We start from the raw sequence: 56289 nt of genomic DNA, 5'->3' as shown, positions 1-56289 counted from the left end.
ATCTCCGAGTSACTCGGAGATCGCGGCCGTTCTTGTTTTCAGAGCCGTCAGTTTTCAGGGCCGTCAGTTCGGCGGGGTCCCCGCGGGCGGTGCGGGTTCACCTCCGGGCGGAGTCGCATCCGGGGGAGTCGCGCCCGGTGCCGGAGCTGCTGGAGCTGCCGGGGATGCGGGTGCTGCCGGAGCCCTCACGGAACCGTCACTGATGTAGATCGTGACGGTCGAACCCGGGATCGCGGACCCGGACGGCGAAACTCCGGTGACCGTTCCCGCGCGTGCTCCGGACGCCGTCGTCACGGAATTGACCGTGAAGCCGGACGCCTGCAACCGCGACGTCGCCGCCGACTGGCTCAGGCCGACAACCTCGGGAACCTGGCCGTTCTGCGATCCCCGTGCGTACTTCTCGTCGATCGGAGGCAGTGAGGTGGGCCCGAAGTTGTTGGCGACCGGGTTCATTGCCGCGAACCAGGATCTCGCCGGTTCGGTACCGCCGTACAGGTTGCCGCTGTAGCAGGGGCGCAGCGGGCTCGAGCAGATCTCTCCCGGCGTCGGGGAGTCGCCGAAGATGTAGACAGCGGCAGCGAGGTTGTTGGTGAAGCCGAGGAACGCCGAGGACTTGTGGGTCTCGGTGGTACCCGTCTTGCCCGACATCGGCAGGCTCCATCCGGCGCTGCTTGCAGCTCCGGCAGACGTACCGGCGCCGACGTCGTCACGGCTCATGGCGTTGGCGAGTGTGTCTGCCAAGCCGGGCTCGACAACCTGCTCACAGCCCTGCTCGGTGACGGCCACAGGCTTGCCGTAGCGGTCGAAGACCGAATCGATGGGACTCGGCGGGCACCACTTGCCGTGCGAGGCGAGAGTGGCCGCGACGTTGGAGAGTTCGAGTGGGTTGATCCAGGTGGGACCGAGGGTGAACGAACCGAGGTTCTGTTCCTTCTGGAAGTCGGCCATGCTGCGCTCGTCGAAGCCCGAGGTGTTGGGATCAGCATACGAGCGCATGCCGAGACGGACGGCCATGTCGACGGTCGGCGTGACGCCGGTTGCCTCGATGAGCTTGACGAAAGCGGTGTTGGGGGACTGTGCCAGCGCGTCGGTCACGGACAGCGTCGGCGGGTAGTTGCCGGCGTTCTCCACGCAGTAAGTCGACACCGGGCAACCGGCCGCACCACCGCTACCCATGCCCTTGGCTTCGAATCGCTTGGGCACGTCGAGCGTCGCGTTGATACCTAGGCCCTTCTCCATCGCCGCAGCCGTCGTGAAGATCTTGAAGACGGAACCCGCACCGTCACCGGCAAGGGAGTACGGCTGTGCCTGGACGGTTTCGTCGGCGTCGGCATTGAGACCGTACGTGCGACTGCTGGCCATCGCGATGACCTTGTGTGAATCCTGGCCCGGCCTGATCACGTTCATCACGTTCGCGATGCCGTCGAGGTTGGCGCTCGCGTTCGCGTTCAGTCCGGCCTTGGTGGACGCCTGGACCTGCGGATCGAGAGTGGTCTTGATGAGATAACCACCCTCGTTGATCTGGTCGCGCGTGATTCCGGCGTCCGAGAGGTACTTCAGTGCGTAGTCACAGAAGAATCCGCGATCGCCTGCAGCGATGCAGCCGCGCGGCAAGTTGTTGGGGGTTTCCAGGACGCCGAGGGGCTCTTCCTTGGCGGCGCGGAACTCGTCGGCACGATCCGGAATGTTCGTGATCATGGTGTCGAGCACGGTGTTACGACGCTCGGTCACGCCCTCGACGTTCGTGTACGGGTTCAGTGCGGAGCTGGACTGAACCATGCCGGCAAGCATCGCCGACTGGGGAACGGTCAGATCTGCGGCATCGACGCCGAAGTAGGTCTGAGCCGCGTCCTGGATGCCGAAGGATCCGTTGCCGAACGGTACGAGGTTGAGGTACCGGGTGAGGATCTCGTCTTTCGTGAGTTCCTTGTCCAGCGTCAGGGCCATCCGGATCTCGCGGATCTTTCGGGCCGGGGTGGTCTCGATGGCAGCGCGGCGCTCGGCATCCGTCTTGGCCACGACCAACAGTTGGTAGTTCTTCACATACTGCTGATCGAGTGTCGACGCGCCCTGCTGCACTTCACCGGTCGTCGTGTTGGTGAGGAAGGCACGCAGCGTTCCCTGCCAGTCGACGCCCTTGTGGTCGGGGAACCGGCGGTCCTCGATGGAGACGATCGCCAACTTCATGTTGTTGGAGATCTTCTCGCTCGGGACTTCGAAGCGTCGTTGGTCGTAGAGCCAGGCAATGGGATTGCCTGCCGCATCGACCATGGTGGACACCGCGGGGACCGTGCCTTCGACCAGTTCGGCCGAGACGTTGTCGACGGTATCGGCGGCGCGGTTGGACGCGAATCCGAATCCGCCCGCCACTGGGAACATCACCCCTGCGACCAGGACACCCGCCAATGCGGAGCTTCCGGCGAGCTTCGCCACTGTTTTTGCAATCGACACGATCTACAGAGTACGTGTGCCCACCCATTGGAACCGGTTTCAGTGTTTTGGGGGTGTTCAAAACCTTCTGAACACGCGCTTTGTACTGCCGTACCAAAAAATGCTCCCGAGCGTCTTGCGTTAGGGCCGTTCTTTACCTAAATTGTGATCAGTGTGATCGACGTAACACTCGATCACGAATGTGTCTCAGCTTTCACCGTGCTACCGCGGGGACGGCTGAGATGGTGCGCTGCTCGCCCTATGGCGACGGTCAGACTTTGTAGAGGGGACCCAGAATGTACACAGCCACCCCGAGTAGCCGTTTGGACATCGAGCAAGCCGAGGCACGAATTGCCTGGGTAACTAAGGCACGATGCCGCGAGGTCGACCCCGACCAACTTTTTGTTCGTGGCGCCGCGCAGCGCAAGGCGGCCACCATCTGCCGTCACTGCCCGGTCCTCATGCAGTGCGGAGCAGATGCTCTCGACAATCGTGTCGAGTTCGGTGTGTGGGGCGGAATGACCGAGCGTCAGCGCCGTGCACTGCTCAAGCAGCACCCCGACGTCGACTCCTGGTCCGAGTTCTTCGAAGACCAGCGCCAGCATCACTCAGCAGTCTGATCCAGGCCGATCGGGGGGATCAGCCCTTACGAGTGAGCTGATCTCCCACCGCGCGCAGCGCCTCGAGGTCCGAGACCTCGAACGGTAGCGACGGAACACCGATCAGCGGCACCCTCGGGTGAGCTGCGGTGAATCGACTCAGCAAGGCGATCTCCCGCTTCGCGATCACTGCCCGATGGGCATGGATGCGGAGAACGGCTGCGGTGAGGGCTTCGGCCTCGGTCGCACTTTCCTTCGCTTCCAGTTTGTCGGCGGCGGTCACCGCATGATCGGCAGGCAGAGCCGTCAATGTCGGGTGCGTGCGGTTGAGAACCAGACCGGCCAACGGCATCGAGTCGCCCGCAAGGCGATCGACGAAGAACGCCGCCTCGCGAAGAGCGTCGGGTTCGGCCGCTGCGATCACCAGGAAATGAGTCCCCGGCTGACGTAGCAACTCGTAGGTCTTCGTTGCGCGTTCACGGAAACCGCCGAACATCGAGTCGAGCGACTGCACGAATGCCGATGCATCCGAAAGCATTTGGCTTCCCACGATGGTAGAGACACCCTTCAGTGCCAATCCCATCGCGCCGGCCACGAGCCTGGTCAGGCCACGGCCGGGTGCAGAGAGCAGCCGGATCATCCGTCCGTCGAGGAACGTGCCGAGCCTCTGCGGGGCGTCGAGGAAGTCGAGCGCATTGCGCGACGGCGGGGTATCGACGATCACCAGATCCCACGCGTCGTTCGACGCCAGCTGCCCCAACTTCTCCATCGCCATGTACTCCTGCGTTCCGGAGAACGATGTGGCAACGGTTTGATAGAAGGGATTCGCCAGGATCTGCTCGGCCTTCTCAGGGCTCGAATGCTCGATGACCATCTCGTCGAAAGTCCGACGCATGTTCAGCATCATTGCGTGCAGTTCGCCCGTGGCCTCGGGACCCAGCTTCACCGGCTGCGGAGTGTTGTCGAGTTCGGCCACACCCAAGGCCTGTGCGAGGCGGCGGGCCGGATCGATGGTGAGGACGACTACGCGTCGGCCCTCTTCGGCCGCACGCAACGCCAGCGACGCGGCCGTCGTGGTCTTGCCGACGCCGCCTGCGCCGCAACACACCACGATCCGAGCCGTCGGGTCCTTGATGATCGCCGAAATATCGAGGGCAGGAGCTGCGCGTCGGCCGGTCCTGGAACTGCCGACCGTCACGTTCTCGGTGGTCTCGGTCATCACACGCCCTGTTCCGTGAGGTATTCGGCAAGCTCGTACAGCCCACCGAGATCGACGCCGTCGGCGAGTGCGGGAAGTTGTACCCGAGCCCCGTCGATCTCGCGGAGCTTCTCGGCGCTGGATTCTTGAGCTTCGAGCACCGACGCGTGCTCGATCGTCTCGGTGAGCAGGCCTGCGAAGTCGTCGTCGGACAGATCGATGCCGACGTCCGAGAGTGTCGACCGGATCGAAGCCGCGTCGATATCGCCGGCAGCGGCACCGGAGAGTTGGTCTTCGGGCAAGAACCTCGGGCTGGCGCGGTTGACGATGATGGCACCGAGGTTGAGGTCGTCGCGCGCCAGTTCTGCGGCGGCGTCGGCAGTTTCCTGAACGGGCAGCGCTTCGAGAAGTGCAACAAGATGTACGACGGTCTCCGGCGAGTGCAGCAGCCGAACGACGCCTTCACTCTGGGAGTGCACCGGGCCGCCCTTGGCGAGATCGGCCATCGCCTTGGTGACGTCGAGGAAGCTGCCGATTCGTCCGGTCGGGGGAGCGTCGACGACAACGGCGTCGTACACGCGTTTGCCGGTTCGATCGGTGCGGATGACGCACTCCTTGATCTTGCCGGTGAGTAGAACGTCGCGAAGGCCGGGAGCGATGGTGGTGGCGAATTCGATGGCGCCGAACTTACGCATCGCCCGGCCGGCGAAGCCGAGGTTGTAGAACATTTCGAGGTATTCGAGGAACGCGGTCTCGATGTCGACGGCCAGAGCCATCACTTCACCGCCACCTTCGGCGGCCGCGACTTTGGTCTCCTGCGGTGGAAGCGGCGGTACGTCGAAGAGCTGCGCGATTCCCTGGCGGCCCTCGACCTCCACGAGGAGAACGCGCTTGCCGCCCTCGGCCAACGCGAGCGCCAACGCGGCGGCAACCGTGGACTTACCGGTTCCGCCTTTACCCGACACAAAGTGCAGGCGGGCCTTCGTCGCAGACTCGGGCCAGGTCCTGCTCAGCTCATCTTGGGATGCAACCACACCGCGAGCCTATAAGTCTGGGGCCGAAGATGTACGCGGGATAGGCTCACCGCATGAGCGAAATAACTTCCTGGGAATACACCGTGACTCCGTTGCTGGTCCACAATCCGAAGGCAATTCTCGACAACTGGGGTGTCGACGGCTGGGAACTCGTGGCAGTCCTGCCGAGCGCGTCGGGCGAGCAGCACGTCGCGTACATGAAGCGTCCGAAGGGCTGAATCACATGGCAGAGGCAACACAGACCTGGTCGGAGCGTCTCGCCGAACTGGGCATTGCACTTCCCGCCGTCGCGGCACCCGTTGCTGCGTACGTTCCCGCGGTTCGCAGCGGCAACCACGTGTACACGTCGGGTCAGCTCCCGTTCGTCGACGGAAAACTGGCGCTGACCGGCAAGCTCGGTGCGGGCGTGTCGGATGACGACGCCAAGGCTGCGGCTCGCACCTGCGCGCTCAACGCTCTTGCTGCCATCGACGCCCTGGTCGGCATCGACAACGTCGTTCGCGTTGTCAAGGTTGTCGGCTTCGTGGCATCCGCCGAAGGATTCACCGGTCAGCCCGGCGTGATCAACGGCGCTTCCGAATTCCTCGGTGAGGTGCTCGGCGACGCCGGTATCCACGCTCGTTCGGCAGTCGGCGTGGCAGAGCTTCCCCTCGGCTCTCCGGTCGAGGTGGAACTGATCGTCGAAGTTCGCTGATGTCGACGGTCCATCCCGCCTACGCGCAGCTTCGCCGCGTCACCGACATCGCTTCGGTCTTGCTCGAAAACAATCCGGGCATGATGACGCTGGACGGTACGAACACCTGGATTCTGCATGCTCCCGGCAGCGTCGAGTGTGTAGTCGTCGATCCGGGCGACAACGACGAGGAACACCTGCAACGTGTCGCTGGTATCGGTCCGGTTGCGCTGACCTTGATCACGCACCGGCACTACGACCACACCGGCGGGGTGGACCGTTTCCATGAATTGACCTCGGCTCCGGTGCGTTCCGTCGACCCCACTTTTCTGCGCGGGGGTGCTTCGGCGCTTGTCGACGGTGAAGTGATCGAGGTGGCGGGTCTGAAGCTGCGGATCCTCGCGACTCCGGGACACACCGCTGACTCGGTGTCGATAGTCATCGAGAACGATGCGAGCGTGCTGACAGGCGACACCATTCTCGGCCGCGGCACCGCAGTTCTGGACGACACCGACGGCGATCTGGGGGATTACCTCACATCACTGCGGTCGTTGGCCGCACTCGGCGAAGGACTGACGGTTCTTCCCGGGCACGGTCCGGACCTGCCCGATCTGCAGGCGATTTCGCAGCAGTACCTTGCTCACCGCGAGGAGCGTCTAGCCCAGGTGCGGGACGCTCTGACGACGTTGGGGGAGTCGGCATCGGTGCGCGAGGTTGTCGAGCACGTCTACTCCGACGTCGACCCGAAGCTGTGGCCGGTGGCGGAGAAATCCGTCAACGTGCAGTTGGCGTATCTGCGCCGCTGAGGCGCTCGGCGCCGACATGAGGAGCTGAGTTCTGTAGCCGAACTGCCGCCATCTATGCCGATCGAGGTATAGCTGGCGGCAGTTTTTGCATTTGTTTGATATGGGTCACGGGCCAATAGTTAGTCCATGACCTCACAATGCGACGGATGGATCCGCAATTACGTGGACGGCTCCTATGTCGAACCCGACGAGTCGTCGAGCTTCGATCAGGTCGACCCAGCAACGGGCCGTGTTCTCGCCCGGGTCCACGAGGCCGACAAGGCCCTGGTCGATCGGGCCGTGACCTCTGCCAGACGTGCTCTGGACAACGGTTGGGCCGATACGCCGGTCCGCGAGCGGACGGCTCTGCTGCGACGCGCCGCCGACCGGATCGAGGAGCGATTCGAAGAGTTCGTCGCCGCAGAAATGGCGGACACCGGCAAGCCGATCACACAGGCACGCGAACTCGACGTCGCGCGCGCCCTGACGAACTTCCGCACTTTCGCCGACATCGTCGCCGCGGCCGGACAGGAATCGTTTGTCACGGATCTCGCGGGTGGCAAGCAGGCGCTGAACTACGCGATCCGCAAGCCGCTCGGCGTGGTCGCCGTGATCGTTCCCTGGAACCTGCCGTTGCTTCTCCTGACCTGGAAGGTTGCGCCCGCACTCGCGTGCGGAAATTCCGTGGTGGTCAAGCCCTCCGAGGAAACCCCAGCGACGGCGTCGTTGCTTGCCGAGGTACTCGAAGAAGTCGGCCTGCCTGCCGGTGTCTACAACGTCGTCCACGGGTTCGGTGCGAACTCCGCCGGCGAGTTCCTCACCACGCACCCCGGCATCGACGGTGTCACCTTCACCGGATCTTCGGCAACCGGTTCGCATGTCATGAAAACCGTTGCGCCGCGAGTCCGTCCGGTCTCGTTCGAACTCGGTGGCAAGAACGCCGCGATCGTCTTCGACGACGTCGACATCGACGAAGCGTTGACGGGTCTGACCAAGTCGGTGTTCACCAACACCGGCCAGGTCTGCCTGTGCACCGAACGGGTGTACGTGCACCGCAGCATTTTCGACGACATCGCCGGTGGACTCGTCGAGCGGGCAGCAGGATTGCGTCTGGGCGACCCGACGCTCGATGCAACGACGACCGGACCGCTCATTTCGCAGGCGCACCGGAAGAAGGTTCTCGACTACTTCGAGATCGCCGAGCAGGAAGGCGCGAAAGTGCTGACCGGCGGCGGTATTCCGGACCTCGGACAGGAACTGTCGGGCGGATCGTGGATCGAACCCACCCTGTGGACTGGCTTGACCAACAAGGATCGCGTCGTGCGCGAGGAGATCTTCGGACCCGTTGCAGCACTCATTCCGTTCGAGACCGAAGCCGAGGCGATCGCCTTGGCAAACGACACCGAGTACGGCTTGGCGGCCTCCGTGTGGACCAACGACCTGCGCCGTGGACACCGCGTCGCGCAGAGGATGAACGTCGGAATCTCCTGGGTCAACACGTGGTTCACCCGTGAACTGCGATCTCCCTTCGGCGGTATGGGCCTGTCCGGCATCGGACGTGAGGGTGGCGAGTCCTCGCTGCACTTCTACACCGAACCGACGAATGTATGTGTGCAACTGTGAACATCGAAACCGCAAAAGTTTTCCAGAAATGAGCGAGGCGTGATGACAGCCCCCGAAGACACCGTATCCGCGCTCGCGCGTCGCCTCGACGACGCTGCGCAGACTCGCACCGACACCCCGAGCCTCGCCGACGAATACACCATCGACATCGACGACGCCTACCGGATTCAGAACGAACTCATCGAACGACGAACCAGCCGTGGCGAATCGATTGTGGGTATCAAGCTCGGCTTCACAAGCCAAGCGAAGATGGCGCAGATGGGTGTCTCCGAAGTGATCGTCGGTCAGTTGACCGACGCGATGTGCGTGAGCAACGGCGGCGAAGTCGACCTGAGGACGTTCATTCATCCCAAGATCGAACCCGAAGTGGCATACCGTCTGTCGAAGGACGTCGATCTCGACGATCCGAATGTCGACATCGAAACCTGCGTCGACGCGCTGGCTCCCGCAATGGAGATCATCGACTCGCGCTATCGCGACTTCCGCTTCACCTACACCGACGTCGTCGCTGACAACACCAGCGCTGCCGGGTATGTGATCGGGCGGTGGCTGCCGCTACAGAACGTCGAAGACCGTTCCGTACGTATGGAGGTCGGCGGCGAGACGGTAGTCGGTTCCACGTCGGCCATTCTCGGCGATCCGGCGCGCGCTTTGCATGCACTGCTCGACATCGCCCGCCGACGCCGAATTCCGTTGCGCGCCGGTCAGGTAATTCTGGCCGGTGCCGCCACAGCAGCTGTGCGACTCGACGAGGGCGTCGCACAGTGCACGATCGACGGACTCGGAACCGTCACGGTGAAAGGTGTGAAGCGATGAGTGGGGCGCAGGTCATCGAGAAGCTGGCGAAGCCGCGCGGAAAGTTCCCCCACGTCAAGGTGGTCGGCGATTTCGTCTATGTCTCCGGGACCAGTTCGCGTCGACCCGACAACACGTTTGTCGGCGTCGAGGTCGACGAGATGGGGACGACGGCGCTCGACATTCGGGCGCAGACGCGTGCCGTCATCGAAAACATCGCGGCAATCCTCGCCGAAGTGGGTGGAGAACTCAGTGATCTGGTTCAGGTCACCTCCTACCTGGTGTCGATGAACGACTTCGGTGGATACAACGAGGTGTACGCCGAACTGTTCGACGAAAACGGTCCGACGAGAACGACTGTGGCTGTTCACCAACTGCCCCACCCGCATCTGCTCATCGAAATTTCCGGCGTGGCGTACGTGCCCGCCTCCAAGCGCTCAGCGTCCGAAGATACGGAGAATGCATCATGACCACGATTCCTCCCGTCATCGACTTCAAGAAGTGGATCGACGACAACCGCCACCTCCTGCAGCCGCCCGTCAACAATCAGACGATGGCGCTCGGAGACGATTTCATCGTGCAGGTCGTCGGCGGCCCCAACCAGCGGACCGACTACCACCTCGATCCGTACGAGGAGTGGTTCTACCAGCTCGAAGGCGACATCCACGTCAATGTCATGACCGAAGACGGTCCTCAGCGCGTCGACATTCGCGAGGGTGAAACTTGGTTGCTGCCAGGAGACATTCCGCATTCGCCGCAGCGTCCCACCGCGGGCTCGATCGGCCTGGTCATCGAACGCGTCCGCAAGGAAGGCACGCTCGAGAAGTTCCAGTGGTACTGCCTCGAATGTGATCACAAGATTCACGAGGTCGAACTTCAGGTGCGCGACATCGTGGCCGACCTTCCGCCGGTGTTCGTCAAGTTCTACGAGAGCGAAGAAGCCCGCACGTGTGACAAGTGCGGCACGCTCCATCCCGGCAAGGGCTGAGTGATGAGCAACCTGATCGACATCCACACCCACTACGTGCCCAACGGGTGGCCGGATCTGACCGAAGACGCGGGGCCGCAAGCGCCGTGGCTGAAGGTCGAGTCGGAGACCGAAGCCATGATCATGATGGGCACCAAGGAGTTCCGCCGCATCCAGTCCGATGCCTGGGACGCCGAGGTGCGGCTTCGGGACATGGATGCCGACGGCGTGCACACGCAGGTCGTCTCGCCGACGCCGGCATTCTTCAATTACGGCCGAAGCGGCGAGCAGGCAAGTCGCATCGCACGGATCTTCAACGACCTCGCGCTCGAGATCGTGGAGCCGGCGAAGGATCGGTTGATTCCGTTCTGCCAGGTGCCTCTGCAAGACACCGACGCAGCGTGCCGTGAGCTCGAGCGGTGCATCGCGAACGGGCACCGCGGTGTCGAGATCGGCAATCATGTGGGCGATCTGGACCTCGACAGTGAGGGCGTGGTGACGTTTCTCCAGCACTGCGCGTCGCTTGACGTGCCGGTATTCGTGCACCCGTGGGACATGGCCAACTCTCCGCGCCTCGATCGCTGGATGGCGCAGTGGCTCACCGCGATGCCGGCCGAAACGCATCTGTCGATACTCGCGCTGATTCTCGGTGGGGTGTTCGACAAGATCGACGATCGTCTCAAGATCGGATTTGCGCACGGTGGTGGATCTTTCGCGTTCTGGTTGGGCCGGATGGAAAACGCCTGGCACGGCCGCAACGACATCATCGGTACGTCGGAGTTCCCGCCTTCGCATTACCTGGGTAGGTTCTACGTGGATTCCGTCGTCTTCGACGAGCGCGCACTGCGACTGCTGGTGGACACGGTGGGGGTGGACCGTGTGATGGTGGGTAGTGATTACCCGTACCCCTTGGGGGAGCGTCCGGTCGGTGAGGTGGTTCGCAAGAGTGAGTTCTTGGACGATACTGCGCGCCAACTGATTTCGCGGGGGAATGCCGAACGCTTCCTGGGTCTCGTCTGAGACCCCGGCTATACCCTTTCCGGTATGGCGGACGGTGATTTCGGCATTTGTGAGTCATGTCTCGAGCGAGCACAATTCCAAACACAACGATCGACGACGCTCGTGATGCCGACAATCCCGAAGACGGGGTCGGTGACTACAGATTTAGTCGTCCGCCTGCCCCATCCAATCGATAGGTTCCGCGATGTCAGACAAGATATCCAACAGCACAACGAGTGACGGAAAGCCGTTGCCGGAGAAAGCTGCCCGTAGCCGAGTTGCCATGGCAACTCTGGCCGGCACAACTCTCGAATGGTACGACTTCTTCCTCTACGGCACAGCCGCCGCGCTGATCTTCAACAAACAATTCTTTCCGAGCCTGAGCCCCACGGCCGGCACGCTGGCTGCCTTCAGCACCTTCGCCGTCGGATTCATCGCACGGCCGGTAGGTGGGCTCGTGTTCGGGCACTTCGGTGACCGGATCGGGCGCAAGGCCACACTCGTGGTCTCCCTGGTGATGATGGGCGTCGGGTCCACACTCATCGGCCTCATCCCGAACTACGATTCCATCGGATTCTGGGCGCCCGTCCTCCTGGTGGCCATGCGCGTCGTTCAGGGCATCGGTCTGGGCGGTGAAGGCGCCGGTGCGACACTCATGTCGATGGAGCACGCGCCGGCAGGGCAGAAGAATCGTTATGCAGGTTTCCCGCAGATGGGCACACCCGCCGGACTGGTTCTCGCCAACGGCATCTTCCTGACGACCAACGCCGTGATGTCGGACTCGGCATTCGCTTCGTGGGGTTGGCGAATCCCGTTCCTGCTCAGCTTCGTTCTGGTGGCGATCGGTCTGGTGATTCGCCTGCGCGTCACCGAGTCGCCGTCATTCGCCGGGATCATGGAGAAGGGCGAAATAGTCCGCTTCCCGCTGCGTGAGTCGCTCAAGGTCGGCTTCCCCCGCTTGTCTCTCACGCTTGCCGCGTGCTTGGCGAACTCCGCCGTGGCGTACGCCTTCATGGTGTTCACCCTGTCGTACGGAACTCAACATCTGGGCTACGACAAGCAATTCCTGGTGCTCAGCGTGACCGCGGCCGCAGTCCTGTGGTTCCTTTCCATCCCGTTCTGGACCAAGATCGCTGACAAGTACGGGCGTCGACACATGTTCATCGGCGGATCTGCCGCAATCCTGTTGTGGTGCATCGTGTTCTTCCCGCTACTGAACACCGAGAACAAAGTGGTCGCTGTCATCGCGTTCCTGGGTATGGGTCTGATCGTGCCGGTCACCCACTGCGTTCAGGGCAGCATCATCGCCGATACCTTCCCGGCCAAGGTCCGCTACTCCGGTTCGTCTCTGATCCTTCAGAGTGGTGCGATTCTCGGCGGTGGACTGGCGCCGATGATCGCCACCGCACTGCTGGACGCCACCGGGTCTTCGGTAGGCGTCACCTGGTACCTCGCCTCGATATGCACAATCAGCCTGGTCGGCGCCATCGCACTGTTCAAGATTGTCCCCGATTCGTCGCGGGGCTTGGAGCACGAGGAGATTCGCGTCTCCGAAAACGCCTGAGTACTGGATTGATCCGACATCGGCCCGTTCCCCCTCGCGGGGAACGGGCCGATCGGCGTTTCACGGTCGCATGAGCTCAGCTGCAAAGGACTCCAGCGTCGCGATCAGGGCCTGTGCGGACGGGCTCGACGTGCGAGTCGCCGAGGAAGTGATGCCGACGCTGTGCCCGATCGGATCGAGTGTGATGGACAGGGTGGTCAAGCGCGCGTCGTCGCGGGGGATGAGGCTCGGTAGGACCGCGATCATGTCGGTCTCGACCAGCAGCTGGCGCACGGTGAGGAAAGAGGTTGCCTCGACGCGGTTTTCGGGCAACGGCAGGCTGTTGCGGGCGAAGAACTCCTCGAGCTCGCGGCGGAGCACTGTCTCGACCCCGGGAAGGATCCAGGGGAAGCCGCGTAGTTCTTCGAGTTGGACGTCCTCGCGGTGAGCGAGCGGGTGATCCACGCGGGTGACGAGTTCGACGGACTCCGCGTAGAGGTTCCGTCTTGTCGCGGTGTCATCGGTAGGTGAGGTGAGCCGGCCGACGATCAGATCGATTCGGCCCGCTTCCAGATCGGTGAGCAACTGTTCGGGCGTGCCTTCGCGCACGATGACGGTGAGCAGCGGGTGGTGAACCTTCAGGCGCGCGATAGCGCCGGGAAGCAGCACGTTGGATCCGGCGAGATGTGTTCCCACGATGACGGTTCCGCGATTGGCGTCGGCAAGTTCGACGACGTGCCGCCCGGCTTCGGTCAGCTGCGCGATCACGGCCCGCGCATGAGTTGTGAAGGCCTCTCCGAAAATGGTCGGGGTGATTCCGCGTGGGCCGCGGTCGAAGAGCGAGACACCGAGAATGGACTCGATGTCGTGCAGACTGCGGGTCGCGACGGGTTGTGTGATGTGAAGTGCGGCAGCGGCGCCGACCACGCTGCCCTGACGGCTCAATGCATCGACGAGCAGGAGATGGCGGAGTTTGAGTCGCCCGTCGAGGAGCTTGGGCATGTCCATGGAGCAATCCTAGACGGGATTACCGCGAGTGGGTAGGCGCCCGAAGTTGCTCAGAAGAAGGTGATTCCGATCGGTTGGGCCGAGGTGTACTTCTCCCAGGTTTCGCTGCTGTCCGGACTTCCCGTGTGCGCAAACGACGTCCAGTGCCGGCGTATCCGACGGCCCAGTGCGTCGATGCTCTGCCAGTCGCTGCTGCCCAGCATCGGTGAGCTCTTCCAGGACTGCTCGGTTCCCAACATGAAGGGTAGTTCGATGCAGTGAGTGGCTCCGAAGACGGCGTCCGTCGGTGCCCAGTCGAAGCGATACGTGTACACCGACGCGCCGGCCGCTGTGAAGGCGTCGGCCAGCTCCATCGCCGGTTCGGCAAACATGTTCTGTGTCAGTGCCTTTTCGGCGACGCGTTCGGGATCGGGTACTCCCGCTACGTCGCGCACGAAAGCGGATCCCTCGTCGCGGGTGTATCCCACGATGACGTCCGGCGCTGTTTCGAAAGTTCGGATCACCGGATCCAGTTCGGAAATCGGTGCGAAGGGCGGTTGCACGACATTGGGGGACCGCCGGCTGAACTCGATTGCGGTGCTGCGGAATGCGTCGAGAATGCGGGAGAGTGGCGCGGTCCGAGGATCTCCGTCGAGCAGTCGGGCAAATGCTTCACCGTTCTCGATCGCGGCAGCCTGCGTGAAATTGAGGTCCGGCCGTGGGGTGCTCTGCAGAATTGCTCGATGGAAAAGAGTTCGAGAGTTGTTACTGCTCAACAGATTCACAATCGAATGAGCGCCGGCCGACTGCCCGAACACGGTGACCGAGTCTGGGTCGCCGCCGAATGCCTCGATGTTCTCGCGCACCCACTCGAGCGCTGCGATCTGATCGTGGACCCCGAGATTGCCTTCGCTGACGCCGTCGAGGAGGAGGTATCCGAGCACGCCGACGCGGTAGTTGACCGACACCACGACGACGTCGCCCTCGGCTGACAAAGCGCCGCCGTCGTACCAGGGGAGGGAGCCGCCGCCACTGGAGTAACCGCCACCGTGAAGCCAGACCATCACCGGGCGATGACCGGTCAGCGACGGGGTTGTGACGGTGACGGTGAAGCTGTCCTCGCTCTGCTCCGGTTCGGGGAGCGGTGGCCCCATGATGCGCTCGAGCCGTGAAGGTGGTTGGGGGAAGACCGTTCCAAGCGCTGTGGCGTCGAAAACGTCGGAGAACGGTCCCGCCGGCCGCGGCTTCTCGAAGCGCGGTGCGCGGGCGTAGGGGATCGCACCGAAGTAGTAGGAACCGTCACGCTTTAGGCCGCGGATCTTCCCCGAAGCTGTGGATGCGATCACCGTCTCGGACGAGGGCATGGGTTCCTTTCCTCTTGTGCATACCTTTTCGAGCATGCCAGGTGCATGCCGCGGCACAAATGCCTTTGTGGTCGTGCGGTATGCGTTACGGCGTGAGTGCCTGTACCAGTCGATCTTCGAGTCGCGTCGTTACTCGGCTGTATACGGCACCGTCGTCCAGGGCTCGGGACATCACTATTGCGCCTTGGATTCCGGCCACGGCTTCTTCGGCGAGTCCGGTGGAATCTTCGGCTCCCACGAGTGCCGCCTCGAGCGCCGCGGTCCATTCGTCGAAGTAGGTTCGCACCTTGGCGCCGAAGCGGTTTCGCTCTTCACCGAGTGCAAATGCGCCGAACAGGCAAATGCGTTGCCCTGACCGAAAGTAGTCGGCGACGGTAGCGAACATGCTCTCGATGCGCTGCCGCGGTGGAACCGACTCTGCTCGAAGCGGTTCGAAGACTTCGGTGCGAAACCATCCGTCGACCTCGTCGAGTACGGCCTCGGCCATCTCTTCCTTTCCTCGCGGAAAGAAGTTGTAGAGACTGCCTTTGCCCAAACCGGTGTGTTCGGTGATGACGGCCAGGCTTGCTCCGTCGAACCCGTAGGTTCGAAACACGTTCGCGAGGGCGGGGATCGTGTCCGAGCGTTCAGCTACCTGTCTGACCATGGATTCATCCTTTCATCACAGACCCAACTCGCTCAGGCCCGGATGATCGTGCGGGCGTGGTCCGGTCGAATCCCAGAAGAACTTTCGCTCGGACTCCGCGATGGGGACGTCGTTGATGCTGGCATGACGGTGGTGCATGAGGCCGTCCGCGTCGAATTCCCAGTTCTCGTTGCCGTAGGAGCGGAACCACTGCCCGTCGTGATCGTGCCACTCGTACGCGAATCGCACGGCGATGCGGTCGTCGCCGTGTGCCCACAACTCTTTGATCAACCGGTAGTCCAGCTCGCGGGTCCACTTCTCGGTCAGAAGTTCGACGATTTCGGATCGGCCGGTGACGAACGTCGACCGATTGCGCCACCAACTGTCCGGCGTGTAGGCCAGCGACACCTTGTGCGGATCGCGTGAGTTCCATCCGTCCTCGGCGAGGCGGACCTTCTGGACGGCGGTTTCGTGGGTGAAGGGCGGAATCGGTGCTCGGACGGTCATTGCGTGGCCTCTCGATCGGATGTGTACCTATCGGTACACACTTTACCGATAGGTACAACAAGAGTCCAGGGAATGACTTCGGCCGCCCCCACCGAAGTGGGAGCGGCCGAAAGAGTCGAGAAGGAAGAAACTAGCGGGCGCGACGAGCCAGACGCTCGGAATCCGAGATCAGAACGCTCTTGCCTTCGAGGCGCAGCCATCCGCGGTGTGCGAAATCGGCGAGCGCCTTGTTGACGGTCTCGCGGGAAGCGCCGACGAGCTGGGCGATCTCTTCCTGCGTGAGGTCGTGAGTGACGCGCAGGGCGCCACCTTCCTGAGTGCCGAAGCGCTGCGCGAGCTGCAGGAGCGCCTTGGCCACACGGCCGGGAACGTCCGTGAAGATCAGGTCGGCCAGGGTGTTGTTGGTACGACGCAGTCGGCGGGCGAGAACGCGCAGCAGCTGCTCGGCGATCTCGGGGCGCTGCTGGATCCATGCCTTGAGAGCGTCGCGGTCCATGCTCACGGCGCGAACCTCGGTGACGGTCGTAGCCGTCGAGGTGCGGGGGCCGGGGTCGAAGATGGACAGTTCGCCGAACATGTCGGACGGGCCCATGATCGTCAGTAGGTTCTCGCGACCGTCGGGTGAGCGTCGACCGATCTTCACCTTGCCGGACACGATGATGTACAGGCGGTCACCGGGTTCACCTTCGTTGAAGATGACATGTCCACGGGGGAAGTCGACGGGCTGCAGCTGCTTTGTCAGCGCCGCTACCGCTGAGGGCTCGACTCCTTGGAAGATGCCGGCTCTTGCCAGGACGTCGTCCACGTGCGCTCCTTGTTGGGATTTGTTCGTTTGTGGTGTCATTTTTGCGCTAACTATCTTTGTACCCGCGCTGCGCACAAACCGTCGTACACAGGCTCAGCCCTCATGAGTGAGACACTGTGTCCAATGCAATCTGTGTTCAATGCAACAGGTACGGCATCGAAGTCTACGTCCCGATAGCTCGCGACGAGTGATTGATGCCACGTAAGAGCCGAAAATTCTTCCGGAATCCGCTGCGGTGACTACTTTGTATGGCCGTCAACTTGCCCGTTGTGTCCGGATTTCGCCCAGGCTGGCGCTCTCGGGAGCCTCCGACTGGCGGCCCTTCCGCTTCCGGTGGAAGCGAGCGAACGCATGGGGAAACCCATCGCTTGCCAGGCGGGCGACGTCGTCGTGACTTGCCTGATCGAGGAAGTCTTCTACTTCGTGCTCTTGAACCGAGAGCCGACGCAATCGCCCTTCGACTCGTTCCATCGCCAGGGCAAAGAGCATCAGCAGTAGCGGAAAGAGAATTACTGCGAGTCCTTGCATAGGGGGAAGTAAACACGTCGAAGGTCTCAGAATCGACACGACGGAGTCTCCACTCATGTCGTATCCGTACAGTTGTCTGAGTGCAGACCACCCCGACAGGCAGTTCAGAGCAGCGGAAGAAACCGCGTTCGGGGGGTGCGCGGAAGGAAGAATCACACCTCGGATTGGTACGCCGGGCGCGTCGGATGAATCGCGAGCTCGCTGTGGCTTTCCCGCACGTGTATTGCGAACTCGACTTCACGACTCCGTTGGAACTGGCAGTGGCGACAATCCTGTCGGCGCAATGCACTGACGTCCGCGTCAACATGGTCACGCCGGCGCTCTTCGCCCGCTATCCCGACGCGAAGGCATACGCGGAAGCCGATCGGACCGAACTAGAGGAGTACATCCGCTCCACCGGCTTCTACCGGAACAAGACGACGTCGTTGATCGGCCTCGGTCAGGCGCTACTCGAACGCCACGACGGTCAGGTCCCGAACAAGCTCGAAGATCTGGTGAAACTCCCAGGCATCGGACGCAAGACCGCGAACGTCGTGCTGGGCAATGCCTTCGACATCCCGGGAATCACCGTCGACACCCACTTCGGTCGGCTCGTGCGCCGGTGGAAGTGGACCGAGGAAGAAGATGCCGTCAAGGTGGAACACGCCGTCGGGGCACTGATCGAACGTAAGGAATGGACACTGCTCTCGCACCGCGTGATCTTTCACGGCCGCCGGGTCTGCCACGCGCGCAAGCCCGCGTGCGGGGTGTGCGTTCTGGCCAAGGACTGCCCGTCGTACGGACTCGGCCCGACCGACAAAACCGAGGCCGCGGCCCTGGTGAAAGGCCCCGAGACCGACCATCTGCTCGCCCTGGCAGGGTTGTGATCGCCGATGACAAGTGCTGGAAGATGGTCTCTCGCTGCGCTCGTGGTCGTCGCGGCTCTCGTCGTGGCGATCTGGCCGCGCGGGGGAGACGACACGACGCCCACGTCCACGGGTCCGTCGTCGTCCGCGTATCAGCCGCCGACGTTCACTCCGTCGTCGGAATCGCTCGATCAACTCCGTAGCCAGGCCTCACTGGCTCCCTGTCCGACTCCGACGGGCGAAGCTCCGGCCGGCTCGGCTCTGGCCGGAATCACCCTCGACTGCGTGTCCGACGGTCGGCCCGTCGACCTTGCCGCAGCGGTCGGCGGAAAACCGACTCTGCTCAACTTGTGGGCGTACTGGTGCGCGCCATGCGCCGAAGAGCTTCCGTACCTTCAGGAATTCGCGGAGCGCGCCGAGGGCAGCATCAACGTTTTGACGGTGCATTCGGATCCGAATCAGGAGAACGCTTTGACGCGACTCATCGACTACTCGGTGCGTTTACCCGGCGTCCAGGACGGTGACGGCAAGGTACGGATCGCAGTGGGCGCACCGCCGGTGCTGCCGGTGTCGGTGCTCGTGCGCGCGGATGGAACAGTCGCCAAGGTCTTGCCTCAACCTTTCCGCAGTGCGGACGAAATCGCCGCCGCTGCGGCGCAATATCTGGGAGTCGTCGTATGAGCACACCGGTTCCCGAGTGGTTGCGCGCTGTTGCCAGCACCGAGCCCACCGATCCACACCGGATCAACCCCGTCCTCGAGCGTCGCGCGCCGCGCGGGACCGTGACGCGTCCGGCCGCGGTGCTCGTGCTCTTCGGCGGACCGCGTGAGGCAGACCCTCTCGCCGTCGGCGGCTTGCCGGAGGGCGCAGACGTGTTGCTGACCCAACGGGCGTCGACGATGCGTCAGCACAGCGGACAGGTCGCATTCCCGGGCGGCGCCGCCGATCCGGGCGACGACGGCCCCATCGGCACCGCGTTGCGTGAAGCGCAGGAGGAAACCGGGCTTGATCCGAGCGGAGTTCAGCCGCTCACCGTGCTGCCGGAGATCTTCATCCCGCCGTCGGGTTTCGACGTGACGCCGGTGCTCGGCTACTGGGAGCAGCCGACGACGGTGGGGATTCAGGACGAGGGCGAGGTCGGACGGGTGGCCAGGGTGCCGCTGCGCACGTTGCTCGACCCCGACAACCGGTTTCAGGTTCGCCATCCCCTCGGATACCAGGGCCCGGCGTTCCGCGCCGACGGCATGCTGGTCTGGGGGTTCACAGCAGGAATCCTCGCGGCGCTGTTCACGGTGTCGGGCTGGGAGATTCCGTGGAACTACGAGGACGTGAGAGACCTGGACACAGCGCTGTCCGAGTTCGGTGAAGGTGTCGAGGATTCGGCGGTGCCGCGATGACAGGTTCTCGTTGGGTGGACATCGCCATCGTTCTGGTCGCCCTCATCGCGGCCACGTCCGGATGGCGTCAGGGTGCGGTGGCGTCGGCGTTGGCGTTTGTCGGCGTGATCCTCGGTGCCGTCGCCGGAATTCTGTTGGCGCCCCACCTGCTCGTGCACGTCACCGAAGGCAAGCTGCGCATCCTCGCGGGCATCTCGCTGATCGTGGTGTTGGTCATCATCGGCGAAGTCGCCGGCATGGTGCTCGGACGCGCGGCGCGCAGCGGAATGCACAGTCCGACGGCGCGATCCGTCGACAGCGTCATCGGTGCGGGTCTACAGGCGGTGGCCGTCGTGGTCGCGGCGTGGTTGCTCGCGATTCCGCTCACTTCTTCGTCGCAGCCGAATATTGCCGCCGCTGTTCGTGGTTCGGATGTTCTCGCCAGCGTGGACGAACTGGCCCCGCAGTGGCTGCGCCGCATCCCGACGGAGTTTTCGGCGTTGCTCGACACCTCCGGCCTGCCAGACGTCATCGGCCCGTTCGGGCGTACGCCCATCACCGAGGTCGAAGCACCCGACGCGAGCGTTCTGGCCAGTCCGTTGGCGGCGCAGTTGCGTCCGAGTGTTCTACGCATCAACGGCGTCGCACCGAGTTGCCAGCGCGCGCTCGAGGGATCCGGATTCATCGTCGCTCCCGAACGCGTCATGACCAACGCACACGTGGTTGCCGGAACCGAGAGCATCACGGTGGACACCATGGAGGGCGCGCTGCCCGCGCAGGTGGTTCTCTTCGACTCCGCCGTCGACATCGCGATTCTGGCGGTTCCCGGACTGGACGCACCGGTGCTGCCGTTTGCTCCGGAGCAGGCTCAGACCGGCGACAACGCGTTGGTGCTCGGTTACCCAGGCGGCGGTCCGTACACGGCCAGCGCAGCCCGCGTTCGTGAGGTCCTGAACCTGAACGGACCGGACATCTACAAGGCCGGAACCACTCAACGTGAGGTCTACACCGTCCGCGGATCCATCAGGCAGGGCAACTCTGGTGGGCCGATGGTCGACGATCAGGGGCGCGTCCTCGGCGTCGTGTTCGGTGCCGCCGTCGACGACAGCGACACCGGATTCGTCCTCACCGCCCAGGAAGTATCGCGCCAGTTGAACGCGGCTGCCTCGGCGTCGACGCCGGTGCCGACAGGCGCCTGCATTCTGTAGCGGTCACTGCTCTGTAAGGAGGAAGTCCTCGAGTTCGCGGTTGACGCGCTCGGGGGCTTCCTGATGCGCGTAGTGACCAACTCCCGCAATGGTGCGCAGTTTCTCGCCGGGAGCCCAATGCTTGTCGCGCCGCACGGTACGGGTGAGCACGTACGGGTCGAGTTCGCCGTGAATCTGGACGATCGGAATGCGAAGAACCTGATCCATCAAACGCATGAAACGACGACCCTCGGGCCGAAGCTGGCTGCGGAAGGCCCAGCGCTGGTACTCCAGCGTGGAATGCGCGACGCCCGGGATCCGGATCGCGGCCCGCATCTTGGTCATCACGTCCGCGAACTCGGGTTGCTGCGGCCAGGTGGGGCCGGACCGCGAGCGAACCAGACGCTCCACCTCGGCGCCGTTGTCGGCCGTCAACCGACGTTCCGGGCGTAGCGGTACCTGATAGGCCAGGAAAGAGGGCAAAAGCGCGCGGCGCTGATATGGGTCGCGCACGACTGCTTTCTTGAGTGCCATCGGGTGTGGCGACGAGATCAACGCGATCGACCGCACCAGGCGTGGATGCAGGAGCGCGGTCGCCCAGCACACCAACCCGCCGTCGGCATGACCGATCAGCGTGGCCTTGCCGTAACCCATCGCACGAATGAGACCGGCTACGTCACCGGCGAGCGTCCAACCGTCGTAGCCGCGAGGGGGCTTGTCGGAATCGCCGTACCCACGAAGATCCATGGCGACGACGCGGAATCCCTGTTCCGACAGTGCCGTCAACTGATGGCGCCAGGACCACCAGAAATCGGCGAATCCGTGCAACAGGACCACCAACGGAGCATCCGGCTCCGCGTCGCCTACCTCGACGACGTGAAACCGGATGCCGTTGGCGTGAATGTCCCGGTGAATCCAGGGGCCGTCGAACCTGACGGTGGATGGATCTGGGGCTGCCACTTTCGATCAGACTCGCTACCGGCGCGCGTTGAAATCGACAGACGGCTTTGCGTCGTCATGGCTGCCGGGAAGGACGTTCTTGGCCTGCTTGAGCGATTCGATCGTCTTCTCCGGAGCCCTCAGCTTGCGCACACGCAGATAACCGAGCAGCGCCAGAATCGCGGTGGTCACCACCATGATCAGGAAGACGATGAGGAACGCCAGCCAGCGCGGCACCCAGGTATCGAGCATCTCGGCCAGGAAGAAAAAGAAGAAGAACGAGCTGAACAGCAGAACCGTGAAGGCCAGGATGAAGAAGACACTGCCCTGCAGACCCTTCTTGACCTCGCCCGTGACCTCGGCCTTGGCAAGTTCAACCTCGGCGCGCACGAGGGTGGAGACCTGTGCGGTCGCGTCCTTGACGAGGGCCCCGATGGTGGCCTCACCCGGCGTGCGGGCGTCCACATCGGTGAGAGGGATGGACGAGACCGTGTTCGGTACTCCATCTCCGGTGAAGCGCTGGCTCTCTCCGTTGGTCAAGCTCACTTGTCGACCTCTCCAGGTAGTTCTCTCGCGTCCGTGGCAATGGCGGTGGAAGCGTCGTCTCGAGCCGCATGAACTCGTCCACGTCGCCACAGCAGCGCTGATCCGATCAGCGATGCCACCAACGATGTCACGAGAACTGCGGCCTTCGCTATCTCGGCCTCGCTGCCATCGCCGACCCCGTCCAATGCGAGGTCTGCTACAAGCAGGCTAACGGTGAACCCGATGCCACCGAGAACTGAGAGGGCAAACATGTCTCTCAATTCCAGTGTCTTGGGCTTGGTGGCTATGCCCAATTTGATCGCGAGCAGGGAAATTCCGAAGATTCCGACGGTCTTTCCGACCAGAAGGCCGACGACAACCGATTGCCCGACGGGGTCGGTGAAAATGTCGCCGAGTACCGCGGCGTTGATCGGAACACCGGAGGCGAACAGTGCGAAGACGGGGACGCAGAAGCCTGCGGAGTACGGCTGAATGCGGTGCTCGAGGCGGCTGCCCGGCGCGTACTCCTCGTCCGGATCGCGCCTGACACGGGTGAGTAGGCCGAGCGCGACGCCCGCGAGTGTGGCGTGTATCCCCGCTTCGTGCATCGCGTACCAGGTCAGTAGTGCCAGCGGGACGTAGAGGAACGGCGTCGTGATGCGCTTGTGCTGGGCGTAGGCGTAGACAGCGAGGGCTGCGGCCGCGGTCAGCAGCCACAACATCGCGAGGGAGCCGGTGAACAGTACGGCGATGAGGATGATGGCGAGCAGATCGTCGACGACGGCCAGGCTGAGCAGGAAGACTCGGGCGCTTGCGGGGATCTTCGATCCGGTGAGAGCGAGCACGCCGAGGGCAAAAGCGATGTCCGTCGCGACGGGAATGGCCCAGCCCTTGTCCATACCTGGAGTGCCGAAGCCGATGGACGCCGCGATGATCGCGGGGACCAGGACGCCGCCGCACGCCGCGATGATCGGGAGCATCGCGGCTTTGCGGTCCGCGAGCTCGCCGACCACCAGTTCGCGTTTGAGTTCGAGGCCGGCGACGAAGAAGAAGACGGCAAGCAGTCCGTCTTGCGCCCAGGTGCCAAGGCTGAGGTCCAGATGGAGTGCAGACGGGCCGATCTGGAAGTCGCGCAGTGCGATGTAGCTTTCACCGAAAGGTGAGTTCACCCAGATCAGAGCGACGGCAGCGGCGATGAGCAGTATCGATCCGCCCACCGTTTCGGTGCGCAGATAGCGGGACAGTTCGGAACGCAAAGTGGAGATCACGCGTGGGGACGACCTTTGTTCGTGCACCCGAGTTCGGATGCAACAGACATGAACGTGATCGACGTTGTAAAGCATCGAATGCACGTGCCGACCAGACTTCCCGGCTCACCTTTACGGGATTTTATCGCGGATTGCTCGCTGAGCCGAATTAGCGAACCGAATTTGCGCCGGAAAACCCCGCGGGTGTTCAATTCCTACTGATTGGGACACCATCCCACCAATTGGACAATTTTCGTATAACGGCGCAGGAGCATGTTTTGAGCACGTCAGTCAGTGAGAACCCACCCAAGCCGGAGGGCGGCGACGCAGATACCGTCGCCGGAGTGCCGCGCAGCCGAATCGTGGTTGCCAGCATGGTGGGTACGTCCATCGAGTTCTACGACTTCTACATCTATGCAACAGCGGCAGTATCGGTGTTCCCGCACCTGTTCTTCCCGAAGGGCAACGACACCACCGCGCTTCTCGCGTCGTTGGCGACGTTCGGACTCGCGTTTGTCGCCCGTCCCCTCGGCTCGATTCTCTTCGGACACTTCGGTGACCGCGTCGGACGCAAGGCAACTCTGGTCGGCTCGCTGCTGACGATGGGCATCGCGACCTTCCTCATCGGACTGCTGCCCACTTATCACCAGATCGGTCTACTGGCCCCGGCGCTGTTGGCGCTCATGCGTTTCTGCCAGGGCCTCGGACTCGGCGGCGAATGGTCTGGCGCGGCTCTGCTCGCGACCGAGACGGCCAAGGAAGGCAAGCGGGCCTGGGCGGCGATGTGGCCGCAGCTCGGTGCACCCATCGGCTTCTTCATGGCCAACGGACTGTTCCTGATCATCACGCTGTTCATGAACCACGACAATTCCAGCCCGGACCTCGAAGGCGCCTTCCTGAGCTGGGGATGGCGAATTCCGTTCCTGCTCAGCGCAATCATGGTGATGATCGGCCTGTACGTCAGGCTCAAGCTCGAAGAGACCCCGGTGTTCGCGCGTGCAGTCGAGCGCGGCGAGAAGGTCAAGACCCCGGTCGCCGAGGTATTCAAGACCAGTTGGCGTCAGCTCATCATCGGTACGTTCGTGATGCTCGCGACGTACACGCTCTTCTACATCATGACCACCTGGGTACTCAGCCACGGAACCGGCAAGACGGCGGCCGACGGCGGAACCGGCGCCGGCTTCAAGTACACCGATTTCCTTGTCCTGCAGCTCATCGCAGTCGTGTTCTTCGCTGCCGCCGTGCCGGTCTCGGGTTGGCTTGCCGACCGTTACGGGCGTCGTATCACACTGCTGATCATCACCGGCCTGATCATGGTGTTCGGCTTGACCTTCGGCGTGTTCCTCGAACCGGACGGAATGAACGACGGTCGTATGTTGGCGTTCCTCATCGTGGGCATGCTGCTCATGGGCCTGACCTTCGGACCGATGAGTGCCGTTCTCCCGGAACTCTTCCCGACCAACGTCCGCTACACGGGCTCGGGAATCGCGTACAACACCGCCAGCATTCTGGGCGCTGCGGTGGCGCCGTTCATCGCCGTCTACCTCGCGAAGAACTACGGCGTCGGCTGGGTCGGCATCTACCTCCTCGTAGCTGCGACGCTGACTTTTGTTGCGCTGCTGGTCATGCGCGAGACCCTTTATTAACCCCCGGCGGTTAATAAAGGCGCACAGCAGTTGTCAGGGAAGCTGAGCAGGCAGGACGTGCTCACCGGTCTTGTCGGTGCTCAAGGCCAAGGAACTGATGTACTGCTTCTCGCCGTTGGGGCCGGGAACGTTCGACGCGAGCATGTCGGGTCGCTCGAACTCGATGCCGCTGACGCAGCACAGAAGCGTTTCACCCGAGGGGTTCCCGTACTCGTCGAACATCGGCAGGTCGATGCCGTCGTCGGTGCGTCGTAGGTAGTACTTGCCCTTGGTGGCGACGGCGAGGACCGGCGGCATCACCAGTGCGATGACGATCGCGACGATTGGGGAGAACGGCTTGATCGCCGAACCGAATGCGCCGAAGAACACCAGGATCGAAATGCCCGCGGCCAGCAGCATCGACACGAAGCCGACGGGGTTGACGTCGTAGAGCATCCCGCGTCGGAACTCGGGGACCTTCGGGGAGAGCTTCAACCAGTACTTGTTGATCGCGATGTCGGAGGCGACGACCACGACCCAGGCGATACCGCAGTTGGCGTAGAAGCCCAGGATCGTGTTGAGGAAGTCGAACATGTTGGCTTCCATCAAGATCAGTGCGATCGCCAGGTTGACCAGAACGAAGATCATGCGTCCCGGGTAGGTCTTGGTGACGCGGGTGTACGAGTTGGTCCAGGCCAGTGAGCCGGAGTACGCGTTGGTGACGTTGATCTTGATCTGGCTGATGACCACGAGGATCACGGCAAGGGTCATGGCCAGCCAGTGCGGCATCATGTCCTGGTAGATCTCGAGAAACTGGTGCACGGGCTGGTTGGCGATCGAAGATCCGTCGACGACGTTCGCGATGATGTACACGGCGAGGAACAGTCCGACGATCTGCTTGAACGCGCCGAAGATGACCCAGCCGGGCCCCGCGAGAATTACTGCAGCCCACCAACGACGGGTGTTCTCCGGCGTCTTGGGCGGCATGAAGCGTAGGTAGTCGATCTGCTCGGCGATCTGTGCGATCAGCGACAGGCAGACACCCGCGGCCAGCATCACCGATCCGAAGTTGACGCCCTTGCCGTTTGCGCCGTCCTCACCGCCGAAGGCGAAGAACGCGCTCACCGAATCTGGGTGCTTGAACAGCAGATACAGGAACGGCAGCACCATCATGACGAGCCACAGAGGCGTCGTCCACACTTGGAGCTTTGCCAGAGCCTTCATTCCGTAGATGACCAGTGGAATGACCATCAGGGTCGAGACCGCGTAGCCGATCGAGAGTGGGATCCCGAGCCCCAGTTTCAAACCCTGGGCCATGATGGAACCTTCGAGCGCGAAGAAGATGAAGGTGAACGTCGCGAAGATGACGTTGGTGACCACGGAGCCGTAGTAGCCGAAACCGCTTCCGCGCGTGATCAAATCGAGGTCGATGTTGTATCGCGCGGCGTAGTAGGCGAGTGGGAAGCCGGTGGCCATGATGACGACGGCAAACACGGCGATGCCCAGCAATGCGTTACCGGTGCCGTACGAGATGCCGATGTTGGCGCCGATCGAGAAGTCTGCGAGATACGCGATTCCGCCGAGTGCGGAGGTCGCGACGACGCCGGTTCCCCATTTGCGGTAGCTGCGTGGCGCAAATCGGAGGGTGTAGTCCTCCAGAGTCTCCTTCAGTGCGGCGTTCTCACCGAGATCTGCCCTGTCCGGTGCGCCGGCGGACACCTGCTCGTTCACTGCTGTCATGACGTCACTTCCCCTGGGTGCCTGTGCATGTGCACTTTGTGGTGCAGGCACCCAACCTAGGGAGGTGGCGTTACGCGGACATGTTTGAAATGTGTCGCCCACGTTGCGGATTCGATCCGCAACGTGAGCGAGCACTCATGGGACTTTCTTTACCTGTATCTGATCACCAACTGCCCGCGCCTGCAAGGCGAGTGGCTGCGTCCCGACTGGTCGTAGGTCGAGAACGGCGGCGGCCACCGGGTCGGCCAAGACGTTTCGGATGGTTCGGCGCAGGCCACGTGCTCCGTACACCGGATCGAATCCGCGCCGTTGCAACAGTGCGACGGCGCTGTCGTCCACGTCGACGTCGACGCCTCTCCTGGCCAACCGAGTCGTGATCAGTTCGATCTCGAGCCGGGTCACTTGTTCTGCGGTCTGTTCGTCGAACTCGTCGAGGATCACGGTTTCGTCGATGCGGTTGAAGAACTCGGGGTCGAAGAACTTCTCGAGAGCGCGCTGCACCAAGTGGTGACCATGGTGTGGTCGATCGATCCGGACGCGATCGGCGAGCTGCCGCACCCGGGACCGTCGACGTTCCGCCACCGCAGCAGAACCGAGATTCGAGGTCAGGAACACGTAGCTGTTGCGGAACGAGATCTTCTGCTGACCGTTCGCCAACCGGAGTTCGCCGTTGTCGAGGACCTGCAGGAGCGCACGTAGAACGGTGGGGTCGGCCTTCTCCACTTCGTCGAACAGGACGATTCCGGGGGTGTACGGATCGCCCTCGACGGTGTTCTTGTCGAACAGTGTGAAGGACTCCTTGCTGCCGGCGTACCCAGGCGGTGCCCCGGAGAACGACGCCGCATAATGCTCTTGAGCAAGAGCATTCATGTCGATGCGGCACAGATCGTCGGGCCCGGACCGTAGTTCCGCGGCCACGCGCCGCACCAACTCCGTCTTGCCGACGCCGGTGGGGCCGACCAGAAGGATGTTGGCGAGCGGACGCGTCGGATCCGTGGCACCGACATGCGCGATCGAAATCGCCCGAACCACTGCGTCGACGGCGGCCTGTTGTCCGACGATCTTGGAACTGAGGGCTTTCGAGAGCTTGCGAGCGTCGAAGGCCCCGACCGGTACGGGTTCGGATCGTTCCTCGGCTGGTGGCGGTGCTGCACTGTTCCGGTCATGGAGCATGTCGGTGATATACGGCACAGCGAGATCCTTAAACTTCGATTGTCTTCTCGACCGGCAGGTTTCCGACGCGGCAGTCCGCTACGCCCACTGTGTCTCGGGTGATGGCCTCGACGCGTTCCTGAGCCTTCTGGGCATCGGTGACCCACAGCTTGTAGAACTCGAACGGGCAGTCCGCGACGCCCTTGTCTCCGTCTCCTGCAGCGTGCACGCCGGAGTATCCGCGGTGAAGGAGCTTGAAGATGTGGTTCTGGGACTGATCGTTCTCGCGTGCATCGCGAATGGCGGAAACGGACAGCTGTGCGTACTGGATTCCGTATTCCTCCTCACCGGTTTCACCCAACGTCCGACCGTCGAATCCGATGATCGCGGAGTGTCCGAAGTAGGAGTAGACGCCGTCGAATCCGGCCGCATTGGCAACTGCCACATAACAATTGTTGGCCCAGGCCATTGCCTTGGACATCATCACCTGCTGGTCCTTGGCGGGGTACATGTAGCCCTGGCAGCGGACGATGAGTTCTGCACCCTTCATCGCGCAGTCACGCCAGATCTCCGGGTAGTTGCCGTCGTCGCAGATGATGAGCGAGATCTTCAGGCCCTTGGGACCCTCGGATACGTACGTGGTGTCGCCGGGGTACCAACCTTCGATGGGGCACCAGGGCAGGATCTTTCGGTATTTCTGAACGATTTCGCCCTTGTTGTCGATGAGAATCAACGTGTTGTACGGCGGCTTGTTCGGGTGGTCTTCGTGCTGTTCACCGGTGATGGAGAAGATTCCCCAGGTATCGGCCTCGCGGCAAGCGGCGGAAAAGATTGCGGTCTCGTCACCGGGGATGGTTGCCGCTGTCGCATACATCTCCTCTTCGTTGTACATGATTCCCTGCGTGGAGTATTCGGGGAATACCACCAGATCCATTCCGGGGAGTCCGGTCTTCATGCCGATCATCATGTCGGCGATCTTGCGCGCGTTCTCGAGAACTCCGGCGCGATCGTGCAGGCGGGGCATCTTGTAGTTGACTACTGCTACGCCGACCGTGTCGTTGCTCGAGGAGATGTCACCGTGTCGCATTGTCTTTCACTCCTTGGTTGTGTGGATCAGTTGAAGACTGGATGAGTCTGGGGTACTGCGGCTTTGGGTGCGGCGAGGATCTTGGCCAGGCCGAGGAGAACCAGAAGCGCTCCGGCCCAACCGGCGGCTACCGCGGGTGTGGTGTGGAAGTTGTCGGTCAGGATCAGAAAGGCAGGAACAGTGCAGGTGGGCTGGCTCAGCAGGACTGCTGCCCAGCCGGTGAAGCGGCTGAGGTTCTCGCGGCCGAGGCCGAGCACCAGGAAGAACAGCGTCCACAGTGCTGCCCATGCGAGCCAGATGACCCCGAAGACGGGGTCGTTGCTCACCGTGAACGAGAGGAAGGAGTACACGAGCGCGGCGCACGCGACGAACAGTGAGAACCACCCGATTCCTTCCGGTTCGAAGCCGGCGAGATTGCTGATTCCCACGTAGAGGTAGGTGAATCCGAACAGGTAGAGACCTGAGGCCGCCAGGACGGCGCTCGAATCTCCCTGTGCCTGAATCAACAAAACGGTGGGGACGACGCATTGAAGTGCGCCGACGAAGAGGTTGAGGACCGAGGCGGATCGAACGGGAACTGTGCCGAGCAGCATCAGTCCGTTGACGAAGAGGACGGCTCCCACGTAAAGCAAACCAACACTGCCCATCGGGCACCTCCGGTTACTTTCGGGACGGGTTACTTTCAAATGAAATGATTCCAAATGAAACTAAGTGATGCGCGCCACAGAAGTCAAGAGGTGGATCTCAGGGGAAGGTTTCAGAGGGTGGCGATGATCGAGAAGTCGAGTCCGTCGGCGACGGCCAGCTGAATCTTCTGTCGTGCAACGCGATCGCGAAACTCGACGGTTCCGCGAGGGCCGTCGTACGCGGCGCCTTCGACGACGGCGTCCAGGGCGTGCGGGTGGGTGCTGTCGGCGCGTCGAACCAGGGCCGAAAGGGTATGTATCCCTTCGTAACACGACTCGGCAGCGTTGTTCAGTGCCGGGGCGTGCGCGCCGTGCAGTGCGATGTAGCGCCCGAGCAGGTCCATGGAGTTACCGTCGACCATCGAGCGGAAGTACGCTGCCGAGGCAAACAGGTTCCGGGTTGCGCGGGGGCCGCTTGCGAGCAGCATGTTTTCTTCCATCAACGGGCTGAACCGGATCATCGACTCGTCGAGGCCTCGGCGGGCGAAGGCTCGGTTGAAGTCGACGGCGTCCTGCCCGACGAGGAGCATGATCACGCCGTCGCAACCGGAGTTCGAGACGGTCTCGACCAACTGCTTCATGTTGCCGCGCCCCAGATCGACAAACGAACCGCCGACCAGGGTGAGGTCGAGTTCGGTGGCGAATTGCCTCACGGCCCCGAGCGAGCTGTGAGGCCAGATGTAGTCGTCGCCGACGACGAACCACTTGCGCGCTCCGACGTTGTCGCGCAGCCACTTCAGTGCCGGCGCGATCTGCTGTCGTGGTGTTTCGCCTGAACAGTAGATTCCTGGTCTGACCTCGCCGCCCTCGTAGAGCGAGGTGTACGAGTACGGAATACGGCCTGCGACCACCGGTGCGAGTGCGTGGCGGACCGAGGAGATGTGCCAACCGCTGACGGCGTCGATGTCACCTGCGTCGAGTAGCTGTTGCACGCGGGCTGCGACGACGCCCGGCGAGGCGCCGCCGTCGATCACTTCGATCTGGACTTCGCGTCCCAGTACGCCGCCGGAGTTGTTGAGGTCGCGGGCGGCCAATTCGCTGATCGCCTCACACGACGGACCGAACAGTCCGGCCGGTCCTTGGAGGGGAACCACCATGCCCAGGCGCCATACGGCGCTGCGCGCGCGTTCGAGCGCGCCGGTAGCGCTCATGCGTCGCCGCCGGAATCGGAAGTCAGCGGCCTGGCCTGGGTTACTATCATTTCATTTGAAAGTATTGCCCGAGAAGTGTGAAGTACGCAACAGCGGGGGAGCGATCAGTGGGAAAAAGTGACTCCGGAATTCTTGATGCTTCGCTGACGACCGCGCTGGTCCGAGCGGCTCGAATGGCCGCGGCAGCGGCGGAGAAGACGCTGGCGGCTGAGAATCTCACTCTCGATCACTGGATGACGCTCGAAGCCTTGGCGTCGACCGAGGGGCTGACGATGGCTGAGCTGCGCGATCGAACGGGAACACCGGCTCCGACGCTGACGCGAGTTGCGGACAAGTTGGTCTCGCTTGCGCTGATCTATCGGGAGGTCGGTGAGGACGATCGCCGGAAGGTGCGCGTGTTTCTCTCCTCGCGTGGAAAGTCTCTGCACAAGCGGGTTGCCGCAGACATTCGCGTGGCCGAGGAGTCTTGGCTGACGTCGAAAGAGGAAGTGAAGTTGCGAGAGGGGCTCCGCCCCTGTGCGCCTTTCCGGTAGTGGGGACTACCAGAAAGGCGCACGGGGGCCGAAGGCCCTACTTGCCGCGGATTGCGTCGAATACCTTGGGATCGACCAGGGTTGAGGTGTCTCCGAGGTCGCGGCCTTCGGCGACGTCGCGCAGGAGGCGGCGCATGATCTTGCCTGATCGGGTTTTTGGCAGTTCCGGCACGATCGTGATCTGACGCGGCTTGGCGATGGGGCTGATGTCGGTGGAGACCTGCGCCTTGAGCTCGGCGATCAGAACCTCACCGGTGTTCTCGACGCCTTCGCGCAGGATGACGAACGCGACGATGCCCTGTCCGGTGGTCTCGTCCGCGGCACCGACGACGGCAGCTTCGGCGACTCCGTGATGGTTGACCAGTGCTGACTCCACCTCGGAGGTGGAGATGCGGTGACCGGAGACGTTCATGACGTCGTCGACGCGGCCGAGGACCCAGAGGGCGCCGTCGTCGTCGTACTTGGCGCCGTCACCGGCGAAGTACCAGCCTTCTTCGGCGTAGCGGGACCAGTAGGTGTCGCGGTAGCGGTCCATGTCGCCCCAGATGCCGCGGAGCATCGCCGGCCACGGCTCGTCGAGGACGAGGTAACCGTTGCCGCCGGGGCCGAGGGGCTTGGCGTCGTCGTCGACGATCTTCGCGGAAATGCCCGGCAGTGGTGCCATCGCGGATCCGGGCTTGGTGGCGGTGATACCGGGCAGCGGGGAGATCATGATCGCGCCGGTCTCGGTCTGCCACCAGGTGTCGACGATGGGAGCCTTGTTGCCGCCGATGACGTCGCGGAACCAGCGCCACGCTTCGGGGTTGATGGGCTCGCCCACAGATCCGAGCAAACGGATCGAAGACAAGTCGTGGGCGTCGGGAATTTCCCGGCCCCACTTCATGAACGTGCGCACGAGGGTGGGTGCGGTGTAGTAGATGGAGACGCCGTACTTCTCGATGATGTCGAAGTGGCGGTGCTCGTTCGGGGAGTTGGGGGTGCCTTCGTAGACGACCTGGGTGACACCGTTGGAGAGGGGGCCGTAGACGATGTAGGAGTGTCCGGTGACCCAGCCGATGTCGGCGGTGCACCAGTAGACGTCTTGTCCCGCTTTGTGATCGAAGACGTTGTGGTGGGTGTACGACGCCTGGGTGAGGTAGCCGCCGGAGGTGTGGATGATGCCCTTGGGCTTACCGGTGGTGCCGGAGGTGTAGAGGATGAACAGGGGATGTTCGGCGTCGAAGGCCTGCGCTTCGTGCTCGGGCGAGGCTTGCGCGACGGTCTCGTGCCACCACAGGTCGCGGCCGTCGGTCCACTCGACGTCGATGCCGGTCCGGTTGACCACCAACACGTTCTGGACGGAGTCGGCGCCGGCGACGGATTCGTCGACCGCTGTTTTGATGGGTGCTGCGGCGCCGCGTCGCCACTGGCCGTCGACGGTGACGACGAGCTTGGCTTGGGCGTCGTCGATGCGTGAGCGTAGGGCGGTGGCGGAGAATCCGGCGAAGACGACCGAGTGCGTCAGGCCGAGGCGGGCGCAGGCGAGCATGGTGACGATCGCTTCGGGGATCATCGGCATGTAGATCGCGACGCGGTCACCGGCGACGAGGCCGAGGTCGGTGAAAGTGTTTGCGGCGCGGCTGACTTCGGCGAGGAGGTCGTTGTAGGTCAGATCCCGGGAATCGCCTGGTTCGCCTTCGAATGCAATGGCGACGCGGTCGCCGTTGCCGGCGAGGACGTGGCGGTCGACGCAGTTGTAGGCGACGTTGAGCTTGCCGCCGACGAACCACTTGGCGACGGGGGCGTCGGTCCAGTCGAGGACGTCGGTCCATTTCTCGTGCCAGTGAAGGCGCTCAGCCTGATTCGCCCAGAAAGCGAGGCGGTCGGTATCTGCGGCAGCCTGCAACTCCGGTCCCGCGTTGGCGGCCGCAGCGAACTCTGCGCTCGGCGGATATGCCTGGGGGACGTCTGTTTCGGCTGCGCTTGTCATGGCTGACGGCCTTCTTTCCACATTGATCGACACTTTTCTGACTCCGTGTGAGGGTAGTCACAAGCTCGCTCAAACGCACCGTTGCATCACGTTGCAACCCGTTGTCCTGCGACGATCGGTCGAATCGATGCGACGGGTGGTCACTTCCGCCGACGAATGAATGTGTCCGAATTCAATTACCCCCAATTTTCCAACAATGGGTGCGGTGCGCGCTTCGGGTTCGATGTGTCTATTGTCAAACCATTATTCGACCGCAACTCGAAGTCACGTTCACTTTCAGTTGTAGGCGACACGACGCCGGCAGTTACGGCTGTCGGCAGGCCGCGAGCATGCTCGGGGTCACTTAGATGTGGAAGGAATTCCTTTGCGTATCTCACGCATAGCGACCGGCGCGGTCGCGCTCGGAATGACGGCAGTGCTGATCACGGCATGTTCGTCCGGCGATTCGTCGGGCGGATCGTCCAGTGGCGTCGTCAACGCCTGGGCGGGCGAGCCTCAGAACCCGTTGATCCCCACGAACACGAGTGAGAACATGGGCGGCCGCGTCCTCGACTCGCTGTTCTCCGGTCTCGTTTCGTACACCGCAGACGGCGGTACGGAGAACGAGGTTGCCGAGTCCATCGAGAGCACCGACGGTCAGAACTTCACCGTCAAGCTCAAGGACGGCTGGACCTTCACGGACGGCACCCCCGTCACCGCGAAGTCGTTCGTCGACGCGTGGAACTACGGAGCCCTCTCCACCAACGCTCAGCTTCAGGCATCGTTCTTCGATCCGATCAAGGGCTACGACGAAGTTGCCGCCGAGGTTCCGACGGCACAGACCATGTCGGGTCTGAAGGTTGTGGACGACTCCACCTTCACCATCGAACTCAAGCAGCCCGAGTCGGCGTTCCCCGATCGCCTCGGCTTCACGGCGTACTACCCGCTGCCCGAGGTCGCGTTCAAGGACATGACCGCCTTCGGTGAGAACCCGATCGGCAACGGCCCGTACAAGCTCGACGGAACCGGCGCGTGGCAGCACAACGTCCGCATCGACACCGTCGTGAACCCGGACTACAACGGCAACCGTAAGCCGAAGAACGCCGGCGTCGACTTCATCATGTACAACAGCCTCGACACGGCGTACACCGATCTCCTGGCCAACAACGTCGACGTTCTCGACCAGGTTCCTCCGAGCGCCGTCACGACCTTCGAGTCGGACCTGCCCGGACGCACCGTCAACCAGCCGTCGGCAACCATCGAGACGTTCACGATCCCGGGTCGCCTGCCGCACTTCAGCGGTGAAGAGGGCATGCTCCGCCGTCAGGCGATCTCGATGGCGATCAACCGCGATCAGATCACCCAGCAGATCTTCAACAAGACCAGGACGCCTGCACTCGACTTCACCAGCCCCGCGATCAAGGGCTGGAACGACTCGCTGACCGGTAACAGCAACGTGAAGTTCGATCCTGAGGCGGCCAAGGCTGCTTGGGCCAAGGCCGACGCCATCGCACCGTGGTCCGGCAGCTTCGAGATCGCCTACAACTCCGACGGCGGACACCAGGAATGGGTCGATGCCACGGCGAACAGCATCCGCAACACCCTCGGTATCGACGCGAAGGGCAAGCAGTACGCCACCTTCGCTCAGATCCGCACCGAAGCCACCGACCGCACCATCCAGAGCTCTTTCCGCTCCGGTTGGCAGGGCGACTACCCGCAGCAGTACGGCTTCCTGGCGCAGAACTACCAGACCGGCGGCAGCTCCAACGACGGTGACTACTCCAACCCCGAGTTCGACCGCCTCCTGCGCGAATCGGCCGGCCAGACCGATCAGGCGAAGGCTCAGGAACTGCTCGATCAGGCCCAGGAAGTCCTGCTCAAGGACCTGCCCGCAGTTCCGACGTGGTACCGCAACGCTGCCAGTGGATGGTCGGAGAACGTTTCCAACGTGACCATCAGCTGGAACGGTGTTCCGGTCTACGAAGACATCGAAAAGAACTGACGCGTAGAACGATCCGCATCTGAAACGTGAGTTCGGGGCGGCAGGCGCCCTGCCTGCCGTCCCGAACTCGTGTTCACACCGGACTGTCCGCTGACGTACACGATCATCGACAAGGAGGTGATCCGATGCTCTGGTACATCGGTCGCCGAGTGCTTCAAATGATCCCGGTTTTTCTCGGGGCCACTCTTCTGATCTACGCCATGGTCTTCCTGCTTCCCGGTGATCCGATTGCCGCGTTGGCGGGCGACAAGGCGCTCAGTCCGGCTGTGGCAGCACAGCTTCGGGAGCGCTACCACCTCGATCTCCCCTTCTATCAGCAGTACCTGCTGTACCTGAAGGGCATCTTCACGCTGGACTTCGGCACGTCGTTCTCCGGACGACCTGTCAGTGAAGTTCTGGCACAGGCATTTCCGATCACGATGAAACTTGCCTTCATGGCACTGATCGTCGAGACGGTCTTCGGTGTCGGCTTCGGCCTCATCGCGGGCCTGCGTAAGGGCGGATTCTTCGACAGCACCGTCCTGCTGTTCAGCCTCGTTCTCATCGCCATCCCGATCTTCGTGATCGGCTTCCTGGCTCAGTTCTTCATCGGCGTCAAATGGGGCATCGTCCCGCCGACGGTCGGTGGTAACACCAGCTTCACCAATCTCCTGCTCCCTGCCCTGGTTCTTGGTTCGGTCTCGTTCGCGTACGTACTGCGACTGACCCGAACGTCCGTGGCGGAGAATCTGACTGCCGATTACGTCCGCACCGCTACCGCCAAGGGACTTTCCCGTGGACGAGTGGTTCGCGTGCACGTGTTGCGCAACTCGCTGATCCCCGTGGTCACGTTCCTGGGTGCCGACCTCGCGACGTTGATGGGCGGCGCCATCGTCACCGAGGGCATCTTCAACATCAACGGCGTCGGTGGCACGATCTACCAGGCCGTGACCAGAGGTGAAGCGCCGACGGTGGTTTCGTTCGTCACCATCCTGATCGTGATCTACCTGATCGCGAATCTGCTCGTCGACCTCTTGTACGCCGCGCTCGATCCGAGGATCCGCTATGTCTGAGACCGTGAAGACCGGACGCGCAGTCCGGCAAAGTCATTTCGTGGCGCCGCCCGAAGTTGCGGCACCGGGGGAGACGGACGCCGTCAAACTCGATCAGGCGCCGACGAGCATGTGGACCGATGCGTGGCGCGACCTACGCAAGCGTCCCCTGTTCATCATCTCGACGATCATCATCCTCGCGGTCATCGTCATCGCAGCGTTTCCGAGCTTGTTCACGAGCACCGATCCGCGGTTCTGCGACCTGACCTACAGCATGCAGGGGCCGACCTCAGGGCACTGGTTCGGTTTCGACCGCCAGGGCTGTGACGTGTACTCGCGCACCATCTACGGTGCTCGCGCATCCGTACTCGTGGGCGTCGGTGTCACTGCGTCGGTGCTGGTGATCGGCGTGATCTTCGGTGCGCTGTCCGGTTTCTACGGCGGATGGACCGATTCGATCCTCTCCCGTGTCGCCGACATCTTCTTCGGCATCCCGCTGATCCTGGCTGCCATCGTCCTCATGCAGCTGTTCACCGATCGCACCATCTGGACCGTCGTCGGCGTGCTGGCGCTCTTCGGCTGGCCGCAGATGGCAAGAATCGCTCGAGGCGCGGTGATCTCGGCGAAGAACAACGATTACGTCATGGCCTCGGAAGCGTTGGGTGTCTCGAAGCTCAAGACACTGATCCGCCACGTCATCCCGAACTCGTTGGCGCCCATCATCGTGGTCGCCACCATCTCGCTCGGTACGTACATCGTTGCCGAGGCGACGCTGTCCTTCCTCGGTATCGGTCTTCCGTCCACCGAGGTTTCGTGGGGCGGCGACATCAGCAACGCACAGGTGACGCTGCGTCAGGGTTCGACCATTCTGTTCTACCCGGCAACGGCTTTGGCGATCACCGTTCTCGGATTCATCATGATGGGTGACGCTCTGCGCGACGCCCTCGATCCCAAGTCGCGGAAGCGGTGAGCACGATGACCACCAAGGAAACTCTCACCTCGGAGGAAACTCCGTTGCTCGAGATTCGTGATCTCGAGGTGTCTTTCGAGTCCAATTCCGGTCCGGTTCCGGCAGTTCGAGGCGTCAGCCTGACCGTCTACCCGGGTCAGACTGTCGCGATCGTCGGCGAATCGGGTTCGGGTAAGTCCACCACCGCCCACTCGATCATCAATCTGCTTCCCGGCACCGGCAAGGTGACGGCAGGCGAGATCATCTTCGACGGCAAGGACATCTCGAAGGTCTCGGAGAAGGACTTCGTCCACATCCGGGGAAGCCAGATCGGTTTGGTTCCGCAGGACCCGATGTCGAATCTGAATCCCGTGTGGAAAGTGGGCTTCCAGATCGAGGAAGCACTGGCCGCCAACGGGATCGCCAAGGGCAAGGCAGCCAAGGTTCGGGCCGCCGAACTGCTCGAGGAGGCAGGACTCGCCGAAGCCGAGAGCCGGTTGGGGCAGTACCCGCACGAGTTCTCGGGCGGTATGCGTCAGCGCGCACTCATCGCGATCGGGTTGTCCGCTCGTCCGAAGCTCCTGATCGCGGACGAGCCGACGTCGGCGCTCGACGTCACCGTCCAGCGTCAGATCCTCGACCACCTCGACGGTCTGACAACGGAACTCGGCACCGCCGTTCTGCTCATCACTCACGATCTGGGCTTGGCCGCCGAGCGCGCCGAGCATCTGATCGTGATGAGCAAGGGTCGTATCGTCGAATCCGGTCCGGCGCTGGAGATTCTGAAGCGCCCGCAGCATCCGTACACGCAGAAGCTGGTCGCTGCTGCGCCGTCGTTGGCGTCGAAGCGGCTCAGCTCGTCGGTGGCGCGCGCCGAGATTCGCGAACAGGCGGAAGAGGTCGCCGAAGCGGTCAAGGCCGTGGAAAGTGCGGCAGAGTCCTTCGGCAAGGCGACCGACGACGTTCTTGTCGTCGATCATCTGACCAAGGTGTTCAAGCTGCGTAAGGGTTTCCGCAAGACCACCGACTTCACAGCCGTGAACGACGTGTCCTTCAAGGTCCGCCGCGGAACCACGACTGCAATCGTCGGCGAATCGGGTTCCGGTAAGTCGACGGTCGCGCAGATGGTTCTCGGTTTGCTCGAGCCCACTGCAGGCAACGTGGTCTTCGACGGTCAAGACGTGTCCAAACTCGGTGCGAAGGAAACCTTTGCGTTCCGTCGTCGAGTGCAGCCGATCTTCCAGAACCCTTACGGCACGCTCGACCCGATGTACTCGATCTACCGCACGATCGAAGAGCCGCTGCGTACCCACAAGGTCGGGACCAAAGCCGAACGGGAGGCTCGCGTCCGCGAACTTCTCGACAAGGTCGGTCTGCCCCAGTCGGTCATGCGACGGTTCCCGAACGAGCTCTCAGGCGGACAGCGTCAGCGCGTCGCAATTGCGCGAGCGTTGGCACTGCAACCGGAGGTCGTGATCTGCGACGAGGCGGTCTCCGCTCTCGACGTGCTCGTGCAGGATCAGATCTTGACCCTGCTCAACGACCTGCAGGCAGAGTTCGGGTTGACGTACCTCTTCATCACGCACGACCTGGCCGTGGTTCGTCAGATCGCGGACAACGTGTTGGTGATGTCGCGTGGCTCGATCGTCGAATCGGCACCGATCGACGATGTGTTCGGCAATCCGCAACAGGACTACACCCGCAAGTTGCTCGACGCGATTCCCGGCGGGTCCATCACGCTGGGAAGCTGACGCAACAGGTAGGTAGGCAAGTCCGCAGAGGGGCTGCAAGGGTACCGTCGTTGATCGTGACGGACCCCTTGCAGCCCCTCGTCGATCTTCCAGGCGTACGCGCCGCCGCCGATCATGCGCGCGACGCTCTGGGTGAGGTTCATCGGCACAAGACCAACCGTCGCGGTTGGCCCACCACTGCCGCCGAAGCCGCGGTTCGCGCTGCGCGAGCTTCCGCATCGCTGGCCGGTGGCACCACCGAATTGCCGGCCGAGGGCATGGCCGGTGATCCGATTCTCGCGGGTGCTCTGCGCGTGGCTCAGGCACTGGACGGCGACAGTCTTCCGCTCATGGAGTCGACGTGGAAGCGCGCCCCGCTGCAAGCTTTGGCCCGGCTGCACCTGCTGGCCGCGGCAGACCTCGTCGAGGACGCGGATCAACTGGGGCGGCCACGGTCGGATCGCGGAGTGGGGGAGAGGTTGGACGCTCTCGCGCAACTCGTTACCGGCGGAACCAGTGCGCCGGCGCCGGTTCTGGCGGCCGTCGTGCACGGAGAACTCTTGGCGCTGAGCCCGTTCGGCACCGCTGACGGCATTGTTGCACGTGCGGCTTCGCGTCTGGTTGCGGTCTCGTCCGGGTTGGATCCGCACAATCTGGGAGTCCCCGAGGTAAGTTGGCTTCGGCGGCCGCAGGCGTACACGGACGGCGCGGCTGGATTCGCTTCGGGAAATCCGGCGGGTGTCGGCAGTTGGGTGATCTTGTGCTGTGGAGCTCTCGAAGCCGGTGCGCGAGAAGCGACTTCGATCGCCGACGCGGCGACTGGATAGTCTGCAACAGGGCGAGGCCGGCACATAACGAACGGGCGGCGCTGCCGATAAATCGACTTCGCCGCCCGTCAGCACGGACTACTCGTTACCAAGCGTGCTCGGTGGGTTGTGTGGGTGGCCTCGGCGAGGGATCGCACTTTCTGAGGTCGTCCCCGCAACCGGTGCGGGGTCCTCGCTCAAATTGAACGAATCTCGCAGGCCCACAACGCTTCTGCCCTTATAGTGGCTTGTGCTCCGCGTGGGTGCCCTAGTGCCCGTGCTAGGAATTTCGGTTGGGGAAACGGTCCTTCTCTTCCGAGCCGTTCCTGGCCTTCCGTTCTTCCGTAACTCCTTTGTACCCTGTGTCCGGGCTCACAGCAAGTACCAATTTTTGTTTGTGGGCATTGGATTTCAGCGTTTCCGACGCAGTAGCCCGAAGGTCATGGCGCCGGCCACCAGAGCTGCGATTCCCACCGCTGCAGTAGTGGCCACCGTCGTCGTGGACTGGGCCGACAATCGCGCGCGAAGCGAGACCGGGTTCGAGAAAGTCAGTATGGGCCAACCGTTTACGGCCGCTTCCTTGCGTAATGCACGATCGGGGTTGACTGCGGTGGGATGTCCGACCGCCTCGAGCATGGGCAAATCGGTCACCGAGTCGGAGTAGGCGTAACTGGCGGCGAGGTCGTAGCCGTATTCCGCGGCGAGTTTTTCCATCGCCTCGACCTTGCCCGGACCGTAGCAGTAGAAGTCGACCTCGCCGGTGTAGTGGCCGTCTTCTTCCCTCATCGACGTCGCCACGGAATGGGTGGCGCCGAGGGCGCGGGCGATCGGCGCGACGATTTCCTCGCCCGACGCCGACACCACGATGACGTCGTGTCCACGCAGCTTGTGATCTGCGATCAGATCGGCCGCCTCGGCAAAGACGAGTGGGTCGACGATGTCGTGCAGAGTCTCCGCGACGATGGCCTTCACCTGTTCCACGTCCCAGCCCGCGCACATCGCCGTCAGGTGCTCGCGCATGCGCTCCATCTGATCGTGATCGGCGCCCGACAGAAGAAACAGGAATTGCGCATAGCTGCTCTTGAGAACCGAGCGTCGATTGATCAGACCCTGGGCGAAGAATGGCTTGCTGAACGCCAGGGTGCTCGACTTCGCGATGATCGTTTTGTCCAAATCGAAGAAAGCGGCTGTCCGCCCGGTATTCAGTCCGTTCGCAGGCTTGTCGGTCACAGGAATGAGGATAGTCCGACAGGCGGTTCGTGTGCTCCTCGGCAAGCGTCCTCTTTCGGCGAAAAACAGCAGTTCAGTGCAGCTCAGGCTTGCATTTCTCGCCAATGGCGGGTGTAAGATCGTTGCTGTTCGATTCGTTCGAACTAGTTCAGCCCGACCCCCCGGGGCTGAACTCAGACGGCCCCCGCCTCCTCCCCCCATTGGCGGGGGTCGTCCTCTGTCTCAGGCCTGTTTCTCCACAACTTCCCAGTTGTCCACAGGCTCTCTCGACCCACTGTTTTCGGTGCCGGTGCTCGTTCAGGCTCTGCAGTCATGAACACGACGATCAACTCTCGGGAAACCGGGGCTCCCATTCTGGTTCTCGTCGACGACGCGAAGGTCCTCGCGAGCGTGCGCCGCGTCGCTGCCGCGGTGGACCGCCGTCTGGACGAGGCCGAGCATCCCGTTTCCCGGCAACAGTGGAACCGGGCCTCGGCGGTCGTATTGGACGCGTCGGCTGCGCGGGATGCTCTGGCTCGTTCCCCTAAACGAACGCGAGTGTTCCTCGTGTGCGACGGCACACCGACCGTCGACGACTGGAAGAGTGCCACCGCGATCGGAGCCGACAGCGTTCTGTCCCTGCCGGAAGAGGAGAACGCGCTGGTCGCAGTTCTGGCCGACCACGTAGACGTGAGTGGTGACGGCACCGTCGTGAGCGTGGTGGGTGGTTGTGGCGGCGGCGGAGCCTCGGCAACAGCTGCGGCTGTCGCGTTGACGTCGGCGGCACGTCACGTCCCGACGCTACTGGTGGACGTCGACGCCCTCGGCTCCGGCGCTGATGTGCTGTTGGGCATCGAGACGACCCCCGGATTGCGTTGGGGTGCACTGACCGTCGAGGGCGGGCGGTTGGCCCCGGATGCGCTGCGCGATGCCCTGCCGGCAAAGGGAAAGTTCTTGAGGGTTCTGGCGAGCAGTCGCCGCGAGATCGACGGTCCGACAGTGACCGCCGTTCGCGCCGTGCTGGACGCAGGTCGCAGTTCCGGCGGACTCGTGGTCTGCGACGTGCCACGTCATCCCAGCGAGGTAGGTCAGGCCGCGTTGGAGATGTCGGATTTGGTTCTCGTGGTGGTTCCGGCCACCGTGGCTGCGTGCGTCGCTGCCGAGAAGGTCGGAGCCTGGGTGGTGCGACACAACTCCAATGTCGGGCTCGTCGTGCGTGGGCCGGCGCCGGGAGGCCTACGCGGCGCCGATGTGGCAGACATGCTCGGCCTGCCGCTGACGGCCGTGATGCGCGGCCACCGCTCGCTGGCGCCGATGCTCGAGCGCGGTGGCCTCGAATTTGACCCGAGGCTGTCCGCTGAGTGCGGTGGCAACAGCGGTACTCGACGCCGTCGAATCCGGCGCACGCCCGCGCAGGGCTGCGGCATGAGTGCGTTGGTCACGACAGAACTGCTCGACCGAGTTCGCGAGCGGCTGACGGCGTCGTCGGTCGCCGAGCCGACGGCGGCCACCGTTGCCGACGCCGTGCGAGCCGAGTCCTCCGGCGTTCTGGCGGACACGGATCTGTTGGAGGTCGTCAGGGTGCTCCAGACGGAACTGACAGGCGCAGGGCCGCTCGAACCACTGCTGCACGAACCCGGTGTCGCCGATGTACTGGTGACCGCGCCGGATCAGGTCTGGGTGGACCGCGGGGTCGGCCTCGAAAGGTCCGGGGTCCGGTTCACCGACGAGGCAGCCGTGCGTCGACTGGCGCAGCGGTTGGCACTGTCGGCAGGTCGACGCCTCGACGACGCCCAACCGTGGGTCGACGGCCGTCTGCGGGGCGTCGGCGACGGGCACTTCGGGGTACGACTTCATGCCGTACTCGCACCGGTGGCCCAGGGCGGAACCTGCGTGTCACTGCGAGTGCTGCGGCCCGCAACACAGGGTCTCGACGCGCTGTGTGCTCACGGCGCCGTGGAACCGGACGCGCGCGAACTCCTCGATCGCATCATCTCGTGCCGCTTGGCCTTCCTGGTGATCGGCGGGACCGGCGCGGGAAAGACCACGTTGTTGTCCGCCATGCTCGGCGCCGTCGACCCGCGCGAGCGAATCGTCTGCGTCGAGGACGCGGCCGAACTAGCGCCGCCGCATCCGCACGTCGTCCGCCTCGTCGCCAGGGCTCCCAACGTCGAGGGCGTCGGAGAGGTGACGGTGCGCGATCTGGTTCGGCAGGCACTGCGGATGCGTCCAGATCGCATCGTCGTCGGTGAGGTCCGCGGTGCAGAGGTGACGGATCTGCTCACGGCGATGAACACCGGCCACGACGGCGGCGCCGGCACCGTTCACGCCAATTCGTCTGAAGAGGTGCCGGCCAGACTCGAGGCGTTGGCTGCGCTCGGCGGTATGGATCGCCACGCGTTGCACAGTCAACTTGCCGCGGCAGTTCAAGTGATCCTGCACGTGCACCGGTTGGCCGACGGATCGAGGCGTCTCGAACAGATCGGCGTCATCGACCGCGGTGCGGACGGATACGTACAAATCATGCAGGCATGGCCGGACGGCGGTTCGGGTCGTGAGCGGCTCGAGCGGATGTTCCGGCTTCGCAATCGAGAGGTCGGGACGTGACAGTTTCCTTCCTGGTCCTCGCGTTGGCGGTCTCGATTGCGCCGGTGCGGGATTCACGTGCTCGGCTCGCTACGTACGCCCCGAGCATCCGCAAGCCCTCCCGGCAGATTCCGTGGCAGTTGGTCGCCGCATTTTTCGCGGTGTCGGCTGCATGGGTTCTCGGAGGCTTGTCGGCAGGATGCGCGGCGGTCGTCCTCGCCGGAACCTTGATCTTTCGTGGGCGCCGCGCGAAGGCGGCCGAAAACCGGGACCTCTCACAGAAGATGCTGCTCTCCGGTCTGGAGGTGCTGATCGCCGAGCTGAGCGTCGGCGCGCATCCTGCAAGTGCCAGTTCTGTTGCAGGCGAGGAATGTACCGGCGAAGTAAGTGCGGTGTTCCGGTCCGCTGGGGCCAGGGCGCGTCTCGGTGGTTCTGCCGCGGCGGCCTTCGCGGTACCGGATTCGTGCATCGAGCGTGAGTTCTCCCGCATCGGATCCGTCTGGCGGGTCGCAGACCAACACGGTCTGGCGCTGGCTGAACTACTCGGCGCGGTCCGGACGGACATGTTGGGGCGTAGACGCTTTCGTCAGCGCACCGAGGCCGGGTTGGCGGGCGCTCGGGCGACGGCTGCGGTGCTGGCTTTTCTACCGCTGCTGGGGATCGGCCTCGGCCAGTTGATGGGGGCGTCGCCTCTGCGCGTGCTGTTCGGCGGTGGGCTCGGCGGCGTGCTGCTCGTGATCGGAACTGCCTGTGTCTCAGCTGGTTTGCTCTGGACCGACCGGATAACTGCGAAGGTCACGTCGTGAGTTGGGCATCCGTGGCGATGATCGCGTTGGCGCTCGCGATCATTCCCGCTCGCCGCGGCGCTTCGGCCAGGGCGGCAGAAATTCTGTTCGCGGACACAACAACAGAAAATTCGGTTTCAGCCCCGGACAAGCCGGATCCACTCGCGGTTGCCGCAAGTCTCGACCTTCTCGGGGCCTGCCTGCGAGCGGGGCTTCCCGTCTCCGCCGCGATCACAGCGATGGCGTCGACGGCACCGAAACCGATGGCCGACACGCTCAGTCGCGTGGCCGACCTTCTCGCGCTCGGTGCCGACCCCGACGCCGCGTGGAGCGAAGCCGCTCTCGATCCCGATACCGAGGCGCTCGCCAGAATGGCTCGGCGTTCCGCCCGTTCGGGTTCGTCGCTGTCCTCGTCCATGGCCGAACTCGCCGAGCGCAGTCGAGGTGACGCGGAGGATCTGGCTGCTGCCGCGGCCGAACGTGCGGGAGTGCTGATCAGCGGTCCACTCGGACTGTGTTTCCTGCCGGCGTTCATCGCCTTGGGCATCGTCCCGGTGGTGATCGGGCTTGCCACGACTGTGCTCGGTAACGGCCTGTTGTGAGCCGGATCCGTGTGAAAGCTCCTGCGGCAGAACTGCTGCCACAGGTTTTGATTGAAGGGGGAGAAATGATTTCGAAGACGCTCAGGACGGTGTCGGCCAGATTTGCGTTGTTGGTAACGGAGGACGACGGTATGTCTACCGCGGAGTACGCGATCGGCACGATTGCGGCCGCCGCATTCGGTGCCGTCCTGTACACGGTTGTCACCGGCGACTCCATTGTTTCGGCGCTGACAGGCATCATCGACAAGGCGCTCAAGACAGCTGTGTGATGTTGTCCACGAGAGGTATTCGGCAAGCCGACGACGGCGCCGTGACGGTGGAGGCTGCGATTGCTCTGGCTTCGATCGTCACGGTGGTCGTGCTGTGTATCGGTGGCGTCCTCGCGGTGTCGATGCAGGTTCGGTGTGTCGACGCAGCTCGTGAGGCCGCGCGGTTGGTGGCACGTGGTGATCGTGAGTCTGCGGTCGCCACGGCCCGCCGGATCGCACCCGAAGATGCGTCGATCTCGGTGGAGATCGTTGACGGCTTTGCCGTTGCCGTTGTCAGCGCCGAGAGTACGTTGCTGCCGTTGGTCGACATTTCTTCCGAGGCTGTGGCAGCTGTGGAGTCAGGGGTGGAAGAGGGGTGAACCTACGTGACGACGAAGGTGTTGCCACGGTTCTGGCGTGCTGCGTTCTGGCAGCGATCGTGATGGTGACCGGTGGGATGCTGTATGTCGGGTCCGCGGTGGTGGCCCGGCACACGGCTCAGTCGGCCGCTGATCTTTCCGCTCTCGGCGGTGCGGGCGCCTTGGACGGAGGTGAGGCGTCTGCGTGTGCGAAGTCCGCGGCGATCGCGGAGCGTATGCGTACGGTGCTCGCGGAATGTGAGGTGCAGGGGTGGGATGTAGTTGTCGAGATACGTGCACCGGTGTTGTTGTCGGGCTTCGGGATCGGCGATGCGCAGGCCTACGCTCGTGCGGGTCCGATCGGCTGATCGTGTCTCAGCTGATCGTATCGATGACGGCGGTCAGAACCTTGACCGCGCCGTCTTTGTCGAGTGGGTCGTTTCCGTTGCCGCACTTGGGTGAATAGACGCAGGACGGGCATCCGTGAGCGCACTCGCAGGAGAGTATGGCGTCGCGCGTCGCGGTGAGCCACCGTGACAGTTCGCTGTGCCCCCGGTCGGCGAACCCGGCGCCGCCGGCGTGACCGTCGTAGACGAAGACAGTCGGGAGTCCGGTGTCCGCGTGCATCGCCGTCGATACGCCGCCGATGTCTCCGCGGTCGCAGATCGCCACCAGTGGCAGCAGGCCGATCGCGGCATGTTCGGCGGCATGCAGTGATCCGGGGAACCGTTCGGGCGGCACCCCGATGGATTCGAGAAGTTCCGGCGTGACCGTGTACATCACTGCCCTGGTGGGCAAAGTGTGAGCGGGCATGTCGAGTTCGATCGAGTCGAGGACTTCACCCGAAGTCAACCGTCGTAGGTACCCGACGACTTGATGTGTCACCTCGACCTGGACGAGAGCGACGGCGATGTCGCCGTAGTTCTTGTGCTCGAGTTGTTCGGTGATGGTGATTTCGGTGGTCTCTCGGGCCGAGGTGGTCCAGTCCGGATTCTCGGTGTGCACCAATGCGAGTCCGACGTCGAGGTCCAGTTCATCGACGACATAGGTCTCGCCTTGATGAATGTGCACGGCACCGGGATGAACTGTGGCCGGAGCGCGGCCCGCATCGACAGTACCCAGCATCCGGCCGGATTCACCGTCGACAATGGCCACCTGAGTTCCGATACCGCCGCGAATGTCCAAAGAGCCGTGGGGGTTCGAATCGGCGGTGACGAACCATCCGTGCTTTCGGCGCCGGATCTTGCCTTCCTCCGACAGCCTGGTCAGAACCTCGAGAGCCCCGAAAGCGTCCACCTCGACATCGGAAAGTGGGAGTTCCATTGCAGCGCAGAGAAGTTGTGGTCCCAGGACGTACGGATTCCCGGGATCTGTCACCGTCGCCTCGACGGGTTTGTCGAGTACCGCCGACGGATGGTGAACGAGGTAGGTGTCGAGTGGATCGTCGCGGGCGATCAACACGACGAGTGAACCCTCGCCGCGTCGCCCGGAGCGACCGGCCTGCTGCCAGAACGAGGCAACGGTCCCCGGGAAGCCTGCCACGACAACGGCGTCGAGGCCTGCGATGTCGACGCCGAGCTCCAGCGCGTTGGTGGTGGCTGCGCCCAGCAGCGTGCCGTCGGCGAGCGCAGCTTCCAGTTCGCGACGGTCCTCGGCCAGATATCCGGCGCGATACGACGCGACTCGCTCGGCGAGGTCCGGGTCCACCTCGGCGAGTAGACGTTTGGTGGCCATCGCGGTCAGTTCGGCACCGCGGCGGGAGCGGACGAAGGTGAGAGTACGGGCGCCCTCGATCATGAGGTCAGCCATGATCCGCGCTGCTTCCGCGCCCGCGGGACGTCGTACCGGGCTACCGTTTTCGCCGGTCAATGCCTCGAGTAGCGGCGGCTCCCACAGTGCGACGGTGCGTGGGCCGTGCGGCGATCCGTCTTCCGTGACCTCGGTGCAGTGTGCGCCGATGAGCCGCGAGGCCGCTGCGCCGGGATCTGCCGTGGTCGCGCTGGCCAGGATGAAGGTAGGTTCGGCGCCGTAGCGCGCTGCAATCCTGCGAAGTCGCCGGATCACGAGCGCGACGTTGGATCCGAAGACTCCCCTGTAGGAGTGGCATTCGTCGATGATCACGTATTTCAGGTTGCGGAAGAAGTGCGCCCATCGCTGATGGGTGCGGAGCAGCGAAATGTGGATCATGTCGGGGTTGGTGAAGAGCCAGCGTGAGTTCTCGCGTGCCCAGGTGCGGAGTTCCTGCGAGGTGTCGCCGTCGTACGCACTGGCGTTCGTGCTGCGAAGTTCGACGTCGAAGTCGGTGAGGGACAGCACTGCTCGCAGTTGATCCGAGCCCAGCGCTTTGGTGGGGGAGAGGTACAGGGCAGTTGCGAGCGGATCGGTCGCCATGGCCGTCAGCACCGGGAGTTGGTATGCCAGTGACTTACCCGACGCCGTACCCGTGGCCACGACCACGTGTTTTCCCTCGTGAGCGAGGTCGGCGGCCTCACTCTGGTGGATCCACGGGGACCGCACGCTGTGCTCGGCGAGCGCGCGTACGACGCTGGGGTGCACCCACTCCGGCCATTCGGTGAACTCGGCTACGCGAGCAGGCAACTGCGCGGTGAACATCAGTGGTTTTTCGCTTCCACTGACCCCGGCGACGACGCGATCGAGCAGCATCTGCCCGTAGGTGTCGCCAGGCTTCCCTCCCGGGGCGGGGATCGGGGAAGGTGCGTTCACGTGACTCTCCGGGCTCGGCGTTGGGGTGTGGCGGCAATCGGAAACTGTCGCTACCTGCAGTTTTGATGATACGCAACGGCCGGCGGTCTTGGTGGAACCGGGTGGTCGGCGCGCAAGCGGGAAGCCACGATCGTGGGCCGTTTTTCTCGTAGCGAACTTTTAACGTTTTTAGTTCCCTTTTCGACTGTTGTGCACGCGGAGAACATGGTTGACTGACAATCGGTCGCAGCTTCTGTGTTCGTAGGCTTGAGAAAGTGCACGCTCGCAGGATCGTTGTTGCGGGCGCGGTGCTCTGCCTTTCCTGAGGGGGAAATAAAGACGTACAGCGGTCGGAACCGGCCCGGTGGACTGTAAGGGCTGTTCACCGAATCCGGTGTTAGAAAGAGAAGGAAAAGCATGGCACAGGGCACTGTGAAGTGGTTCAACGCTGAAAAGGGCTTCGGCTTCATCGCTCCCGAAGACGGTTCCGCAGACGTCTTCGTTCACTACTCCGAAATTCAGGGCAACGGCTTCCGTACCCTCGAGGAGAACCAGCGTGTGGAGTTCGAGGTCGGCCAGGGCACCAAGGGGCCCCAGGCTACCGGCGTTCGCGCGGTCTGATTTTTCCGCTCACTCGCTGAGCGATTAGTTCGGACAGTATTTGTCCCCCATCGCATCCGTGCGGTGGGGGACAAATCTTTTCGGGCTGAGCCAGTCTTTCTCTGTCCGAGGTAATGCACGCAGCTGTTCGACCACGGCCGGTCGTCTATGCCGTCAGTACCTTCGTGGCTTACGTTTCACTCTGTGAGCCAACTGTCCTTTTTCTCTGCCGAGTCGATTCCACCTGCCGTGACGGACCTCGCCGGAATGCTGGCCGGACCGGGTCAGGTCGTGACCTCGGAGGACCGGGCCCGGATCTCGATCGTCGTGGATCGGGACTGGAGAGCGCAGGCCGTTGCCGAGTTGATCGCGCAGTGCGGACTCGGGGCCGAGGTGACGCGTAGTGAAGAAGGCAGCCCATTGGTCCGCACTCAGTCGACGCCCGCACTCCTTCCGCTGTCCGTGCAGTGGACCAAGGGAGCTGTGAAGGCGGTGCCGGTCGGTTGGGTACCGAACTCCCGCCAACTCCGGGTGTGGGCCGTCGCGGCCGGCAGGCTCGAAGAAGGCGGCGAGCGATTCGTGTTCGGCCTCGACCCCCATGCCAAGGAGACGCACGCACCGCTGGCTCAGGCCTTGATGCGGGTTGGTATCGCGCCGACTCAACTGGGTAACCGGACACCGGGCCCGGGGCTCCGTGTGTCGGGAAAGAAGAGACTGACAAAGCTCGTCGAATACCTCGGTGAGGCGCCGAAACACGTCGACACTTCGGTCGCCTGGCCGCACGTCTGACAGTGCTCTTGCCTCGTGTCCGACGGTGCTCATGCCGCGTGTCCGACGGAGCCCATACTGTACTGATCTGCACGAATGTCTTGCGGGTATGTCACTCTGTAAAGAGAGACACGGGGTATAACTTGCTCCACACGTCTAGTTCTGAAGATCTGCCGACGGCAGTGAACGTCCAAAGGAAGGCTCGGGCAGCAGGTGGCTAAAGCGGACAACGGCAGCGGTCAGGGAGCGTCCGGTAACCCTCGTCGCCTCGTGATCGTCGAGTCACCGACCAAGGCGCGCAAAATCGCTCCCTACCTCGGTAAGGACTACGTCGTAGAGGCATCGGTCGGTCACATTCGCGACCTGCCGCGAGGCGCAGCAGACGTTCCGGCCAAGTACAAGGGCGAGTCATGGGCCCGTCTCGGCGTCAACGTCGATCACGACTTCGAGCCGCTCTATGTCGTGAGCCCGGAAAAGAAGGGCAAGGTCGCCGAACTCAAGTCTCTGTTGAAGGACGCCGACGAGCTCTTCCTCGCAACTGACCCCGACCGTGAGGGCGAGGCAATCGCCTGGCATCTCCTCGAGACTCTCAAGCCCAAGATTCCGGTTCGTCGAATGGTCTTCCACGAGATCACCGAGCCGGCAATCCGTGCTGCCGCCGAAGACACCCGCGAACTCGACACCGACCTCGTCGATGCTCAGGAAACCCGCCGCATCCTCGACCGTCTCTACGGTTACGAGGTCAGCCCGGTTCTCTGGAAGAAGGTCATGCCGAAGCTCTCGGCCGGCCGCGTCCAGTCGGTGGCCACTCGCGTCATCGTCCAGCGTGAACGCGAGCGCATGGCGTTCAAGTCGGCGTCGTACTGGGACATTTCCGCGACGCTCGACGCCGGTGCAGAGGCCAGCCCGCGTAGTTTCGGTGCTCGCCTCGTCTCCGTCGACGGTTCGCGTGTCGCCTCCGGTCGCGATTTCGGAGCTGACGGAAAGCTCAAGGGCAGCGCGGTCACCGTGCTCGACGAGGCCTACGCGCGTCGTCTCGCGGAAGCGTTGCAGGGCGTCGACCTCACGGTTTCCTCCGCCGAGGACAAGCCGTACACGCGCAAGCCTTACCCGCCGTTCATGACGTCGACGCTCCAGCAGGAAGCCGGACGCAAACTTCGTTTCACGTCCGAGCGCGCCATGCGTATCGCGCAGCGTCTGTACGAAAACGGCTACATCACCTACATGCGTACCGACTCGACGACGCTCTCGGAGTCGGCGATCGCAGCCGCTCGTGCGCAGGCCACCGAGTTGTACGGTCCGGAGTACGTCCATCCGACGCCGCGTCAGTACACCCGCAAGGTCAAGAACGCGCAGGAAGCTCACGAGGCGATCCGCCCCGCCGGCGACGTGTTCCAGACCCCGGGTCAGCTGCATTCCAAGCTCGATTCCGACGAGTTCAAGCTGTACGAACTGATCTGGCAGCGGACCGTCGCTTCGCAGATGGCCGACGCCCGCGGTACGACGCTGACGCTCCGCATCTCCGGCACGGCAGGAACCGGCGAGGACTGCACGTTCTCCGCTTCGGGTCGCACCATCGTGTTCGCCGGCTTCCTCAAGGCTTACGTCGAAAGTGTCGACGAAGAAGCCGGCGGTCAGTCCGACGACGCCGAATCCAGGCTTCCGGTACTGGTCAAGGGCCAGGAAGTCACGGCCACCAAGCTCGATCCGGACGGGCACAGCACCAACCCGCCCGCTCGCTACACAGAAGCCAGCCTGATCAAGACGCTCGAAGAACTCGGCATCGGCCGTCCTTCGACCTACTCGTCGATCATCAAGACCATCCTCGATCGCGGATACGTCTACAAACGTGGCAGCGCGCTGGTTCCGTCCTGGGTGGCGTTTGCCGTCATCGGACTGCTCGAGGTGCACTTCGGCCGGCTGGTCGACTTCGACTTCACGGCAGGAATGGAAGACGATCTCGACGCGATCGCCGGTGGCCGTGAGCAGCGCGGCAACTGGCTGAGCAGCTTCTACTTCGGCGGCGAGACAGGCGCAGAAGGTTCGGTCGCCCGCGAGGGCGGGCTGAAGAAGATGGTCGGAGTCAACCTCGAGGAGATCGACGCTCGCGAGGTCAACTCCATCCGTCTCTTCGACGACGCCGAGGGCCGCGAGGTGCACGTGCGCGTCGGCCGGTTCGGCCCGTATCTCGAGCGCATGGTTCAGAACCCGGACGATCCCGAAGGCGATCTGATCTCGCAGCGGGCAAATCTTCCCGACGACCTGCCGCCGGACGAGCTCACTCCCGAGTACGCCGAGAAACTGTTCTCGACGCCTCAAGAGGGCCGCAAGCTGGGCGTCGACCCACTGACGGGCCACGAGATCGTCGCGAAGGAAGGCCGCTTCGGTCCCTACGTGACCGAGATCCTGCCCGAACCGCCGGCCGAGCCGGAACCGGACATCGTTCCCGTCTCCGCTCCCGAGCCGGAAGAAATCAGTTCGGGCAGTACCAAGACTGCGGTGAAGAAGGCCGCAGCCAAGAAGGCACCCGCGAAGAAGGCTGCCAAGAAGGTCGCGGGCCCCAAGCCGCGGACGGGATCGCTGCTCAAGTCCATGGATTTGGCGACGATCACCTTGGAAGATGCACTTCGTCTGCTGTCGCTTCCGCGCGTGGTGGGTGTCGACCCCGAATCCAAGGAAGAGATCACCGCGCAGAACGGCCGTTACGGTCCGTACCTGAAGAAGGGCACGGACTCACGCTCGCTCGCCAACGAAGAGCAGATGTTCACCGTCACGCTCGACGAAGCGCTCAAGATCTACGCCGAGCCGAAGCGTCGTGGGCGTCAGGCATCGGCAACGCCTCCGTTGCGTGAGTTGGGCGTCGATCCGGTCAGCGAGAAGCCGATGGTGATCAAGGACGGCCGTTTCGGTCCGTACGTCACTGACGGCGAGACCAACGCCAGCCTTCGCAAGGACGACGACGTCGAATCCATTTCTGATGCTCGTGCGTCGGAGTTGCTGGCTGATCGTCGGGCCCGCGGTCCCGTCAAGAAGAAGGCAGCAGCCAAGAAGGCTCCGGCAAAGAAGGCCGCTGCCAAGAAAACAGCCGCAAAAAAGGCCCCGGCCAAGAAGGCTGCCGCCAAGAAGGCTCCGGCGAAGAAGGACTCGTAAGGCTTCGTCGGTGCCGACGGTTAGGGTTTTTGCATGAGTACTGAAGTGGCCGAACGAGGTGTGTTCGGTCGGCTGGTGGGTCAGCACGACGTCGAGCAGAGCCTGCGTGATGCTGCGCTGTCGGCTCGTGGCGATTCCAGCGGCTCGGAGATGACCCACGCGTGGCTCTTCACCGGGCCACCCGGCTCTGGTCGTTCGGTTGCTGCTCTCTGCTTCGCCGCAGCCCTGCAATGCACCTCCGACGGTGCACCAGGGTGCGGTGAGTGTCATGCGTGTACGACGACGATGGGTGGAACCCACGGTGACGTACGACGGATCATCCCCGACGGCCTGAGCATCAGCGTCAAAGGCATGCGCGAGATAGTCAACATCGCTTCGCGTCGGCCGACGACGGGGCGGTGGCAGGTCATCGTGGTCGAGGATGCCGATCGTTTGACCGAAGGCGCAGCCAACGCCCTGCTGAAGGTTGTCGAGGAGCCACCGGACCGCACGGTCATCCTGCTCTGCGCGCCGACGACCGATCCGGAAGACATGTCTGTCACCCTCCGTTCGCGGTGTAGGCACATGCCGTTGGTGACGCCGTCCGTCGAATCGATCGCCCAGGTACTGATCGACCGCGACGGGCTGGATCCGGAGCGAGCGAGAATCGCCGCATCGATCAGCGGCGGACATGTCGGTCGGGCGCGGCGCCTCGCCACTGACGAGAGCGCGCGGGACGAGCGTCAGCGTTCGCTTCGGCTGGCCGCAGACGCGATCGGTGCTTCGACGGCGTACAAGGCCGCAGAGAACTTGGTGAAGTCGATCGAGGCTGACACCAAGGCGTTCTACGCCGAACTCAAGGAACAGGAACTCGAGGAGCTCAAGGTCTCCTTGGGTGGTGGTGGAACCGGCAAGGGAACAGCCGGGACTCTGCGCGGATCGGCTGGTCTGATCAAGGACCTCGAAGCGCGTCAGAAATCGCGCGACACCCGGGCCCGCCGCGATCTTCTCGACCGGACGCTGATCGACCTGGCCGGCATGTACCGGGACGCGCTTTCCTATTCGCTGGGGTCGACGTCGACGGCGACCCATCCCGACATGGCTCGGCAGGCCGCCGAGTTGGCTGCACGCACGTCCCCGGAGGGGTTGCTCAAGTGCATCGAAGCGGTGCTCGAATGCCGCGAGGCCGTCGACTTCAACGTCAAGTTGCAGTGGGCGCTCGATGCGATGGTTGCCTCCATCGGAGCCGCTTTCCGACCCCCGTTTTCGCGATCCGGGGGTTGACCAGATAGACTCGCCACCGCCGAAAGGCACGCTGCCTTAGCTCAGTCGGTAGAGCATTTCACTCGTAATGAAAAGGTCGAGAGTTCGATTCTCTCAGGCAGCTCGGCCAAGAGCCCCACACCCGGAAATCCGGATGTGGGGCTCTTGTCGTTAGTTCCCAATTCTTGCGTATGTGCGGTTTATCCTGAGTTCGGCGAACACGTGCCTGAACAGGGGAGACCTCGATGTCGGATCAGAACTGGGGACCAGGCCATCCATCGCAGAATCAGCCGCCGTACGGGCAGATGCCGCCGATGCCGCCGCAGGGTTTTCAGCCGCCGACGCCCGCCTATCCGTACGCAAGCTGGATCTCTCGGGTGCTCGCGTCAATTCTCGACGGCTTTGTCGTTCCGCTCCCCGGCGTCATCCTCGCGGGCATCGGAGCAGTGATCGCGTTCTCCGGATCCGAAGTGACCACATACGACGACGGCAGCGTGAGCGCTGAAGGCGGTAATCCGGTCGGGGTGATCGTCATGGTCGTCGGCATACTGGCGATCTTCTTGATCGAGGTGTGGAATCTCGTCTTCAGGCAAGGGAACACCGGACAGACGCTCGGCAAGAAGTGGCTGGGAATTTCGGTGATTCGGGAGTCCGACGGTGTGCCTCTCGGCCCGGTGATGGCGCTGCTTCGTTGGATCATGATGGCGATCCTGGGTGGCGCCTGCTTCCTCAACTATCTCTGGCCGCTCTGGGACTCGAAGCACCAGTGCTGGCACGACATGGTGGTCCGGTCGGTAGTCGTTCGCGCGCGCTAGTCGCTGCCGAGGTCTCTTACAGTGGGTGTCATGGAGTTGGAAGTGGTCGCAAGTCGACGACGCGCGCTGGCCGCACCCGTCGGTGTTGCTGCAGTGGCGGTGGCGGCCGCCGCGGTTCTCCACTTCCGTGATCCCCACAGTGCGGGTAGTTACGGCGTTTGTCCGATGTATGCGTTGACGGGATTGTGGTGCCCGGCGTGTGGTGGCCTTCGTGCGGTCAATGACCTGACTAATCTGGATGTTGGCGCCGCAGTGTCCAGCAATGTCTTGATCGTGCCGTTTGTCGCGGTGTTGGTGATCGCGTGGATCGGTTGGACAGTGCGCCGTTGGAAAGGCACGCGGGATCGCATGATCGTGCTTCGGCCGACTGTGACGATCGTGGTGCTCGGAGTTCTCGTTGCATTTACGGTTGTTCGAAACACCCCGTGGGGGAGCTGGCTCGCGCCGGCGTGACGGTAAGAGGTCGACATGGCACTGCAGGTTTTTTCGCTCATCGTTCTGCTCGGCGCGCTGATCATCCTGATTCCGACGGCACGACGTGTCTTCGGCAAGAAGGACGACGAGTAGGCCTCGACAACTGGGCCGGAGCGGCACATGCTGGCGGTATGGCTGATTCGTTGAAAGCGCGCGTCAAGGAAAAGCTACTGTGACCTGGCGATTTGGTGTTGTGTTGATCTTCGCGTAACTTTGTCCAGGTCAGAGCGACACGGACACCGACTCCCACCTGCGAGGGTGAGTGACACGAGGTTGTACGAAGTGCCTGGCGAACACAATCCAGTTTTTCTTCACGGGGTTCCGGTTTGCGCCGGTGACCTGGTTGGGATAGGCTGGAAAAGTTGCCCCGGAGCGGCGGCCATAGGGTCGTGGTGATGGTGTGTGCGTGTTCTTTGAGAACTCAACAGTGTGTCGATGAATGTCAGTGCCAAWTATTTTTTGGTACTTCACATCCGCGAATGATCAACCGCCTCTTGGGGTTTGGTTGGTTTGTGTGTGGTGTGAGTATTTTTCGTCGGTGATTGTTCATTCTTCCGTCTGAATGGTTGCCGACACATTTTTTTGCTAGTTGAGTTTTTTTGCTAGTGATTTGACTCTTTTTGTCTATGACTGATTAGCAGTTTCGGCTGTGAAATCTAGAGTCTTCAACGGAGAGTTTGATCCTGGCTCAGGACGAACGCTGGCGGCGTGCTTAACACATGCAAGT

At 63.1% G+C, this 56289-nt stretch carries 53 protein-coding genes, 1 tRNA gene, 1 rRNA gene and 1 pseudogene; 36 read left to right on the top strand and 20 right to left on the bottom strand.

Annotated features, from left to right (window positions below):
- Nucleotides 1–63: 63 nt before the first annotated feature.
- A complete protein-coding gene (locus AC1DWA_RS29245; protein ID WP_003943525.1) occupies nt 64–2433 on the bottom strand; it encodes a penicillin-binding protein in 2370 nt (789 codons plus the stop codon).
- Nucleotides 2434–2726: 293 nt separating this feature from the next.
- Between AC1DWA_RS29245 and AC1DWA_RS29240 the strand changes: the two genes are divergently transcribed.
- Entirely contained in the window at nt 2727–3050 is a 324-nt protein-coding gene (locus AC1DWA_RS29240; RefSeq protein WP_019746605.1) for a WhiB family transcriptional regulator, read from the top strand.
- Nucleotides 3051–3069: 19 nt separating this feature from the next.
- On the opposite strand, the gene bagB is transcribed toward AC1DWA_RS29240, so the two are convergent.
- Nucleotides 3070–4248 (bottom strand): ATPase BagB, encoded by a 1179-nt coding sequence (bagB, locus tag AC1DWA_RS29235; RefSeq protein WP_029254327.1) that lies wholly within the window; start codon nt 4246–4248, stop codon nt 3070–3072.
- Nucleotides 4248–5261 (bottom strand): ATPase BagA, encoded by a 1014-nt coding sequence (gene bagA / locus AC1DWA_RS29230; protein WP_019746607.1) that lies wholly within the window; start codon nt 5259–5261, stop codon nt 4248–4250. Before bagA ends, bagB begins: the two co-directional genes overlap by 1 nt.
- Nucleotides 5262–5314: 53 nt before the next feature.
- Between bagA and AC1DWA_RS29225 the strand changes: the two genes are divergently transcribed.
- From AC1DWA_RS29225 to AC1DWA_RS29185, 9 genes are all read left to right on the top strand, one after another.
- Nucleotides 5315–5479 carry a hypothetical protein gene (locus AC1DWA_RS29225; protein ID WP_003943454.1) on the top strand — a complete coding sequence of 55 codons (165 nt, stop codon included), beginning with the start codon at nt 5315–5317 and terminating at the stop codon, nt 5477–5479.
- Between the two features lie 5 nt (nt 5480–5484).
- A complete protein-coding gene (locus AC1DWA_RS29220; RefSeq protein WP_019746608.1) occupies nt 5485–5955 on the top strand; it encodes a RidA family protein in 471 nt (156 codons plus the stop codon).
- Nucleotides 5955–6740, top strand: a complete 786-nt coding sequence (locus AC1DWA_RS29215; protein WP_020905965.1) for an MBL fold metallo-hydrolase — start codon at nt 5955–5957, stop codon at nt 6738–6740. The genes AC1DWA_RS29220 and AC1DWA_RS29215 overlap by 1 nt, the downstream gene beginning before the upstream one ends.
- A gap of 126 nt (nt 6741–6866) precedes the next feature.
- The gene (locus AC1DWA_RS29210; RefSeq protein ID WP_283310287.1) at nt 6867–8342 is read left to right on the top strand and encodes a 2-hydroxymuconic semialdehyde dehydrogenase; all 1476 of its coding nucleotides are present in this window, start codon (nt 6867–6869) and stop codon (nt 8340–8342) included.
- Between the two features lie 42 nt (nt 8343–8384).
- Nucleotides 8385–9158, top strand: coding sequence for a 2-keto-4-pentenoate hydratase (locus tag AC1DWA_RS29205; RefSeq protein WP_021334237.1), 774 nt, complete (start codon nt 8385–8387; stop codon nt 9156–9158).
- Nucleotides 9155–9607: a RidA family protein gene (locus AC1DWA_RS29200; protein ID WP_019746612.1), complete on the top strand. Its 453-nt coding sequence runs from the start codon at nt 9155–9157 to the stop codon at nt 9605–9607. The genes AC1DWA_RS29205 and AC1DWA_RS29200 overlap by 4 nt, the downstream gene beginning before the upstream one ends.
- Nucleotides 9604–10125 (top strand): 3-hydroxyanthranilate 3,4-dioxygenase, encoded by a 522-nt coding sequence (locus AC1DWA_RS29195; protein ID WP_003943511.1) that lies wholly within the window; start codon nt 9604–9606, stop codon nt 10123–10125. The genes AC1DWA_RS29200 and AC1DWA_RS29195 overlap by 4 nt, the downstream gene beginning before the upstream one ends.
- A 3-nt stretch (nt 10126–10128) precedes the next feature.
- Nucleotides 10129–11124, top strand: coding sequence for an amidohydrolase family protein (locus AC1DWA_RS29190; RefSeq protein WP_020968257.1), 996 nt, complete (start codon nt 10129–10131; stop codon nt 11122–11124).
- A 184-nt stretch (nt 11125–11308) separates the two neighbouring features.
- Nucleotides 11309–12667, top strand: a complete 1359-nt coding sequence (locus tag AC1DWA_RS29185) for an MFS transporter (protein ID WP_019746615.1) — start codon at nt 11309–11311, stop codon at nt 12665–12667.
- A gap of 60 nt (nt 12668–12727) precedes the next feature.
- On the opposite strand, the gene AC1DWA_RS29180 is transcribed toward AC1DWA_RS29185, so the two are convergent.
- The 6 genes from AC1DWA_RS29180 to AC1DWA_RS29155 form a co-directional block, all read right to left on the bottom strand.
- Complete coding sequence (locus AC1DWA_RS29180) at nt 12728–13654, bottom strand: LysR substrate-binding domain-containing protein (protein ID WP_030535682.1); 927 nt, start codon at nt 13652–13654, stop codon at nt 12728–12730.
- Nucleotides 13655–13704: 50 nt separating this feature from the next.
- Nucleotides 13705–14997: a carboxylesterase family protein gene (locus AC1DWA_RS29175; protein WP_134998521.1), complete on the bottom strand. Its 1293-nt coding sequence runs from the start codon at nt 14995–14997 to the stop codon at nt 13705–13707.
- Nucleotides 14998–15082: 85 nt separating this feature from the next.
- Nucleotides 15083–15643: a TetR/AcrR family transcriptional regulator gene (locus tag AC1DWA_RS29170; protein ID WP_019746618.1), complete on the bottom strand. Its 561-nt coding sequence runs from the start codon at nt 15641–15643 to the stop codon at nt 15083–15085.
- 15 nt (nt 15644–15658) lie between these two features.
- Complete coding sequence (locus tag AC1DWA_RS29165; protein WP_019746619.1) at nt 15659–16129, bottom strand: nuclear transport factor 2 family protein; 471 nt, start codon at nt 16127–16129, stop codon at nt 15659–15661.
- 130 nt (nt 16130–16259) lie between these two features.
- Nucleotides 16260–16934, bottom strand: coding sequence for a Crp/Fnr family transcriptional regulator (locus tag AC1DWA_RS29160; RefSeq protein WP_003943506.1), 675 nt, complete (start codon nt 16932–16934; stop codon nt 16260–16262).
- A 255-nt stretch (nt 16935–17189) separates the two neighbouring features.
- The gene (locus AC1DWA_RS29155; protein ID WP_019746620.1) at nt 17190–17462 is read right to left on the bottom strand and encodes a hypothetical protein; all 273 of its coding nucleotides are present in this window, start codon (nt 17460–17462) and stop codon (nt 17190–17192) included.
- Nucleotides 17463–17542: 80 nt separating this feature from the next.
- On the opposite strand from AC1DWA_RS29155, the gene nth reads away from it, so the two are divergent.
- From nth to AC1DWA_RS29135, 4 genes are read left to right on the top strand one after another with little or no spacing between them, the layout of a single operon-like run.
- Nucleotides 17543–18328, top strand: coding sequence for an endonuclease III (gene nth, locus AC1DWA_RS29150; protein ID WP_003943471.1), 786 nt, complete (start codon nt 17543–17545; stop codon nt 18326–18328).
- 6 nt (nt 18329–18334) lie between these two features.
- Nucleotides 18335–18988, top strand: a complete 654-nt coding sequence (locus AC1DWA_RS29145; RefSeq protein WP_020905971.1) for a TlpA family protein disulfide reductase — start codon at nt 18335–18337, stop codon at nt 18986–18988.
- The gene (locus AC1DWA_RS29140) at nt 18985–19704 is read left to right on the top strand and encodes an NUDIX hydrolase (protein WP_019746622.1); all 720 of its coding nucleotides are present in this window, start codon (nt 18985–18987) and stop codon (nt 19702–19704) included. The genes AC1DWA_RS29145 and AC1DWA_RS29140 overlap by 4 nt, the downstream gene beginning before the upstream one ends.
- Nucleotides 19701–20891 (top strand): MarP family serine protease, encoded by a 1191-nt coding sequence (locus AC1DWA_RS29135; protein ID WP_019746623.1) that lies wholly within the window; start codon nt 19701–19703, stop codon nt 20889–20891. The genes AC1DWA_RS29140 and AC1DWA_RS29135 overlap by 4 nt, the downstream gene beginning before the upstream one ends.
- A gap of 3 nt (nt 20892–20894) precedes the next feature.
- On the opposite strand, the gene AC1DWA_RS29130 is transcribed toward AC1DWA_RS29135, so the two are convergent.
- Genes AC1DWA_RS29130 through nhaA form a run of 3 tightly spaced genes read right to left on the bottom strand, consistent with a single transcriptional unit; the run spans nt 20895 to nt 23686 of the window.
- Entirely contained in the window at nt 20895–21830 is a 936-nt protein-coding gene (locus AC1DWA_RS29130) for an alpha/beta fold hydrolase (protein ID WP_070385864.1), read from the bottom strand.
- Nucleotides 21831–21845: 15 nt separating this feature from the next.
- Nucleotides 21846–22355 (bottom strand): phage holin family protein, encoded by a 510-nt coding sequence (locus tag AC1DWA_RS29125; protein WP_019746625.1) that lies wholly within the window; start codon nt 22353–22355, stop codon nt 21846–21848.
- The gene (gene nhaA / locus AC1DWA_RS29120; protein ID WP_019746626.1) at nt 22352–23686 is read right to left on the bottom strand and encodes a Na+/H+ antiporter NhaA; all 1335 of its coding nucleotides are present in this window, start codon (nt 23684–23686) and stop codon (nt 22352–22354) included. The genes AC1DWA_RS29125 and nhaA overlap by 4 nt, the downstream gene beginning before the upstream one ends.
- Nucleotides 23687–23859: 173 nt before the next feature.
- Here nhaA and AC1DWA_RS29115 point away from each other — a divergent pair, with 173 nt between their 5' ends.
- On the top strand, nt 23860–25227 hold the full coding sequence (locus tag AC1DWA_RS29115; protein ID WP_477917382.1) for an MFS transporter: 1368 nt from the start codon (nt 23860–23862) through the stop codon (nt 25225–25227).
- Between the two features lie 33 nt (nt 25228–25260).
- On the opposite strand, the gene AC1DWA_RS29110 is transcribed toward AC1DWA_RS29115, so the two are convergent.
- From AC1DWA_RS29110 to AC1DWA_RS29090, 5 genes are all read right to left on the bottom strand, one after another.
- Nucleotides 25261–26946 (bottom strand): purine-cytosine permease family protein, encoded by a 1686-nt coding sequence (locus AC1DWA_RS29110; RefSeq protein WP_019746628.1) that lies wholly within the window; start codon nt 26944–26946, stop codon nt 25261–25263.
- A gap of 135 nt (nt 26947–27081) precedes the next feature.
- Nucleotides 27082–28137: an AAA family ATPase gene (locus tag AC1DWA_RS29105; protein ID WP_019746629.1), complete on the bottom strand. Its 1056-nt coding sequence runs from the start codon at nt 28135–28137 to the stop codon at nt 27082–27084.
- 10 nt (nt 28138–28147) lie between these two features.
- On the bottom strand, nt 28148–29185 hold the full coding sequence (locus AC1DWA_RS29100; RefSeq protein ID WP_019746630.1) for an aliphatic amidase: 1038 nt from the start codon (nt 29183–29185) through the stop codon (nt 28148–28150).
- Between the two features lie 26 nt (nt 29186–29211).
- Complete coding sequence (locus tag AC1DWA_RS29095) at nt 29212–29832, bottom strand: AmiS/UreI family transporter (protein ID WP_019746631.1); 621 nt, start codon at nt 29830–29832, stop codon at nt 29212–29214.
- Between the two features lie 110 nt (nt 29833–29942).
- Complete coding sequence (locus AC1DWA_RS29090; protein ID WP_020905975.1) at nt 29943–31022, bottom strand: substrate-binding domain-containing protein; 1080 nt, start codon at nt 31020–31022, stop codon at nt 29943–29945.
- Between the two features lie 107 nt (nt 31023–31129).
- Here AC1DWA_RS29090 and AC1DWA_RS29085 point away from each other — a divergent pair, with 107 nt between their 5' ends.
- A complete protein-coding gene (locus tag AC1DWA_RS29085) occupies nt 31130–31555 on the top strand; it encodes a MarR family transcriptional regulator (protein ID WP_041815521.1) in 426 nt (141 codons plus the stop codon).
- 37 nt (nt 31556–31592) lie between these two features.
- Here AC1DWA_RS29085 and acs read toward each other — a convergent pair whose 3' ends face one another.
- Nucleotides 31593–33524, bottom strand: a complete 1932-nt coding sequence (acs, locus tag AC1DWA_RS29080; protein WP_020968268.1) for an acetate--CoA ligase — start codon at nt 33522–33524, stop codon at nt 31593–31595.
- Between the two features lie 364 nt (nt 33525–33888).
- Here acs and AC1DWA_RS29075 point away from each other — a divergent pair, with 364 nt between their 5' ends.
- The 5 genes from AC1DWA_RS29075 to AC1DWA_RS29055 all read left to right on the top strand — a co-directional run bounded on the left by AC1DWA_RS29075 (nt 33889) and on the right by AC1DWA_RS29055 (nt 40042).
- Nucleotides 33889–35505, top strand: a complete 1617-nt coding sequence (locus AC1DWA_RS29075) for a peptide ABC transporter substrate-binding protein (RefSeq protein ID WP_020968269.1) — start codon at nt 33889–33891, stop codon at nt 35503–35505.
- A gap of 125 nt (nt 35506–35630) precedes the next feature.
- Nucleotides 35631–36557: an ABC transporter permease gene (locus AC1DWA_RS29070; RefSeq protein WP_019746637.1), complete on the top strand. Its 927-nt coding sequence runs from the start codon at nt 35631–35633 to the stop codon at nt 36555–36557.
- Nucleotides 36550–37506, top strand: coding sequence for an ABC transporter permease (locus AC1DWA_RS29065; protein WP_019746638.1), 957 nt, complete (start codon nt 36550–36552; stop codon nt 37504–37506). The genes AC1DWA_RS29070 and AC1DWA_RS29065 overlap by 8 nt, the downstream gene beginning before the upstream one ends.
- A gap of 5 nt (nt 37507–37511) precedes the next feature.
- Nucleotides 37512–39236, top strand: coding sequence for a dipeptide ABC transporter ATP-binding protein (locus AC1DWA_RS29060; protein ID WP_477846642.1), 1725 nt, complete (start codon nt 37512–37514; stop codon nt 39234–39236).
- 56 nt (nt 39237–39292) lie between these two features.
- Nucleotides 39293–40042 (top strand): Fic family protein, encoded by a 750-nt coding sequence (locus AC1DWA_RS29055; RefSeq protein WP_020905979.1) that lies wholly within the window; start codon nt 39293–39295, stop codon nt 40040–40042.
- A gap of 390 nt (nt 40043–40432) precedes the next feature.
- Here the strand turns inward: AC1DWA_RS29055 and AC1DWA_RS29050 are convergent, their stop codons facing one another.
- The gene (locus AC1DWA_RS29050; protein WP_019746641.1) at nt 40433–41251 is read right to left on the bottom strand and encodes an HAD-IB family hydrolase; all 819 of its coding nucleotides are present in this window, start codon (nt 41249–41251) and stop codon (nt 40433–40435) included.
- Between the two features lie 312 nt (nt 41252–41563).
- On the opposite strand from AC1DWA_RS29050, the pseudogene ssd reads away from it, so the two are divergent.
- The 7 genes and pseudogenes from ssd to AC1DWA_RS29015 form a co-directional block, all read left to right on the top strand.
- Nucleotides 41564–42508, top strand: a pseudogene (gene ssd / locus AC1DWA_RS29045) (septum site-determining protein Ssd); the annotation flags it as partial.
- Between the two features lie 147 nt (nt 42509–42655).
- Nucleotides 42656–43837 carry a TadA family conjugal transfer-associated ATPase gene (locus AC1DWA_RS29040; RefSeq protein ID WP_019746643.1) on the top strand — a complete coding sequence of 394 codons (1182 nt, stop codon included), beginning with the start codon at nt 42656–42658 and terminating at the stop codon, nt 43835–43837.
- Entirely contained in the window at nt 43834–44622 is a 789-nt protein-coding gene (locus AC1DWA_RS29035; RefSeq protein ID WP_021342690.1) for a type II secretion system F family protein, read from the top strand. The genes AC1DWA_RS29040 and AC1DWA_RS29035 overlap by 4 nt, the downstream gene beginning before the upstream one ends.
- Entirely contained in the window at nt 44619–45203 is a 585-nt protein-coding gene (locus tag AC1DWA_RS29030) for a type II secretion system F family protein (RefSeq protein ID WP_060939215.1), read from the top strand. Before AC1DWA_RS29035 ends, AC1DWA_RS29030 begins: the two co-directional genes overlap by 4 nt.
- A gap of 65 nt (nt 45204–45268) precedes the next feature.
- Nucleotides 45269–45472, top strand: a complete 204-nt coding sequence (locus tag AC1DWA_RS29025) for a DUF4244 domain-containing protein (RefSeq protein ID WP_042446719.1) — start codon at nt 45269–45271, stop codon at nt 45470–45472.
- Nucleotides 45472–45831, top strand: coding sequence for a TadE family type IV pilus minor pilin (locus AC1DWA_RS29020; RefSeq protein ID WP_296556407.1), 360 nt, complete (start codon nt 45472–45474; stop codon nt 45829–45831). Before AC1DWA_RS29025 ends, AC1DWA_RS29020 begins: the two co-directional genes overlap by 1 nt.
- Complete coding sequence (locus AC1DWA_RS29015; protein WP_477846641.1) at nt 45828–46178, top strand: Rv3654c family TadE-like protein; 351 nt, start codon at nt 45828–45830, stop codon at nt 46176–46178. The genes AC1DWA_RS29020 and AC1DWA_RS29015 overlap by 4 nt, the downstream gene beginning before the upstream one ends.
- Nucleotides 46179–46185: 7 nt before the next feature.
- On the opposite strand, the gene AC1DWA_RS29010 is transcribed toward AC1DWA_RS29015, so the two are convergent.
- Nucleotides 46186–48474, bottom strand: coding sequence for a DEAD/DEAH box helicase (locus AC1DWA_RS29010; RefSeq protein ID WP_029537450.1), 2289 nt, complete (start codon nt 48472–48474; stop codon nt 46186–46188).
- 456 nt (nt 48475–48930) lie between these two features.
- Between AC1DWA_RS29010 and cspE the strand changes: the two genes are divergently transcribed.
- The 8 genes from cspE to AC1DWA_RS28970 form a co-directional block, all read left to right on the top strand.
- Nucleotides 48931–49134, top strand: coding sequence for a transcription antiterminator/RNA stability regulator CspE (gene cspE, locus AC1DWA_RS29005; RefSeq protein ID WP_003946117.1), 204 nt, complete (start codon nt 48931–48933; stop codon nt 49132–49134).
- A 183-nt stretch (nt 49135–49317) separates the two neighbouring features.
- Nucleotides 49318–49902: a hypothetical protein gene (locus tag AC1DWA_RS29000; RefSeq protein WP_003946106.1), complete on the top strand. Its 585-nt coding sequence runs from the start codon at nt 49318–49320 to the stop codon at nt 49900–49902.
- 192 nt (nt 49903–50094) lie between these two features.
- On the top strand, nt 50095–53031 hold the full coding sequence (gene topA / locus AC1DWA_RS28995; protein WP_019746651.1) for a type I DNA topoisomerase: 2937 nt from the start codon (nt 50095–50097) through the stop codon (nt 53029–53031).
- A gap of 33 nt (nt 53032–53064) precedes the next feature.
- Complete coding sequence (locus AC1DWA_RS28990) at nt 53065–54294, top strand: DNA polymerase III subunit delta' (protein WP_019746652.1); 1230 nt, start codon at nt 53065–53067, stop codon at nt 54292–54294.
- Nucleotides 54295–54324: 30 nt separating this feature from the next.
- Nucleotides 54325–54397 (top strand) — tRNA-Thr (locus tag AC1DWA_RS28985).
- A 121-nt stretch (nt 54398–54518) separates the two neighbouring features.
- Nucleotides 54519–55088, top strand: a complete 570-nt coding sequence (locus tag AC1DWA_RS28980) for an RDD family protein (RefSeq protein WP_030535670.1) — start codon at nt 54519–54521, stop codon at nt 55086–55088.
- Between the two features lie 30 nt (nt 55089–55118).
- Complete coding sequence (locus tag AC1DWA_RS28975) at nt 55119–55541, top strand: DUF2752 domain-containing protein (RefSeq protein WP_069147164.1); 423 nt, start codon at nt 55119–55121, stop codon at nt 55539–55541.
- Nucleotides 55542–56227: 686 nt separating this feature from the next.
- A 16S ribosomal RNA gene (locus tag AC1DWA_RS28970) occupies nt 56228–56289 on the top strand; the annotation flags it as partial.

The organism is Rhodococcus sp. P4_F3_2, assembly GCF_056401335.1.
Note: the sequence above shows the minus strand (reverse complement) of the source record. Positions and strands in the feature narration are given on the sequence as shown.

What these genes read in the sequence shown, in the direction of transcription:
- AC1DWA_RS29020 (WP_296556407.1), top strand. Translation starts at nt 45,472, where the DNA reads ATGTTGTCCACGAGAGGTATTCGGCAAGCCGACGACGGCGCCGTGACG.
- AC1DWA_RS29135 (WP_019746623.1), top strand. Translation starts at nt 19,701, where the DNA reads ATGACAGGTTCTCGTTGGGTGGACATCGCCATCGTTCTGGTCGCCCTC.
- AC1DWA_RS29090 (WP_020905975.1), bottom strand. Translation starts at nt 31,022, where the DNA reads ATGAGCGCTACCGGCGCGCTCGAACGCGCGCGCAGCGCCGTATGGCGC.
- AC1DWA_RS29165 (WP_019746619.1), bottom strand. Translation starts at nt 16,129, where the DNA reads ATGACCGTCCGAGCACCGATTCCGCCCTTCACCCACGAAACCGCCGTC.
- AC1DWA_RS29145 (WP_020905971.1), top strand. Translation starts at nt 18,335, where the DNA reads ATGACAAGTGCTGGAAGATGGTCTCTCGCTGCGCTCGTGGTCGTCGCG.
- bagB (WP_029254327.1), bottom strand. Translation starts at nt 4,248, where the DNA reads ATGACCGAGACCACCGAGAACGTGACGGTCGGCAGTTCCAGGACCGGC.
- AC1DWA_RS29140 (WP_019746622.1), top strand. Translation starts at nt 18,985, where the DNA reads ATGAGCACACCGGTTCCCGAGTGGTTGCGCGCTGTTGCCAGCACCGAG.
- AC1DWA_RS29070 (WP_019746637.1), top strand. Translation starts at nt 35,631, where the DNA reads ATGCTCTGGTACATCGGTCGCCGAGTGCTTCAAATGATCCCGGTTTTT.
- AC1DWA_RS29155 (WP_019746620.1), bottom strand. Translation starts at nt 17,462, where the DNA reads ATGCAAGGACTCGCAGTAATTCTCTTTCCGCTACTGCTGATGCTCTTT.
- AC1DWA_RS29220 (WP_019746608.1), top strand. Translation starts at nt 5,485, where the DNA reads ATGGCAGAGGCAACACAGACCTGGTCGGAGCGTCTCGCCGAACTGGGC.
- AC1DWA_RS29095 (WP_019746631.1), bottom strand. Translation starts at nt 29,832, where the DNA reads ATGGGCAGTGTTGGTTTGCTTTACGTGGGAGCCGTCCTCTTCGTCAAC.
- AC1DWA_RS29010 (WP_029537450.1), bottom strand. Translation starts at nt 48,474, where the DNA reads ATGCTGCTCGATCGCGTCGTCGCCGGGGTCAGTGGAAGCGAAAAACCA.
- AC1DWA_RS28975 (WP_069147164.1), top strand. Translation starts at nt 55,119, where the DNA reads ATGGAGTTGGAAGTGGTCGCAAGTCGACGACGCGCGCTGGCCGCACCC.
- AC1DWA_RS29195 (WP_003943511.1), top strand. Translation starts at nt 9,604, where the DNA reads ATGACCACGATTCCTCCCGTCATCGACTTCAAGAAGTGGATCGACGAC.
- AC1DWA_RS29060 (WP_477846642.1), top strand. Translation starts at nt 37,512, where the DNA reads ATGACCACCAAGGAAACTCTCACCTCGGAGGAAACTCCGTTGCTCGAG.
- AC1DWA_RS29040 (WP_019746643.1), top strand. Translation starts at nt 42,656, where the DNA reads ATGAGTGCGTTGGTCACGACAGAACTGCTCGACCGAGTTCGCGAGCGG.
- AC1DWA_RS29215 (WP_020905965.1), top strand. Translation starts at nt 5,955, where the DNA reads ATGTCGACGGTCCATCCCGCCTACGCGCAGCTTCGCCGCGTCACCGAC.
- AC1DWA_RS29175 (WP_134998521.1), bottom strand. Translation starts at nt 14,997, where the DNA reads ATGCCCTCGTCCGAGACGGTGATCGCATCCACAGCTTCGGGGAAGATC.
- acs (WP_020968268.1), bottom strand. Translation starts at nt 33,524, where the DNA reads ATGACAAGCGCAGCCGAAACAGACGTCCCCCAGGCATATCCGCCGAGC.
- AC1DWA_RS29065 (WP_019746638.1), top strand. Translation starts at nt 36,550, where the DNA reads ATGTCTGAGACCGTGAAGACCGGACGCGCAGTCCGGCAAAGTCATTTC.
- AC1DWA_RS29200 (WP_019746612.1), top strand. Translation starts at nt 9,155, where the DNA reads ATGAGTGGGGCGCAGGTCATCGAGAAGCTGGCGAAGCCGCGCGGAAAG.
- AC1DWA_RS29110 (WP_019746628.1), bottom strand. Translation starts at nt 26,946, where the DNA reads ATGACAGCAGTGAACGAGCAGGTGTCCGCCGGCGCACCGGACAGGGCA.
- AC1DWA_RS29180 (WP_030535682.1), bottom strand. Translation starts at nt 13,654, where the DNA reads ATGGACATGCCCAAGCTCCTCGACGGGCGACTCAAACTCCGCCATCTC.
- AC1DWA_RS28980 (WP_030535670.1), top strand. Translation starts at nt 54,519, where the DNA reads ATGTCGGATCAGAACTGGGGACCAGGCCATCCATCGCAGAATCAGCCG.
- AC1DWA_RS29190 (WP_020968257.1), top strand. Translation starts at nt 10,129, where the DNA reads ATGAGCAACCTGATCGACATCCACACCCACTACGTGCCCAACGGGTGG.
- AC1DWA_RS29025 (WP_042446719.1), top strand. Translation starts at nt 45,269, where the DNA reads ATGATTTCGAAGACGCTCAGGACGGTGTCGGCCAGATTTGCGTTGTTG.
- AC1DWA_RS28990 (WP_019746652.1), top strand. Translation starts at nt 53,065, where the DNA reads ATGAGTACTGAAGTGGCCGAACGAGGTGTGTTCGGTCGGCTGGTGGGT.
- cspE (WP_003946117.1), top strand. Translation starts at nt 48,931, where the DNA reads ATGGCACAGGGCACTGTGAAGTGGTTCAACGCTGAAAAGGGCTTCGGC.
- AC1DWA_RS29210 (WP_283310287.1), top strand. Translation starts at nt 6,867, where the DNA reads ATGACCTCACAATGCGACGGATGGATCCGCAATTACGTGGACGGCTCC.
- AC1DWA_RS29185 (WP_019746615.1), top strand. Translation starts at nt 11,309, where the DNA reads ATGTCAGACAAGATATCCAACAGCACAACGAGTGACGGAAAGCCGTTG.
- AC1DWA_RS29170 (WP_019746618.1), bottom strand. Translation starts at nt 15,643, where the DNA reads ATGGTCAGACAGGTAGCTGAACGCTCGGACACGATCCCCGCCCTCGCG.
- AC1DWA_RS29205 (WP_021334237.1), top strand. Translation starts at nt 8,385, where the DNA reads ATGACAGCCCCCGAAGACACCGTATCCGCGCTCGCGCGTCGCCTCGAC.
- AC1DWA_RS29240 (WP_019746605.1), top strand. Translation starts at nt 2,727, where the DNA reads ATGTACACAGCCACCCCGAGTAGCCGTTTGGACATCGAGCAAGCCGAG.
- AC1DWA_RS29225 (WP_003943454.1), top strand. Translation starts at nt 5,315, where the DNA reads ATGAGCGAAATAACTTCCTGGGAATACACCGTGACTCCGTTGCTGGTC.
- AC1DWA_RS29100 (WP_019746630.1), bottom strand. Translation starts at nt 29,185, where the DNA reads ATGCGACACGGTGACATCTCCTCGAGCAACGACACGGTCGGCGTAGCA.